Source organism: Salinivibrio sp. PR6 (assembly GCF_001995955.1).
GTDB classification, from domain to species: Bacteria; Pseudomonadota; Gammaproteobacteria; order Enterobacterales; family Vibrionaceae; genus Salinivibrio; species Salinivibrio siamensis.
The window spans coordinates 57,672-115,342 of sequence record NZ_MUFA01000007.1; the positions used below are offsets into that span (position 1 = coordinate 57,672).

The 57,671-nt window shown below is 51.2% G+C and carries 48 protein-coding genes and 1 tRNA gene (2 of these 49 cut by a window edge); 36 read left to right on the forward strand and 13 right to left on the reverse strand.

From position 1 onward, the window contains the following. The 5 genes from BZG72_RS07540 to nadC all read right to left on the reverse strand — a co-directional run. Nucleotides 1–107, reverse strand: the 5' portion of a protein-coding gene (locus BZG72_RS07540) for a prepilin peptidase (RefSeq protein WP_046073980.1). The gene continues 763 nt to the left of window position 1, outside the view; 107 of the gene's 870 nt are visible here — the first part of the coding sequence; its start codon is at nt 105–107; its stop codon lies off the left edge, out of view. 64 nt (nt 108–171) lie between these two features. After that, complete coding sequence (locus BZG72_RS07545; RefSeq protein WP_077666480.1) at nt 172–1,386, reverse strand: type II secretion system F family protein; 1,215 nt, start codon at nt 1,384–1,386, stop codon at nt 172–174. Between the two features lie 9 nt (nt 1,387–1,395). Beyond that, nucleotides 1,396–3,078, reverse strand: a complete 1,683-nt coding sequence (pilB, locus tag BZG72_RS07550; protein WP_077666481.1) for a type IV-A pilus assembly ATPase PilB — start codon at nt 3,076–3,078, stop codon at nt 1,396–1,398. A 7-nt stretch (nt 3,079–3,085) separates the two neighbouring features. Beyond that, entirely contained in the window at nt 3,086–3,526 is a 441-nt protein-coding gene (locus BZG72_RS16520) for a pilin (RefSeq protein ID WP_077666482.1), read from the reverse strand. A gap of 248 nt (nt 3,527–3,774) precedes the next feature. Further along, nucleotides 3,775–4,680, reverse strand: a complete 906-nt coding sequence (gene nadC, locus BZG72_RS07560; RefSeq protein ID WP_046073983.1) for a carboxylating nicotinate-nucleotide diphosphorylase — start codon at nt 4,678–4,680, stop codon at nt 3,775–3,777. 159 nt (nt 4,681–4,839) lie between these two features. On the opposite strand from nadC, the gene BZG72_RS07565 reads away from it, so the two are divergent. The 7 genes from BZG72_RS07565 to lpdA all read left to right on the forward strand — a co-directional run bounded on the left by BZG72_RS07565 (nt 4,840) and on the right by lpdA (nt 14,979). Next, nucleotides 4,840–5,835, forward strand: coding sequence for an ABC transporter substrate-binding protein (locus BZG72_RS07565; RefSeq protein ID WP_077606092.1), 996 nt, complete (start codon nt 4,840–4,842; stop codon nt 5,833–5,835). Next, complete coding sequence (locus BZG72_RS07570; protein ID WP_077666483.1) at nt 5,832–7,136, forward strand: diguanylate cyclase domain-containing protein; 1,305 nt, start codon at nt 5,832–5,834, stop codon at nt 7,134–7,136. Before BZG72_RS07565 ends, BZG72_RS07570 begins: the two co-directional genes overlap by 4 nt. Nucleotides 7,137–7,160: 24 nt before the next feature. After that, nucleotides 7,161–7,709, forward strand: coding sequence for a 1,6-anhydro-N-acetylmuramyl-L-alanine amidase AmpD (gene ampD / locus BZG72_RS07575; RefSeq protein ID WP_077666484.1), 549 nt, complete (start codon nt 7,161–7,163; stop codon nt 7,707–7,709). A gap of 236 nt (nt 7,710–7,945) precedes the next feature. After that, entirely contained in the window at nt 7,946–8,719 is a 774-nt protein-coding gene (gene pdhR, locus BZG72_RS07580; RefSeq protein ID WP_046073985.1) for a pyruvate dehydrogenase complex transcriptional repressor PdhR, read from the forward strand. An 89-nt stretch (nt 8,720–8,808) separates the two neighbouring features. Continuing rightward, nucleotides 8,809–11,475, forward strand: a complete 2,667-nt coding sequence (gene aceE / locus BZG72_RS07585) for a pyruvate dehydrogenase (acetyl-transferring), homodimeric type (protein WP_077666485.1) — start codon at nt 8,809–8,811, stop codon at nt 11,473–11,475. 12 nt (nt 11,476–11,487) lie between these two features. Continuing rightward, the gene (gene aceF / locus BZG72_RS07590) at nt 11,488–13,368 is read left to right on the forward strand and encodes a pyruvate dehydrogenase complex dihydrolipoyllysine-residue acetyltransferase (RefSeq protein ID WP_077606096.1); all 1,881 of its coding nucleotides are present in this window, start codon (nt 11,488–11,490) and stop codon (nt 13,366–13,368) included. Between the two features lie 186 nt (nt 13,369–13,554). Then, nucleotides 13,555–14,979 (forward strand): dihydrolipoyl dehydrogenase, encoded by a 1,425-nt coding sequence (gene lpdA, locus BZG72_RS07595; protein WP_077666486.1) that lies wholly within the window; start codon nt 13,555–13,557, stop codon nt 14,977–14,979. Nucleotides 14,980–15,115: 136 nt separating this feature from the next. On the opposite strand, the gene BZG72_RS07600 is transcribed toward lpdA, so the two are convergent. Then, a complete protein-coding gene (locus BZG72_RS07600) occupies nt 15,116–17,029 on the reverse strand; it encodes a methyl-accepting chemotaxis protein (RefSeq protein ID WP_046073991.1) in 1,914 nt (637 codons plus the stop codon). A gap of 554 nt (nt 17,030–17,583) precedes the next feature. On the opposite strand from BZG72_RS07600, the gene acnB reads away from it, so the two are divergent. After that, a complete protein-coding gene (acnB, locus tag BZG72_RS07605; protein ID WP_046073992.1) occupies nt 17,584–20,181 on the forward strand; it encodes a bifunctional aconitate hydratase 2/2-methylisocitrate dehydratase in 2,598 nt (865 codons plus the stop codon). A gap of 61 nt (nt 20,182–20,242) precedes the next feature. Here the strand turns inward: acnB and BZG72_RS07610 are convergent, their stop codons facing one another. Beyond that, nucleotides 20,243–21,394, reverse strand: a complete 1,152-nt coding sequence (locus tag BZG72_RS07610) for a glycerate kinase (protein WP_046073993.1) — start codon at nt 21,392–21,394, stop codon at nt 20,243–20,245. A gap of 126 nt (nt 21,395–21,520) precedes the next feature. Between BZG72_RS07610 and BZG72_RS07615 the strand changes: the two genes are divergently transcribed. From BZG72_RS07615 to BZG72_RS07640, 6 genes are all read left to right on the forward strand, one after another. After that, entirely contained in the window at nt 21,521–21,904 is a 384-nt protein-coding gene (locus BZG72_RS07615) for a YacL family protein (RefSeq protein WP_046073994.1), read from the forward strand. Nucleotides 21,905–22,203: 299 nt separating this feature from the next. Next, nucleotides 22,204–22,542: a P-II family nitrogen regulator gene (gene glnK, locus BZG72_RS07620; protein WP_046073995.1), complete on the forward strand. Its 339-nt coding sequence runs from the start codon at nt 22,204–22,206 to the stop codon at nt 22,540–22,542. 18 nt (nt 22,543–22,560) lie between these two features. After that, nucleotides 22,561–23,790: an ammonium transporter gene (locus tag BZG72_RS07625; protein WP_046073996.1), complete on the forward strand. Its 1,230-nt coding sequence runs from the start codon at nt 22,561–22,563 to the stop codon at nt 23,788–23,790. 164 nt (nt 23,791–23,954) lie between these two features. Beyond that, nucleotides 23,955–24,971 (forward strand): Fe(3+) ABC transporter substrate-binding protein, encoded by a 1,017-nt coding sequence (locus tag BZG72_RS07630; protein WP_046073997.1) that lies wholly within the window; start codon nt 23,955–23,957, stop codon nt 24,969–24,971. A gap of 63 nt (nt 24,972–25,034) precedes the next feature. Beyond that, nucleotides 25,035–26,666, forward strand: a complete 1,632-nt coding sequence (locus tag BZG72_RS07635) for an ABC transporter permease (protein ID WP_046073998.1) — start codon at nt 25,035–25,037, stop codon at nt 26,664–26,666. Beyond that, nucleotides 26,663–27,709 (forward strand): ABC transporter ATP-binding protein, encoded by a 1,047-nt coding sequence (locus tag BZG72_RS07640; RefSeq protein WP_077666487.1) that lies wholly within the window; start codon nt 26,663–26,665, stop codon nt 27,707–27,709. Before BZG72_RS07635 ends, BZG72_RS07640 begins: the two co-directional genes overlap by 4 nt. A 59-nt stretch (nt 27,710–27,768) precedes the next feature. Here BZG72_RS07640 and BZG72_RS07645 read toward each other — a convergent pair whose 3' ends face one another. Then, nucleotides 27,769–28,374, reverse strand: coding sequence for a TetR/AcrR family transcriptional regulator (locus tag BZG72_RS07645; protein ID WP_077578734.1), 606 nt, complete (start codon nt 28,372–28,374; stop codon nt 27,769–27,771). Between the two features lie 347 nt (nt 28,375–28,721). Between BZG72_RS07645 and hpt the strand changes: the two genes are divergently transcribed. Continuing rightward, on the forward strand, nt 28,722–29,252 hold the full coding sequence (hpt, locus tag BZG72_RS07650; protein WP_046074001.1) for a hypoxanthine phosphoribosyltransferase: 531 nt from the start codon (nt 28,722–28,724) through the stop codon (nt 29,250–29,252). Between the two features lie 103 nt (nt 29,253–29,355). Here the strand turns inward: hpt and can are convergent, their stop codons facing one another. Then, complete coding sequence (can, locus tag BZG72_RS07655; RefSeq protein WP_046074002.1) at nt 29,356–30,015, reverse strand: carbonate dehydratase; 660 nt, start codon at nt 30,013–30,015, stop codon at nt 29,356–29,358. 208 nt (nt 30,016–30,223) lie between these two features. On the opposite strand from can, the gene BZG72_RS07660 reads away from it, so the two are divergent. The 4 genes from BZG72_RS07660 (at nt 30,224) to BZG72_RS07675 (ending at nt 35,575) form a co-directional block, all read left to right on the forward strand. Continuing rightward, nucleotides 30,224–31,879, forward strand: a complete 1,656-nt coding sequence (locus BZG72_RS07660) for a SulP family inorganic anion transporter (RefSeq protein ID WP_077666488.1) — start codon at nt 30,224–30,226, stop codon at nt 31,877–31,879. Between the two features lie 338 nt (nt 31,880–32,217). Further along, complete coding sequence (locus tag BZG72_RS07665; protein ID WP_077606103.1) at nt 32,218–33,870, forward strand: SulP family inorganic anion transporter; 1,653 nt, start codon at nt 32,218–32,220, stop codon at nt 33,868–33,870. A 14-nt stretch (nt 33,871–33,884) separates the two neighbouring features. Further along, complete coding sequence (locus tag BZG72_RS07670) at nt 33,885–34,808, forward strand: ABC transporter ATP-binding protein (protein ID WP_077484289.1); 924 nt, start codon at nt 33,885–33,887, stop codon at nt 34,806–34,808. Next, entirely contained in the window at nt 34,805–35,575 is a 771-nt protein-coding gene (locus BZG72_RS07675) for an ABC transporter permease (protein ID WP_046074006.1), read from the forward strand. Before BZG72_RS07670 ends, BZG72_RS07675 begins: the two co-directional genes overlap by 4 nt. Nucleotides 35,576–35,688: 113 nt before the next feature. Here the strand turns inward: BZG72_RS07675 and mrcB are convergent, their stop codons facing one another. Then, nucleotides 35,689–38,028, reverse strand: coding sequence for a penicillin-binding protein 1B (mrcB, locus tag BZG72_RS07680; protein ID WP_077666489.1), 2,340 nt, complete (start codon nt 38,026–38,028; stop codon nt 35,689–35,691). A gap of 8 nt (nt 38,029–38,036) precedes the next feature. After that, nucleotides 38,037–40,490, reverse strand: a complete 2,454-nt coding sequence (gene hrpB / locus BZG72_RS07685) for an ATP-dependent helicase HrpB (RefSeq protein ID WP_077666490.1) — start codon at nt 40,488–40,490, stop codon at nt 38,037–38,039. Nucleotides 40,491–40,555: 65 nt separating this feature from the next. On the opposite strand from hrpB, the gene thpR reads away from it, so the two are divergent. From thpR to panC, 8 genes are all read left to right on the forward strand, one after another. After that, on the forward strand, nt 40,556–41,107 hold the full coding sequence (gene thpR / locus BZG72_RS07690) for an RNA 2',3'-cyclic phosphodiesterase (protein WP_077666491.1): 552 nt from the start codon (nt 40,556–40,558) through the stop codon (nt 41,105–41,107). Between the two features lie 19 nt (nt 41,108–41,126). Next, nucleotides 41,127–41,849 carry a DNA/RNA nuclease SfsA gene (sfsA, locus tag BZG72_RS07695; protein ID WP_077578742.1) on the forward strand — a complete coding sequence of 241 codons (723 nt, stop codon included), beginning with the start codon at nt 41,127–41,129 and terminating at the stop codon, nt 41,847–41,849. 123 nt (nt 41,850–41,972) lie between these two features. Further along, entirely contained in the window at nt 41,973–42,422 is a 450-nt protein-coding gene (gene dksA / locus BZG72_RS07700; protein WP_046074011.1) for an RNA polymerase-binding protein DksA, read from the forward strand. 187 nt (nt 42,423–42,609) lie between these two features. After that, nucleotides 42,610–43,494, forward strand: a complete 885-nt coding sequence (gene gluQRS, locus BZG72_RS07705; RefSeq protein WP_077606109.1) for a tRNA glutamyl-Q(34) synthetase GluQRS — start codon at nt 42,610–42,612, stop codon at nt 43,492–43,494. A 103-nt stretch (nt 43,495–43,597) separates the two neighbouring features. Beyond that, entirely contained in the window at nt 43,598–44,962 is a 1,365-nt protein-coding gene (gene pcnB, locus BZG72_RS07710; RefSeq protein WP_046074209.1) for a polynucleotide adenylyltransferase PcnB, read from the forward strand. After that, the gene (folK, locus tag BZG72_RS07715) at nt 44,959–45,450 is read left to right on the forward strand and encodes a 2-amino-4-hydroxy-6-hydroxymethyldihydropteridine diphosphokinase (RefSeq protein ID WP_077578745.1); all 492 of its coding nucleotides are present in this window, start codon (nt 44,959–44,961) and stop codon (nt 45,448–45,450) included. The genes pcnB and folK overlap by 4 nt, the downstream gene beginning before the upstream one ends. A gap of 35 nt (nt 45,451–45,485) precedes the next feature. Next, the gene (panB, locus tag BZG72_RS07720; protein ID WP_077666492.1) at nt 45,486–46,280 is read left to right on the forward strand and encodes a 3-methyl-2-oxobutanoate hydroxymethyltransferase; all 795 of its coding nucleotides are present in this window, start codon (nt 45,486–45,488) and stop codon (nt 46,278–46,280) included. 11 nt (nt 46,281–46,291) lie between these two features. Next, nucleotides 46,292–47,185 (forward strand): pantoate--beta-alanine ligase, encoded by an 894-nt coding sequence (gene panC, locus BZG72_RS07725; protein WP_077666493.1) that lies wholly within the window; start codon nt 46,292–46,294, stop codon nt 47,183–47,185. Between the two features lie 11 nt (nt 47,186–47,196). Here the strand turns inward: panC and BZG72_RS07730 are convergent, their stop codons facing one another. After that, nucleotides 47,197–48,459: an HD-GYP domain-containing protein gene (locus BZG72_RS07730; RefSeq protein ID WP_077666494.1), complete on the reverse strand. Its 1,263-nt coding sequence runs from the start codon at nt 48,457–48,459 to the stop codon at nt 47,197–47,199. Nucleotides 48,460–48,744: 285 nt separating this feature from the next. Next, a tRNA-Phe gene (locus tag BZG72_RS07735) sits at nt 48,745–48,820 on the reverse strand. Between the two features lie 567 nt (nt 48,821–49,387). Here BZG72_RS07735 and BZG72_RS07740 point away from each other — a divergent pair. The 9 genes in view from BZG72_RS07740 to BZG72_RS07780 are tightly spaced (at most 22 nt apart) and all read left to right on the forward strand, a layout consistent with a single transcriptional unit that may run on beyond the window. Beyond that, nucleotides 49,388–49,645, forward strand: a complete 258-nt coding sequence (locus BZG72_RS07740) for an STAS domain-containing protein (RefSeq protein WP_046074017.1) — start codon at nt 49,388–49,390, stop codon at nt 49,643–49,645. A 22-nt stretch (nt 49,646–49,667) separates the two neighbouring features. After that, a complete protein-coding gene (locus BZG72_RS07745; protein WP_046074018.1) occupies nt 49,668–50,027 on the forward strand; it encodes a response regulator in 360 nt (119 codons plus the stop codon). 21 nt (nt 50,028–50,048) lie between these two features. Then, the gene (locus BZG72_RS07750) at nt 50,049–52,151 is read left to right on the forward strand and encodes a chemotaxis protein CheA (protein WP_077666495.1); all 2,103 of its coding nucleotides are present in this window, start codon (nt 50,049–50,051) and stop codon (nt 52,149–52,151) included. Between the two features lie 9 nt (nt 52,152–52,160). Further along, the gene (locus BZG72_RS07755) at nt 52,161–52,658 is read left to right on the forward strand and encodes a chemotaxis protein CheW (RefSeq protein WP_046074020.1); all 498 of its coding nucleotides are present in this window, start codon (nt 52,161–52,163) and stop codon (nt 52,656–52,658) included. An 8-nt stretch (nt 52,659–52,666) separates the two neighbouring features. After that, nucleotides 52,667–53,137: a chemotaxis protein CheW gene (locus BZG72_RS07760; protein ID WP_046074021.1), complete on the forward strand. Its 471-nt coding sequence runs from the start codon at nt 52,667–52,669 to the stop codon at nt 53,135–53,137. A gap of 3 nt (nt 53,138–53,140) precedes the next feature. Beyond that, entirely contained in the window at nt 53,141–55,534 is a 2,394-nt protein-coding gene (locus tag BZG72_RS16525) for a methyl-accepting chemotaxis protein (protein WP_077666496.1), read from the forward strand. 2 nt (nt 55,535–55,536) lie between these two features. Beyond that, nucleotides 55,537–56,382 (forward strand): CheR family methyltransferase, encoded by an 846-nt coding sequence (locus BZG72_RS07770; RefSeq protein WP_046074023.1) that lies wholly within the window; start codon nt 55,537–55,539, stop codon nt 56,380–56,382. A 1-nt stretch (nt 56,383) separates the two neighbouring features. Continuing rightward, nucleotides 56,384–57,034, forward strand: coding sequence for a chemotaxis protein CheD (locus BZG72_RS07775; RefSeq protein WP_077666497.1), 651 nt, complete (start codon nt 56,384–56,386; stop codon nt 57,032–57,034). Then, on the forward strand, nt 57,034–57,671 hold the 5' portion of the coding sequence (locus BZG72_RS07780) for a protein-glutamate methylesterase/protein-glutamine glutaminase (RefSeq protein ID WP_046074025.1). 415 nt of this gene lie beyond the right edge of the window; the window shows 638 of its 1,053 coding nt (coding positions 1–638); it begins with the start codon at nt 57,034–57,036; the stop codon falls past the right edge of the window. The genes BZG72_RS07775 and BZG72_RS07780 overlap by 1 nt, the downstream gene beginning before the upstream one ends.

Below are 57,671 nucleotides of genomic sequence, written 5' to 3' on the forward strand. Positions count from 1 at the left end.
GCCATCATGATTGGCACGCGCGCGATGACCACATTTAAAAAGCTACCGACAATCAGACCAAATAAGCCAGCAAAAAAAATGAATAACGGTGATGAGAATATCAACATGGTACCTTCTGGGCATGAACCTTGTGCGCATCATAGCGCCTTGTGGCGAGAGACTCTATCTTGGCTAGCCAAGAACAGACATCAGATTAAAAATGGGTAGATACATGGCCACCACTAAGCCGCCAATTAATAGCCCTAGCACTAAAATTAACAGGGGCTCGATGATTTTACCGAGATTGTCCACGGTGTTGTCGACCTCGGCTTCATAGATTTGTGCGATGCGATTGAGCATATCATCGAGCGATCCCGACTCTTCGCCAATCATCACCATTTGCGTCACCATCACAGGGAAACTATTACTGTCGCGCAAGGCTTGGTAAAGCGGAATACCAGTGGCCGTGTGCTGATACACGGCGTTAAGCGCGTGAACATAATACGCGTTGGTCATGGATTTCGTCGCGGCTTGCAAGCCAGAGAGTAACGGAATACCGGCACTAAAGGTGGTGGCTAAGGTGCGAGAAAATTTGGCAATGCAGGCTTTGCTAATCACTTCACCAATGACGGGGAATTTGAGCAGCCAGCGGTCATAGTGATATCGGTAGGTCGCGTTTTTACGCTGCAGTAATTGATGCGCAGCGGCAAGGCCCGCTACGACAACAGTCATGGTTAAGGCGTGCTGACTGACGATATCAGATAAGGCGAGCACTTGTTGGGTGAGCCAAGGCAGTTCTGCCCCGAAGGAGTCAAAAATATGTTTAAACTTCGGGATCACGAATACCAGCAGGTAGGCACTGACGCCTAATGCCACGCTGACCACGATGCTGGGATAGATCATGGCTTTGATGACTTTACTGCGAAGCAACGCCTGCTTTTCACGGTATAGAGTCAGGCGAGCAAAGATCTCCGGCAGTTGCCCGGTTTGCTCGCCCGTTGCGACCAGATCGCAATAAAAGCGATCAAACAAGGGACTTGCGTGCGCCAACGCATCACTCAAATTGGTACCCGCCTCCAGTTGCTGGCGGATATGACGCACCAGCAAGCGCATTTCGGCTTTGACCTGATTGAGCGCGATGAGGTTGAGGGCTTGCACGATAGGGATGCCAGACTCAAGCAAGGTGGTGAGATCGCGGGAAAATTGGGTGATATCTGCTGCTTTGGCTTTATGACGACGCTGCTGAAAGCTCGATAGTCGGCGGCGTATGAGGCGGCTGGGGACGATAGATTGATTGGCCAGCTCTTGGCGTGCATCTCGCTCGGTATAGGCGAACACTTGCCCTTGTTTTTCACCGCTTGCGGCGGCTTGGCGCCAATGAAAGAGGAACAGGGTGGGTTTGGCCATGACGACTCCTTAGGCAAGTTGAATAACGCGGGTAAGTTCTTGAATACTGGTGCTCCCTTGGTTGAGTTTGGCAACGCCAGAGTCGGGCAACCGCCACATGCCTTCTTCGGTAGCCAGTTGGGTCAGTTCAATGGCACTGGCATTGCGGTAAATGGCGCCAGCAATGGCTTCGGTCACGGGAAGCACCTCGTATACCCCTGTGCGGCCTTGATAGCCCTGATAGCACTGATAACAGCCGTGGGGGTTAGCTTGGTACAGAGTACTTGGGGTTAGAGACGGATAGAGGTTAGCCAAGAACTGAAGGCGAGGATCACCAGACGGATGCGGTTGTTTGCAAATAGGGCATAAACGGCGTACTAAACGCTGGGCCACTACCAAGCTCAGAGAGCTAGCAAGATTGTAGGGCGCAATGCCCATATGGGCTAAACGGGTGATGCTCTCGGCCGCTGAATTGGTATGCAGGGTTGATAACACCAGATGACCGGTTTGCGCCGCTTTGATCCCGATTTCAGCGGTGTCGAGATCGCGTATTTCCCCCACCATCACCACATCGGGATCTTGACGCAAAAAGGCACGGAGTGCGGTGGCAAAGTCTAAACCAATGGTCGGATTAACATTGACTTGGTTGACGCCTTCTAGCTGGATCTCAACCGGATCTTCGACGGTGGCAATATTACGCTCGGGCTGATTGAGATACTTTAACCCACTGTACAAAGAGACGGTTTTGCCGCTTCCGGTTGGGCCGGTAAACAAAATCATGCCTTGCGGTCTATCCAGTGCCTCTTGATAGTGCCGGCGCTGCCACTCGGTTAAGCCTAAATCATGCAGCGTCAGTTGCTGCGTGCCATTATTCAACAAGCGCACCACCACCTTCTCGCCCCAAACGGTCGGTAAGGTGGAGACGCGCATATCGACGGTGTGATCGGCAGTGAGGGTCAGCTTGATGCGCCCGTCTTGTGGTAAGCGTCGCTCGGCAATATTAAGTTGGGCTAAGATTTTGAGTCGAGTCGACAGCCGCCGCGAGACCCCCGCAGGAGGATGAGCATAGGTGTGCAATAAACCGTCTTGGCGAAAGCGAATTTGGTAGTGCTGCTCAAAGGGCTCAAAGTGCACGTCGGAGGCGTTTTTACGCACTGCATCCACCAAGATCTGTTGAATGTAGCGACTGATCGGCGCCTGATCGCTTTTTAGCTCGGTGCTGTCTTCTTGCGGGCTATCGGTGACGGTCAGGGCGACTAAGTCCTGATCGCTGATAGTCATGCCATCGTGGGTGCCATCGATATCTTCGCCGTACAAGTGACGCAGCGCGGCATCCAAATCCGGCTGACTGAGCACCACCAAACGAACATTGAGCCCAGTAGAAAAGCGAAAGTCGGCGACCGCCTCTGTGTTATCTGGGTCACTGACGCCAAGCAGTAGCTCTTGGCCTTGCTGAGCAAGCGGCAACACTTGATGACGCTGAATCAAATCGCGCCTATCTAGGGCATAACACGTGTCTTTATACGGGTACTGATGGCTTTCTGCAAACGGAAGATGGTGCTGACTCGCGAGGGTGTTGGCGAGCGCGGTGGGGTCAACGCCTGCATCGAGTAAACGGGAGACGCTAAGCGGTGTGTCATCGTCAATGCCCAACGCATGGCGCTGGGCATCAGTCAATAAACCAGATTGATACAACGGAGCGGTTGGGATCATTGGCTGCTTATGCTTTTTTACATCCTTTAATATCACCATCTTCGAAAGTTTCTTTCGTTGTGTATTTACATACCCAAGCAAGCTCGTTTTTCTCAAAGGTAATTATTGTCCCGTCAATAGAGCTTTTTCCATTAAACGTGACTGTAAGCTCAGTCCCTTTATCATCTTCGCCTTCTCCACTAGCGCCCGAGACGTTGACTGTTGCCAACTCTCCGAGATTCGCTGCGTCACCTAAGGCTTTTTTAAAGTCACTCGTTGAAGAGTCACTATTTCCATCCAAATAAAGATCTAACCGTGTAAGAAGAGCACGGCCTGATGCTAACCCTGAATTAAATTCAGCGATTTTTTGTTTATTGACATAAGCGGGGACGGCGATGGCAGACAGGGCTGCGATAATGCCGACGACGATCAGTAACTCAATCAAGCTAAACCCTTGTTGCTTTTTCATCCTATATTTCTCCTCTCAATGATGGTCGGCCGCCAACGCGGTGGCCGCGAGTGCAGCGACTTTACGCTGGTGAATGTGACGCAAAAAAGAGGGCAAATATGAGTTTGAGAGTGAAGGGTAAAAGCCGGATGTAATGGTGTTTTTTTCTACTGTAATATTCGACGGACAACAAATTTTTTGTCACGAAAGCGCGATAAAAAAGGCCGCCCATCGTGGGCGGCCTGGTCGAATCTGAGCGAGCGTACGTATTATTGAAAACGCATGGATAAATCGAGCGCAGTCACGTGCTTGGTGAGTGCGCCGACAGAAATATAATCCACCCCGGTGGCGGCGTATGTTGCCAACGTCTCTAGGGTGACATTGCCCGAGACTTCCAGCGCAACGCGATTTTGGTTTAACGCCACCGCTTCACGCATCATCGGCACACTAAAGTTATCCAGCATGACAATATCGGCGCCTGCGTTAATCGCTTGTTGCAGCTCATCCAGGGTTTCGGTTTCTACTTCGACCGGTTTATCAGGATTAAGTCGGCGCGCCGCTTTGACGGCGTTCTCTATCCCGCCACAGGCGAGAATATGATTCTCTTTGATCAAATAAGCATCAAACACACCAATACGATGGTTATGGCCACCACCGCAGGCAACAGCGTACTTGAGGGCACTGCGCAGTCCCGGAATGGTCTTACGCGTGTCGAGCAATTTGGTGTGGGTGCCGTTGAGCGCTGCCACATAGGTGGCGACCTTACTCGCACACCCAGAGAGGGTTTGAATAAAGTTCATCGCATTGCGTTCACCGGTTAACAAGACACGCGAGGGGCCCTGTAAGGTACACAGCGATTGGTTGGCGGTGATGGCGTCGCCGTCCTCGACATGCCACGTCAAGGTGACTTCGCCACCGAGCTGATGAAACACTTCATCCGCAAAGGCACGGCCACAGAAAACGCCATCTTCTCGGGTGATCAATGTGGCTGTGGATACTGAGTCTGCCGGAATGAGGCTGGCGGTTATGTCTTTACTGGCGTCGATCTCGCCACCCAAATCTTCTCGCAGTGCGTCGGTCACCGCGCGGGTCACGTCGGCGCTGAGGTGAGAGGTGAGATAGGCCAGGCGGCGCTCGCTGTCATGGACAGCATGAAAAGGGGTCGATGTCATCATGGCTTACCGCGGTCATCAAAAAGTGGTCGAATGATAACGCTGGTGATAGCGAAATGCAGCTTTTCTCTCTCGTTTCCCCGTATTCGTCTATCTTTTTAATCATATTCTGTCTTTTAACTTGTCTACACTTTAGGCAGGAACAGTCAAAGAGGTGATGCCATGAAGCGAGGGTTAGCGCTGGTGGCCATGATAGCGATCGCGTTCATTGGGTTTCGTGCTTGGCAGCAACTCAGACCTCCGGTGTCCGAGCCATTATCGTCACTGACCATCGCCGTCTCGCTTACCCCCTTATCGGCACCGATTATTGTGGCTAAGGAGCAAGGTTTGTTTAAAAAGCAGGGCATCGACATGACGCTAAAGCCGGTTCATGGGGGCGTAAAAAGCTTTCAATCCTTGATGTCAGGGGAGGTGGACTTAGCCACTACCTCAGAGACGGTGGTGATGTTTAACAGTTTTGAGCGCGATGACTTTAATGTGCTAACCAGCTTTGTCGAGTCAGATAACGACGTAAAACTCTGGTCTATTCGCCGTGAGATTAGCGGCTCGCTGGTGGATGCGCTCGACAAGGCACGCGTGGGCATTGTTGCGTCGAGTGCCAGTGAATATTTCTTTGATTCCTTGCTGCAATTGCACGACATTCCTAGAGATCAGGTGGAAAAAGTTGATTATCCCCCCGAAGCACTGCCCAACGCGCTCCTCGACGAGAAAGTGGATGCGATAGCCATATGGGAGCCCTATGGCTATCAGCTACTCAAGCAGTCTAACCAGCCGGTACAGTCGCTTGACAGTAAAGGCTTGCACAGCCTCTCTTTTCTGTTAGTCAGTGATCGCTTGCTCGTCAATAAGCAACACCAGGACATGCAACGGGTTGTCAGTGCCTTAGACGACGCGGTGAGCTTTATTCATCAGCACCCAGAGCGAGCGAAGGCACAGGTCTCCGCGTATCTTGACATGTCAGACGATAAACTCAGCTGGCTATGGCAAGATTACTTATTTCGCCTTTCATTGAATGACTCATTGTTACTGCGGTTAAAAAACCAAGCGCGATGGGCGCAAGAGGCGGGTTTAGTTGAAGGGAACACGCCGTCATTCCGCCACATACTCAACCCAGGCCCCTTGGTTGAGGCCACGCAAAAGGTGAGTTTATTAGAATGAGGATTGGTCAGCAGCTCAGTATCGTTGTGTATGCTTGTACGGCGCTCACTTTCGTTACGCTGTTAATTACGGTGGAGCTTTTTTATAAGCAAAATCAAATCCAAGCACGGTTAGACAGCATCGTGGCGGTGCATTCGCAGATTGATAGTCTGCGAGGCCGTCTATGGTTATATCGCCAATACCCCAGCACGCAAACACGTCAAGATGTCCATCAGTCAACCAACGCATTGCGGGCGCAGTTAAGCAGTGATGAAGAGGCGTTACCGCCGCAGTCCGCGCAGTCGATCCGACTCGCGGCAAACAGCATTGATCGCCTATTGGGCATTACCGCCGAGCAATTAGATGATGATCCCTCTGTGGATGACAGGCGTTTGATGCTGTTTTCACGTTTTAATGTGTTACTGCAGGCGATGAGTGAAACCGCTTTTTCGGTGCGTCAGCAAGTCATGCACCAGTCGGGGCAGCAACAGAAAACCCTGCTAGTCGTACATGGTGGCGTACTGGTGGTGTTAGCCTTGTTGGTGACCATGTTTGTGACCAGCTTGCGGCGACGGTTAACACACCGCCTAAAAGCATTGCATTCGACGATTACACAAATAAAGCAAGGTGACTTAACCACTGAATTAACCTTGACTGACAAAGATGAGCTGACTGAGTTGGCTGATCATGTCAATGAGATGAAGCGTGCGCTGAGCCATACCATGGTGGACAAAAAGCAGTTGAGCGAAGAAGTCGCACGCCAAACCCAACAGCTTCGTGAACAGCAACACCAACTTAAATTCCTTGCCGAACACGACGAGTTGACGGGCTTATTCAATCGGCGTGCGTTTGAATCGCATGTTGAAGTGGCGTTGATGCGCGCTAATCGCGCCCAAACGAACGCTGCCTTACTGTTTATTGATTTGAATAACTTTAAGCAAGTGAACGACACCTATGGACATGGTGTAGGAGATGAGCTTCTCAAGGTGGTCAGTCAGCGCTTGAAACAATCCGTGCGCCGCTCTGATTTGGTTGGCCGCTTGGGCGGTGATGAGTTCATTGTCTGGCTGGATTTGTTAGCGGACAAATCGGCGTTGAATGAAGTGATCACACGTATCCAAGACGAAATGCACGCGCCAATACAGGTTGCCGAGACCTCATTGTCTTTGGGCATTAGTATCGGCGTGAGTTGCTTCCCAACGGATGGACTCGAGCTACAGCAGATGATGAATCAAGCCGATGCCGCCATGTATTACGCCAAAACCCATCCGACAGCGCGTTGTTGCTTGTATTCCAATCTACCGACTGACCAGATAAAGTAGCGATTTTGCTCAAGCGGATCGGGTATGTCTTTTTCACAGATTGACAATCATTGGTTGGTAGGCGCGCGCGCTTGCCTGTCTCCTCATCATAACCAACGCCCGGAGAGTAACGATATCTCCTTGCTGGTGATCCACAATATTAGCCTGCCGCCCGGTCAGTTTGACGGTCCCTATATTGAGCAGTTTTTTCAGGGGCACCTCGATCCGGCTGAACACCCTTACTTTGCCGAGATCGCATCGCTTCGCGTCTCTGCCCACCTACTGATCCGACGAGATGGAAGTGTGATCCAGTTTGTACCATTCAGTGCGCGTGCATGGCATGCTGGCGCTTCGTGTTTTGACGGTCGGCAGCAATGTAACGATTTTTCTATCGGTATTGAGCTAGAGGGCACAGACACACATCCATACACCGATCAGCAGTACCAATCGTTAGCGGCGATCACGCAGACGCTGATGCAGTACTACCCAGCCATTACCCGTGATCGAATCACAGGACACCAACATATTGCCCCAGGACGAAAAACGGATCCTGGCGTGGCGTTTGACTGGAAAAAGTTACACGCGCTGATTTAAATGCCTATTGCGTTGATTGATCTAAATGGTCTGACCAATTTTGAAGGGCGGAGTATTCGTGGCTGTCAGGCTAAAAATACACAGGTTTCCATGATGTCAATCAAAGTTCAGGTGGACAGAATACCCGCTGTCTGGTAACTTTGGGGATCAATAAAGTAATTGGTCTTACCAATTTACAATCAGTCAGTTTCTGCAACTAAGCGCCGAGCTTAGGGTGCGGATGGTCAATAAATACAATGGCATATCAGCGAATTCGTCAACCTAAACTCTCAGATGTAATTGAAAAAGAGCTCGAAGGCTTAATTCTGGAAGGGACCTTGTCTCCAGGCCAGAAGTTACCGCCTGAACGAGAGTTAGCGACGCAATTTGATGTGTCTCGCCCGTCAGTGCGCGAAGCGATTCAACGGCTGGAAGTCAAAAAGCTACTGACGCGCAAGCAAGGTGGCGGCACCTTTGTCAGTGAACGCCTTTGGCAACGCTTCTCTGAGCCACTGCTAGAGTTATTGGCGGACCATCCAGAAACCCAGCTTGACTTACTGGAGTCACGACATGCCTTGGAGGGTATTTCTTCTTATTTTGCCGCACTACGGGGCACAGAAGAGGATTTCTCTCGCATTGAAGACTGTCATGACGCCATTCGCCAAGCGCAGCAAAATGGGGACTTAGAGGCAGAAGCATCGGCTGTGATGCAGTATCTCGTTGCCGTAACGGAAGCGGCGCATAATGTGGTGTTACTTCACATCATGCGCAGTCTCGCGCCGTTACTGGAACAGAATATTTTGCAAAATTTTGAGCTACTTTATCGCCGTCAAGAGACGGTGGAAAACGTCAGCCGACACCGAGCTGAGATAGTGGATGCGATTACCGCTGGCGAGCCAGAAAAAGCCCGACAAGCGTCGCATGCACACTTGGCTTACATTGAGGAAACTCTGTTGGATCTTGGTCGAGAAGAAAGCCGTCGCGAACGGTCTCTACGTCGAATTCAACAACGCAAGGACGAGTTGGAGTAGCCTTATTCGCACCGATAAAAACGCGAAGGGCACTGCAGCTGCGACAACGTTTGTTTTGTACGAGTCAATCAACGAAAGGATAGATCGCCATGTCTGAAGTCATGAAACATGACGTGGACGCACTTGAAACACAAGAGTGGTTGCAAGCTCTTGAGTCAGTCGTTCGTGAAGAAGGTGTAGAACGTGCCCAGTTCCTTCTGGAGCAAGTATTAGGGCAAGCACGTTTAGACGGTGTTGACATGCCAACGGGCGTGACCACCAACTATGTAAATACCATTCCTGCTGATCAAGAACCTGCTTACCCAGGTGATGTGAATCTGGAACGCCGTATCCGTTCTATCATTCGTTGGAACGCAATCATGATCGTGTTGCGTGCGTCCAAGAAAGATTTAGAGCTGGGTGGCCACATGGCATCATTCCAGTCTTCGGCGGCATTTTATGAAACCTGCTTTAACCACTTCTTCCGTGCGCCTAACGAGAAAGACGGTGGCGACCTGGTGTACTATCAAGGTCATATTTCTCCAGGTATCTATGCGCGTGCCTTTGTTGAAGGCCGCTTGAGCGAAGAGCAGCTCGACAACTTCCGTCAGGAAGTCGATGGCAAAGGGGTGTCTTCATATCCGCACCCGAAACTGATGCCTGAGTTCTGGCAGTTCCCAACCGTATCTATGGGTCTGGGTCCCATTGCGTCTATCTATCAAGCGCGTTTCCTCAAATACCTCAACGGTCGTGGCCTGAAAGACACCTCTGAGCAGCGTGTTTATGCGTTCCTTGGTGACGGTGAGATGGATGAGCCAGAATCACGCGGTGCGCTGTCATTTGCGGCCCGTGAAAAACTGGATAACCTCTGCTTCTTGATTAACTGTAACCTGCAGCGCCTTGATGGCCCTGTGATGGGTAACGGTAAAATCGTTCAAGAACTGGAAGGCCTCTTTAAAGGCGCTGGCTGGAACGTGATCAAAGTGGTTTGGGGCTCTGGCTGGGACAAACTGCTGGCCAAAGACACCTCAGGTAAATTGCTGCAGTTGATGAATGAAACCATCGACGGTGATTACCAGACGTTCAAATCGAAAGACGGCGCTTACGTCCGCGAACACTTCTTCGGCAAGTACCCAGAAACGGCAGCCTTGGTTGCAGACATGACTGACGAAGAGATCTTTGCACTTAAGCGTGGTGGCCACGAGCCATCTAAATTGTTTGCTGCCTTCAAAGCAGCACAAGAGTGCAATGACCGTCCAACCGTGATCTTGGCGAAAACCGTTAAAGGTTATGGCATGGGTGAAGCGGCTGAAGGGAAAAACATCGCGCACCAAGTGAAGAAAATGGACATGACCCATGTTCACGCGATGCGTGATCGTCTTGGCCTACAAGACTTGTTGTCTGACGACGATGTACAAAACCTGAAGTACCTAAAGTTGGAAGAAGGCTCTGCCGAGTACGAATACCTGCACGCACGTCGTAAGGCACTTCACGGTTATACTCCACAGCGTCTGCCGAAATTTACGCAAGAACTGACATTGCCAAAACTGGACGATTTCTCGGCGTTACTGTCTGAACAGAAACGTGATATCTCCACCACGATGGCCTTTGTACGTTCTTTGAATGTCTTGCTGAAAGACAAGAGCATTGGCAAGAACATTGTGCCTATCATTGCCGACGAAGCGCGTACCTTTGGTATGGAAGGCTTGTTCCGTCAAGTAGGTATCTACAACCCACACGGTCAGACTTACACTCCAGAAGACCGCGGTGTGGTGTCTTACTACAAAGAAGACCAAGGCGGTCAGGTACTGCAAGAAGGGATCAACGAGCTCGGTGCGATGTCATCGTGGGTAGCCGCGGCGACCTCTTACAGCACTAATGATCTGCCAATGATCCCATTCTACATCTACTACTCAATGTTCGGCTTCCAACGTGTTGGCGACATGGCGTGGATGGCGGGTGACCAACAAGCACGTGGTTTCCTATTGGGTGCGACTGCCGGTCGTACAACGCTTAACGGTGAAGGTCTACAGCACGAAGACGGTCACAGCCATATCCTGGCGAGCACGGTACCTAACTGTGTTTCTTACGACCCAACCTTCGCGTACGAAGTGGCGGTGATCATGCAAGACGGTATCCGTCGCATGTACGGCCCTGACCAAGAAAACATCTACTACTACCTGACGCTGATGAACGAAAACTATCATCAGCCAGCCATGCCTGAGGGCGCGGAAGAAGGTATCCGTAAAGGTATCTACAAGCTAGAAACCTACACGGGCGACAAAGCGAAAGTCCAGCTAATGGGCTCTGGCACCATCATGACGGAAGTGCGTAAAGCCGCGAAGCTGCTTAGCGATGAGTACGGTGTGGCGTCTGACGTATACAGCGTGACCTCGTTCAACGAGCTTGCACGTGACGGCCAAGATGCAGATCGCTTCAACATGTTGAATCCAGATGCAGAGGCACAAGTTCCTTACATTCAAACTGTCATGGGATCTGAGCCTGCGATTGCTGCGACTGACTACATGAAAAACTACGCTGACCAAGTTCGTGCGTTTATCCCAGCTGACTCTTACAAAGTACTGGGCACTGACGGCTTTGGTCGTTCTGACAGCCGCGAAAACCTCCGTCGTCACTTCGAAGTGAACGCAGGCTATGTGGTTGTGGCGGCACTTAATGAGCTGGCTAAGCGTGGCGATGTTGACAAAAAAGTGGTCGCAGAAGAGATCAAAAAATTCGACATCGATACCAACAAAGTAAACCCGCTGTTCGCGTAAGAGGCTGAAATAATGTCAATCGAGATTAATGTACCTGACATCGGTGCGGATGAAGTAGAAGTGACTGAGATCCTTGTCAGCGTGGGTGACAAGGTTGAAGAAGAGCAGTCGTTAATCACCGTTGAAGGTGATAAAGCATCCATGGAAGTCCCTGCGTCACAAGCGGGTGTGGTCAAGGAAATTAAAATTGCCGAAGGTGATAAAGTGACCACCGGCTCTTTGATGATGATCTTTGAAGCAGAAGGCGCCGCGCCAAGTGCGCCCGCGCAAGAGGCGGCCCCCGCCGCCCCTGCTGCAGCACCAGCGGCTGCGTCAGAAATCAAAGAAGTGCACGTGCCTGATATCGGCGGCGATGAAGTCGAAGTCACCGAGATCATGGTGGCGGTAGGCGACAGCGTCGAAGAAGAGCAATCACTGATCACCGTTGAAGGCGATAAAGCCTCAATGGAAGTGCCAGCACCGTTTGCAGGGACTGTCAAAGAGATCAAGATTGCCTCGGGTGACAAAGTGTCAACCGGCTCTCTTATCATGATGTTTGAAGTCGGCAGCAGTGCCCCTGCTGAGGCGCCAGCACAGGCTGCACCTGCCGCCGCTGCGTCAGAAGCAAAAGATGTCAACGTTCCTGACATTGGCGGTGATGAAGTTGAAGTGACTGACATCATGGTCGCTGTAGGCGATACGGTTGAAGAAGAACAGTCTCTGATCACCGTTGAAGGCGACAAAGCGTCGATGGAAGTGCCGGCACCGTTTGCGGGTACGGTTAAAGAAATCAAAATCGCCGCGGGCGATAAAGTGTCTACCGGCTCGCACATTATGGTGTTCGAGGTAGCAGGTAGCGCACCTGCCGCACCAGCAGCGCCCGCCGCGGCACCTGCTGCAGAGGAAAAATCTGCGCCAGCGCCAAAAGCGGAAGCACCTGCAGCGGCTAAAGCTGATGCCGGTAAAGACGAGTTTGTCGAAAACAAAGAGTACGCCCATGCGTCACCTGTTGTGCGTCGTCTTGCGCGTGAATTCGGTGTTAACTTGGCAAAAGTCAAAGGCACTGGCCGTAAAGGACGTGTACTGAAAGAAGACGTGCAAGGCTACGTGAAAGAGGCGCTTAAGCGTCTTGAATCTGGCGCAGCATCTGGCTCAGGCGACGGTAGTGCACTGGGTCTGCTACCTTGGCCGAAAGTCGACTTCAGCAAATTCGGTGAAACGGAAGAAAAACCACTGTCTCGCATCAAGAAGATCTCGGGTGCGAACCTGGCACGTAACTGGGTGATGATCCCGCACGTGACCCAGTGGGATAACGCCGATATCACTGAAGTTGAAGCGTTCCGTAAAGAGCAAAACGCGATCGAGAAGAAGAAAGAGTCAGGCATGAAGATCACCCCATTGGTGTTCATCATGAAAGCGGCTGCTAAAGCGCTGGAAGCTTTCCCTTCATTCAACGCGTCACTGTCTGAAGATGGTGAAAGCCTGATCATGAAGAAGTATGTCAACATCGGTATCGCGGTTGACACACCAAACGGTCTGGTCGTGCCTGTCTTTAAAGACGTGAATAAGAAAGGCATTCACGAGCTATCTGAAGAGCTGATGGTGGTATCGAAGAAAGCCCGTGGCGGTAAGCTAACGGCCTCTGACATGCAAGGTGGTTGCTTTACCATCTCTAGCCTAGGGGGTCTCGGCGGTACGGCGTTTACGCCAATCGTTAATGCACCAGAAGTGTCTATCTTGGGCGTGTCTAAGTCAGAAATGAAGCCAGTATGGAACGGTAAGGACTTTGAACCTCGCCTAATGCTGCCGCTATCGCTGTCTTACGACCACCGTGTGATTGACGGTGCCGAGGGCGCGCGCTTTATTAGCTACCTCAACGGCTTACTGTCTGATATTCGCCGTTTGGTACTCTAATCGCAATACCAACAACCCGGCTGGCCGGTTAAAGGTCGGTCGGGAATTGTTGTGCAGCTCACAGGCTATGGGTTTTTATTTTTCAGCCCATTAACATGGCTGTAAACTGTGGCTCCCAGATACCCACAACAATAAAAAAATTACCGCTCTTAGCCTGTCAGGGAATAAGACTATAACGAGGTCAGAATGAGTAAAGAAATCAAAGCGCAAGTCGTCGTCCTTGGCGCTGGTCCTGCTGGATACTCCGCCGCTTTCCGCTGTGCCGACCTAGGTTTGGAAACCGTATTGGTTGAACGTTACAACAACCTTGGCGGTGTGTGTCTAAACGTCGGCTGTATTCCATCTAAAGCCCTACTTCACGTTGCCAAAGTGATTGAAGAAGCCAAAGCCATGGCCGAGCACGGCGTGGTATTCGGCGAACCACAAACCGATATCGACAAGATCCGTTCTTGGAAAGATAAGGTCATTGGTCAACTGACGGGCGGCTTAGGCGGTATGGCCAAGCAGCGTAAAGTGACAGTCGTTAATGGCACAGGCCGTTTCACTGGCGCCAACACCCTGTTAGTTGAAGGGGAAGAAAGCACTACCATCAACTTTGATAATTCCATCATCGCGGCTGGCTCTCGTCCAATCGAGCTGCCATTTATCCCGCATGATGACCCACGCATTTGGGACTCCACCGACGCGCTTGAGCTCAAAGAAGTGCCTGAAAAAATGCTGTTAATGGGTGGCGGTATCATTGGTCTAGAGATGGGAACCGTTTACCACGCACTCGGCTCACAGGTTGATGTGGTCGAAATGTGCGATCAGGTGATCCCTGCGGCAGATAAAGACGTGATCAAAGTCTTTACTAAGCGCATCAGCAAGAAGATGAACCTCATGCTGGAAACCAAGGTGACCGCGGTAGAAGCCAAAGAAGACGGCATCTACGTCACCATGGAAGGCAAGAAAGCCCCAGCAGAGCCTGTACGCTATGACGCTGTCTTGGTTGCTATCGGTCGTAGCCCGAATGGCAAACTGCTTGATGCGGGCCAAGCGGGTGTTGAAGTCGACGATCGTGGCTTTATCAATGTTGATAAGCAAATGCGCACCAACGTGCCGCACATCTATGCGATTGGTGACATCGTGGGTCAGCCTATGCTGGCGCACAAAGGTGTACACGAAGGCCATGTGGCGGCAGAGGTTATCTCAGGTAAGAAGCATTACTTCGATCCAAAAGTGATCCCATCGATTGCGTACACTGAGCCAGAAGTGGCTTGGGTCGGCAAAACTGAGAAAGAGTGTAAAGAAGAAGGCATTAACTACGAAGTGGCGACCTTCCCATGGGCGGCTTCAGGTCGTGCGATTGCGTCTGACTGTTCAGACGGTATGACCAAAATGATCTTCGACAAAGACACCCACCGTGTGATTGGTGGTGCCGTCGTGGGTACCAACGGCGGTGAGCTGCTGGGTGAAATCGGTCTTGCCATTGAAATGGGTTGTGATGCGGAAGATGTCGCCTTGACAGTACACGCTCACCCAACCTTGCACGAATCGGTTGGTTTGGCTGCAGAAGTGTTTGAAGGCTCAATCACTGATATGCCTAACCCGAAAGCGAAGAAAAAGAAATAAACCGCGCGTTTATATTTTTCTGACTCAGCCCCGCTATGCGGGGCTTTTTTGTACCTGTGATGTACTTCTGGGTCGTGAACAATAAAAAAGCGGGCCAGGGCCCGCTTAGTGTGTCAGTCGGTAGCATCGCAATGGTTTAGAGCTTAAAGCTCCCAACCAAGGTATCAAGACGTTTGGAAAGATCGCGCAGTGACTCACTCGCCTCTGCCATGGTGTTGGCGGTATCAGCGGTTTGCTGTGAGCTGTGATTAATCTCTTCGATATTTTGGTTAATATCGTTGACCACGGTGGACTGCTCTTCAGTCGCGGTGGCCACCTGGGTATTCATGTCCGAGATTTGTACAATCTGCTCGTTGATTGCATTGAGCGATTGTGAGGCCTCATCGGAGGCATTGACCCCTTCAGCAGTCATGGTGCGACTTTGCTCCATGGCATCCACGGCGTTGCGCGCTTCTTGCTGCAGGCGGTCAATCATGGTCTGGATTTCATCGGTGGAATCAGAGGTGCGACTGGCCAAGCTGCGTACCTCATCGGCGACAACCGCAAAGCCACGTCCTTGCTCACCGGCTCGCGCCGCTTCAATTGCCGCATTCAGCGCCAGTAAGTTGGTTTGCTCGGAGATCCCGCGAATCACATCCAAAATGCCACCGATCGAATCGGTGTTTTCAGCCAAGGCGCTGATCACTTTCGACATATTCTCCATGTCATCAGCAAGGCGAGCGATTGTATCCCGTGCCTGGGTCACCACGCCTTGGCCACTAGCCGCATCATCAGAGGCTTGGTTGGCGGCACTGGCAGCACTGGCGGCATTGCCTGCAATCTCATTAACGGTCGCCCCCATTTCATTGATGGCGGTAACCACTTGCACGGTGCGATCCCGCTGATACTCGCTTTGCGATTGGGTAGCACTGGCTTGTGAAGAGACTTGCTCGGCCGCACTACGTAATTCGCCACCGGTACGGGCAACGTCTGAGACTAGACGATGGATTTTCTCCACAAAACTGTTGAAACCAGAGGCGAGTTGGCCAATTTCATCTTGGCTATTGATGTCTACACGTTGGCGTAGATCCCCTTCACCTTCACCGATTTCACGGAACACATTGGCGACATATTGGATGGGTTTGGTAATGGTTGCAGCTAACCAGACGGCGACGACGATAAAAATAAGACCGACGACGACCGACACCATCAGGATCTGATTACGCGTTTCATTGAGGGGGGCATAGACTTCTTCGGCAGGGACATCTGCAATAACAAACCAATCCATGGAGGGCACATAACTGGATGCGAGCAGTACTTCTTCACCATTAATACGGGTGTCGAGAAGGTTAAAATCGCCTTTTTGTAGCAAGCTGCGTGCTTGGCCACCATAAATATCACTTAGGGTTTGCTCACCCATCAGATTGGTGTCGCGGTGTAATTGGACCAAGCCCTCAGCGTTGACTAAGAACACAAACCCTGACTGCTCAATTTTAAATTGATTCAAAAAGCGGGTCATGTCCTCCAACGAGCGTGAGAAACCGGCTAACCCTTTGCCGTTGAGCTGTTGGAAGTTAACAAATAGCTTGAGTTCGCCGTTTTCTTCTTGGAAAACCTGGGCCATGGTGGCATTGCCACTGTCGAGGAAGTTGTAAAACCAACTGTCTTTTTCACGCGTTAACACCCGTAAAAATCCGTTCTGATTCCAATACTGCCCGGTGTTGCGGTTGGCAATGGAGGCATCATTCAAATCGTATTGCTCACGTAATACGTTGAGCTGTTTGATCACGCGGGTTTCTTCTGCGGGCGTAATATCTTGGTTGATGATATCTAGCATCACCGGGTTAGAAGCCAGCTGACGTGCGGCGGATTGTAGTTGGTTGACCTCACTATCAATGGTATCTCTAAACTGGGTGAGGGTGGTGGGAAGCTCATTTTCTAACAGGCGCTTTTCCATGATGTCGCGTGCTTGGCTCAAGCTCATATAACTGATGATGGCGGTGGAGGCGATCACCGCTGAGACAAATGCCAGCACGAGTTTTTGTTTAATCGTGAGTTGCTTTAGCTTCATGCCCTTCTCTCTATTTGGTCTATTAACAGACGATAGGTTAGCGTGACAAAAATGTGATGATGTTTATGGCACTAACATCTAAGTTAGCAGATATGGGTGAATGATTGGTTATGTATCGACCATGAAACAATAAAATTGAAGCCTTTGCTCAGGGTTATTGATAAAAATGACACTCTCCTCGCGATTTCAACATAAAGCGGTAAAAGTGCGCTGTCGTTTGCGGGACATTGGTGCATCGAGCAATGGTAGCCGGATCACTGCGCTATGGCGAAAAGCGGTGTAGAATCAGTCACAACCGCGATAGGCTCTGAGTAACCTGTACTCAGAGGTGGAGGATAGTGTGCCGCGTCACTACGACCTAAGTATTATGTTTCACAAAACGAGTAGATTTTAATTTTAGGTTAAAAATGCTATCCTCACGCAGCGGTTACGTGCTCGAACCCTCGTCTTGCTGGAAAATTTTAATAAACTTCGCCGGATAAGCGTGATACGAGTACTAACACTTTCCAAGGATGTTGGATCATACGGTCTGACCGAGAAAAGAGGAAATAGTCGTGCTTGAAGCCTACCGTAAACACGTCGAAGAACGTGCCGCTCAGGGTATTGTGCCTAAACCGCTTAACGCTGAGCAAACCGCCAGTTTGATAGAACTGCTGAAAAACCCGCCCGCTGGCGAAGAAGAAACCCTCGTTTATTTACTGGAAAACCGAATCCCACCCGGTGTGGATGAAGCCGCTTACGTGAAAGCCGGCTTTCTGGCCGCACTGGCAAAAGGTGAAGCGCAGTCTCCGTTGATTAGCCCCGAGCGTGCCACTGAATTACTTGGCACCATGCAAGGTGGCTACAACATCGAGCCGCTGATCACCTTACTTGATGATGACAAGCTTGCGCCCATTGCGGCGAAAGTGCTGTCTCATACCTTATTGATGTTCGATGCGTTTTACGACGTTGAAGACAAGATGAAAGCAGGCAATGCCTACGCCAAGCAGGTGATGGAGTCGTGGGCGAACGCTGAGTGGTACCTGGAAAAACCACAAATTCCTGAAAAAGTGACACTGACGGTGTTCAAAGTCTCGGGTGAAACCAACACCGATGACTTGTCGCCCGCGCCAGATGCTTGGTCGCGTCCTGATATTCCCCTGCACGCGCTGGCCATGCTGAAAAACGAGCGTGAAGGTATTCACCCGGACAAACCGGGAGAGATTGGCCCGATCGAGCAAATGAAAAAGCTGGAAGAAAAAGGTCATCCACTGGTTTATGTCGGTGATGTGGTCGGTACTGGCTCGTCTCGTAAGTCGGCAACCAACTCGGTGTTGTGGTTTATGGGGCACGATATTCCTAACGTCCCTAACAAGCGCTCAGGTGGTTTTTGTTTAGGTGGCAAAATCGCGCCTATTTTCTTTAATACCATGGAAGATGCGGGCGCGCTGCCGATTGAACTTGATGTGAGCAAGCTCAACATGGGCGATGTGATTGACCTGTATCCGGCCGACGGCAAAGTGTGCAAGCACGGCACCGATGATGTCCTATCTACCTTCCAACTAAAAACAGACATCTTGTACGATGAAGTGCGTGCTGGCGGACGTATTCCATTGATCATTGGCCGAGGCCTGACTGACAAAGCCCGCGAATGCTTAGGGCTTGAGCCGTCTGAGGTGTTCCGTCGCCCACGTCCGGTGGCTGATTCCACCAAAGGCTTTACCTTGGCACAAAAAATGGTGGGTAAAGCGTGTGGCGTTGAGGGCGTGCGCCCGAACACCTATTGTGAGCCAAAAATGACCACCGTGGGCTCACAAGATACCACCGGGCCCATGACGCGCGACGAGCTGAAAGATTTGGCCTGCCTTGGTTTTACCGCTGATTTGACCATGCAGTCGTTCTGCCATACCTCTGCTTATCCAAAACCGGTTGATGTGGAAACACACCATACGTTGCCCGACTTTATTATGAACCGTGGTGGCGTGGCGCTGCGTCCCGGTGACGGTGTGATCCACTCATGGCTCAACCGAATGCTGCTGCCCGATACCGTGGGGACGGGTGGGGATTCACACACCCGTTTCCCGCTGGGCATTTCGTTCCCTGCTGGCTCAGGTCTCGTGGCCTTTGCGGCCGCGACCGGCGTGATGCCACTGGATATGCCAGAATCGGTCCTAGTGCGCTTTAAAGGTGAGATGCAACCTGGGGTAACGCTACGCGACCTGGTTCATGCTATCCCTTATTTTGGCATTCAAAAAGGGCTGCTGACGGTGGAGAAATCGGGCAAGATTAACGAGTTCTCTGGCCGTATTTTGGAAATCGAAGGGGTTGAGCACCTGACGGTAGAGCAAGCGTTTGAGCTGTCAGATGCGTCAGCGGAGCGCTCTGCGGCTGGCTGTACGGTCAAGCTGTCGCAAGATTCAGTGGCTGAATACCTCGAGTCGAACATTGTGATGCTTAAGTGGATGATCTCTGAGGGCTATGGCGATCGCCGTACCATCGAGCGCCGCATTCAAGCTATGCAGCAATGGTTGGAAAACCCAAGTTTGATGGAAGCAGATAAAGATGCCGAATATGCGCATGTGCTCGAGATCGACTTGGCTGACATCAAAGAGCCGATTTTGTGTGCGCCGAATGACCCAGATGATGCACGTAGCTTGTCAGATGTGGCAGGTGACAGTGTTGATGAAGTCTTTATCGGCAGCTGTATGACGAACATTGGTCACTTCCGCGCGGCGGGTAAACTGCTGGACAAGTTCGGAGGGAGTTTATCTACCCGTATGTGGGTGGCACCACCGACGAAGATGGACCGAGATCAGCTCACCGCCGAAGGCTACTACGGTATTTATGGCCGAGCAGGGGTGCGCATCGAAACGCCAGGGTGCTCGTTGTGTATGGGTAACCAAGCGCGTGTGGCAGAAAAATCGACTGTGCTGTCGACCTCGACGCGAAACTTCCCTAATCGACTGGGTACAGGCGCGAATGTCTATCTCGCGTCAGCGGAGTTGTCTGCTGTCGGCGCGATCCTTGGCCGTATTCCGACCAAAGAGGAGTACCTTGAGTACGCGGAGCAAATCAATGCGACCGCCAGCGATACCTATCGCTACCTCAACTTCCATCAAATGGATGCCTACACCAAAAAAGCGGATGATGTGATTATTAAAGCAGCGGTATAACGGCTGCTGACTCATTTCGTTCTGAAAGCGCCCCAGACGTGGGGCGCTTTTTTTATGTGTGTTAAGCCGTTGTGGATCGATGGGAGGAGAGTCGGATCATGCGTGCGATGTTTTCACTGGTGCGAATGAGGTTTTTTTTACTGTTCATTAGCGCGTCGCTCAATTCACAGGGGCCGGCTTGAATGGGAAATATCGCCGTGACACCTTGTTGGTAAAGCGCTTCGCAATCGTCGCCCACACTGCCTGCGAGCACCACGACTGGGATCTGATAAGCTTGTGCAATGCTGGCGATAGCAGCCGGCACTTTGCCGTGCTGCGTTTGTCCATCGACACGCCCCTCGCCAGTGATCACCCAATCGGCATTGGCCAATAATGAATGAGCCTGGGTGCGTGAGAGTAATAAGTCGACCCCGGGTTCGAGTCTTGCCCCGAGTAGCCCTCCCAAGGCAGCACCTATACCTCCTGCTGCGCCGGCGCCAGAAAAGTGGCAAACCGACTGTCCCAGTTGCAAGTGACAGATACTCGCAAAGCGGTGCAGGTATTGCTCTAAGACACGAATATCCTCTTCTTGCCCGCCTTTTTGTGGCCCAAAGATAGTGGTGGCGCCGTGCGGTCCACATAATGGATTATCCACATCGCAGGCGGCGGTCAGTGTCACGGCCTTAAGCCGTGAATCAAGCGTATCAAGATCAATCGTCATTAAGGCGCCGAGTCCTTCTCCGGTGGGCGTGATGGGATGGCCTGCGCCATCAAGGAGCTTGGCACCGAGGGCGGTCAAGATCCCCGCACCGACATCATTGGTCGCACTGCCGCCCAACCCGATAATGATTTCGTCAATATCATGGTCAAGTGCGGCGCGAATAAGCTCGCCAGTGCCTAAGCTGGTGGTATGACGAGGGTTGCGTGCGTCTTGTGGGACTAAGGGAAGGCCTGAAGCACTGGCAACATCGATAACGGCCAGACGATGTTCGCGATTGATAACAAATTCGGCGGTCACCGGGCGAAAGTCGGGTCCAGTCACCTCACAGTGATAACGCTCACCGCCGATTTGGTCGAGAAAACTTTGCGCATAACCTTCGCCCCCATCCGCCATTGGCAGTTGTGAAAAGCGAGCGTGAGGCAAAATAGGCGCCATGCCTGCCTCGATCGCCTGTGCAACATGGCGAGCATTCAGGCTCTCTTTAAATGAATCAGGCGCGATCACGATATGCATAAGCCTATCCTTTACTGCTTACTGTTATTCCATTTAAGTATGGTTGAAGTGACATTTTGATGACAGCACTGGCTTGGCAATTCTGACAAAAAGCAGGACAATAGCCGGCCAATTTTGGAGGTCAGTGTGGATTACGAATTTTCTCGCAACAGTTTTGATGACAGCTACCGGATTGTTTTTTCGATGGGACATGAAGCCATAGGACGTTGGCTATTGGATGAACTCGGCACTGAGCTGACTCAAGTGACATCCTGTCTACATACCCTGCAGCAACTTGAGTCAGAGCAGCAGTGGCGCGGGCATACGTTCACGCTTACCGCCAATCGTGATGAGGTCGTGGTGGTGGCGAATGCCATGCTGCAACCTGCCTCGGATGAGGCGCAAACCACGCTCAATGAGCAAGCGCTGACCTTTTACGATGAAGAAAGTTACGCGGCGTGTGGTTACCAAGACTTTGTGGTGATGCTGGACGCCTACCAAGACTTCATTGCCCGTTACGGTCGACGTTAAGCGGGTTCTCTGAGTCAACTCTTCATGGCTGAGCACGTATCACCGTGTGCGTGCTTCGAATGGCTGAACCTCCCCGCCGCTTTTTCTCCCGATTCTCGTTTCGATGTTCCCCCTTGGTGCAATCGCATGCTGCTCTCCCTGGCATGCGCTGTGTTGGTGAATAATTCGCACTTATATGGTGCAAATGAACGCCTTTCTATCCCGCATTTATTTAAGTTATTGATTTTAAACATATTAAATATTGGCACGGCTCTTGATAGTTAGACGATGATGCAAACACAAGGACTCAGGAGAAGGATATGAAACTGATTAGCGCCATTATCAAGCCGTTCAAGCTTGATGACGTACGTGAAGCGTTGGCGGATGCTGGCATTGACGGCATGACTGTCTCAGAGGTGAAAGGTTTCGGCCGCCAAAAAGGGCACACAGAGTTATATCGTGGTGCTGAGTATCAGGTCGATTTTTTACCCAAAGTAAAATTAGAAATCGCTGTGCAGAGCGAACATGTCGACAGTGTTGTGGAGGCGATCTCTAAGGCCGCACAAACGGGCAAGATCGGCGACGGTAAAATCTTCGTCTTTGATCTTCAGCAAGCGGTGCGGATCCGTACTGGTGAGATGGATCTGGAAGCAATTTAAAAACAGGGAGTAAAGACAATGGAACTGGTAAACACGGTGACTGAATTGCGCTACGCGCTCGACACCTTTTTCTTTCTTTTATCTGGTGCGTTAGTGATGTGGATGGCGGCTGGCTTTGCCATGTTAGAGGCAGGCTTGGTGCGCTCGAAAAACACTACTGAGATACTGACCAAAAATATCTGCCTCTATGCTATCGCTTGTACCATGTACCTGTTGGTGGGCTACAACATTATGTACGTGGACAACAGTGGCGGCGGTTTTGTCCCTTCTTTTGGGGCCTTGATTGGCACCCAAGGCGCCGATGCGGATCATTCGCTCGAATCTGACTTCTTCTTCCAAGTGGTGTTTGTTGCCACCGCGATGTCTGTGGTGTCAGGGGCGGTTGCCGAGCGCATGAAACTGTGGGCGTTCCTCGTGTTCTCTGTCATCTTGACTGCGGTGATTTATCCGGTTGAAGGTTACTGGACATGGGGCGGAGGCTTCCTCTCAGAGGCTGGTTTCAGTGACTTCGCCGGCTCTGGGATTGTTCACATGGCGGGCGCGGCGGCAGCCCTCGCAGGTGTGCTGCTTTTGGGAGCGCGTAAAGGCAAATATGGCAAAAATGGTAAAATTAACCCCATTCCTGGCTCAAACCTGCCTCTGGCAACACTGGGTACCTTCATCTTGTGGTTCGGCTGGTTCGGTTTTAACGGCGGCTCACAACTGATGGTGTCAGATTTTGAAAATGCCACGGCTGTCGGACAAATCTTCTTGAATACCAATGCAGCGGCAGCGGCTGGTGCGATAGCAGCATTACTGGTGTGTAAAACCCTATGGGGGAAAGCCGATTTGACCATGGTACTCAACGGTGCCTTAGCCGGCTTAGTGGCCATCACGGCGGATCCGTTATCGCCTTCACCCGTGGCAGCGCTGATCATCGGTGCGGTATCGGGTGTGATTGTCGTATTCAGTATTGTTGGTCTGGATAAGGTCAAAGTGGATGATCCTGTCGGTGCTATCTCCGTGCACGGTGTATGTGGCTTCTTTGGCCTGATGGTTGTGCCATTAAGCAACACAGGGGCGACCTTTGGTGCGCAGCTTCTGGGGGCGGCAGTGATTTTTGCTTGGGTATTTGCGGCAAGTTTCCTCGTGTGGCTGGTGCTGAAAAATACCATGGGCATTCGTGTCACCGAAGAAGAGGAGATGTCAGGGATGGATCTTCACGACTGTGGTATTGATGCGTATCCCGAATTTGTTAGCGTAAAATAGTCAGTTACACGTAACTCGAGTAAACTCTGAAACGAAACCTTACATTTTTGGATGTAAGGTTTCTTTCTTTTTGCGTCTGATCATATTGAGCCCTGAGTCATTAGTTGTATACTAACGAAACTGAGATTCGTTATCATTTATCATCATATTTAAGGACTGCCACGATGAAAAAACTACTGATTGCCTCGGCTATTACCGCAAGCCTATTAGGAACCAGCGCCGCGGTTGCGTCCGAAGAAGTCAATGTTTACTCGTATCGCCAACCTTTCTTGATTGAACCCATGTTCGATGCGTTTACCGAAGAGACCGGCATTGCTGTGAATGTTAAATTCGCTAAAAAAGGCATGGCGGAAAAGGTCAAACAAGAAGGTGAGTACAGCCCGGCTGACGTACTGCTAACCGTTGATATTTCACGCCTTAAAGAGCTGGTAAACCAAGACGTGGTACAGCCCGTGCAAAGTGATGTTATCGATCAAAACGTGCCTGAGCAGTTCCGAGATAGTGAAGATAAGTGGGTCGCGCTGACAACACGAGCTCGTGCGGTATACTCTTCACGCGAGCGTGTCGGCAAATTGGGTGACGATTTTGATTATCTCGACTTGGCAAAACCAGAATGGAAAGGCAAGATTTGCACCCGTTCAGGTAAACACCCATACAATGTCTCTTTAGTGTCAGCTATCATCGAAAACCACGGTGAAGCGAAAGCCAAAGAGTGGCTTGAGGGCGTAAAAGACAACCTCGCACGTAAACCACAAGGCAATGATCGTGCACAAGTGAAAGCGATCAAAGAAGGCCTGTGTGACGTCTCACTGGGTAATAGCTATTACCTAGGCAAAATGCTGAATGACGAAGAACAAACAGCGTGGGCGGAAGCGGTTTACTTGAACTATCCTGGCCAAAACGCGCACGGTACGCACGTGAACGTGAGTGGCATGGCGATGGCGAAGTACGCACCGAACGAAGAAAACGCGCTAAAACTAATGGAATTTTTAACGTCAGACAAAGCACAGCATATGTATGCTGAGGTGAACTTCGAAGAGCCTGTGAAGCCGGGTGTTGAGCAGTCTGAGCTCGTGGCGTCTTGGGGCGACTACAAGCATGACCCAATGCCGCTTGAGGCGATTGCGGATAACTACAGCCAGTCAGTGAAACTGCTGGATGAAGTTCAGTTCGACCTGTAAGCCATTGCATAGGGGCGGATGTCGCCCCTGTTGTCTTTCTCTGACGCCTTAATGTAGTAGGCCATGCGAGATAGATTACCCATGATAAAAACCAGCAGTTGGGGCTTAGCCCTATTGCTGGTTTTGCCGATCTTAGCGATCTTTTATACCGCGGTGGGCGACACTGGGGATATTTTCCCCCATTTGTTCGAGACCGTACTGCCGACTTATACCTTGAACACCAGCTTGTTAGTGGCTGGCGTGGTGGCGATTGCGATTATCCTCGGGGTGCCCACCGCGTGGATGCTGGCCATGTATCAGGTACCGGGCAGCCGGCAACTGCAGTGGGCGATGGTGCTTCCGCTTGCGATGCCGGGCTATATTATTGGCTATATCTATACCGATTGGTTTGATTATGCCGGTCCGCTACAACGTGGCTTGCGGGCATTGTTTGAATGGCAAACGGTCAATGATTACTGGTTTCCCGATATGCGTACCTTGCCAGGTGCGTGTTTTGTGCTGGCGTTAGTCTTATACCCTTATATCTACCTGCTCACCCGTGCCGCGTTTATGGAGCAAAGTGTCACCTTGACCCACTCTGCGCGTTTGCTCGGTTGCTCGCCGATGCAAAGCTTTCGTCGCATTTCTTTACCGTTGGCACGGCCGGCGATTGCGGTAGGGGCCTCTTTGGTGGCGATGGAGGCGCTGGGCGATTTTGGTACGGTCAATTACTTTGCGGTCAGCACCCTGACAACCGCAGTCTATGATACTTGGTTGAGCTACTCGAGCTTAACCGCTGCCGCCAAAATCTCTGCGATCATGCTGGTTGCTATCTTCCTTTTGATCAGTGCTGAACGTTATGGGCGACGTAAACAAGCACAATTCAGTCCAAGCTCGAGCAGTGATGCGATTGAGAAAATGCCCTTAACAGGCTGGCGTAAAGTCGGGGTGTTAGCCTGGTGTTGGAGTCTGCTGTCACTGGCGTTTATTTTACCTCTGCTCCAGCTTTTAGTTTATGCATGGCACTACTACGAAAAAAATGCGGTCAGCGAGTTTGCCACTTTTAGCTATAACAGCTTTTATACCTCAAGTTTAGCGGCGCTCATTGCCGTCGGCATTGCGTGGACAGTGAATGTGTATCGCCGCCTGCGTGGGCATGGGGTCAGTGTGGCGCCCATGCGATTGGCGTCTATGGGGTATGCGGTGCCGGGGACGGTGCTAGCGATTGGCGTGATGTTAGTGCTGACGCGCGGCGATCACTTCATTAACGATATCGCCACGCATTACGGCTGGGGACGGCCTGGCCTCCTATTATCTGGCACCATGGTGGCCTTATTGGTGGCCTTTGTCGTGCGGTTCAGTGCCGTCGCCATTGGCAGCATTGAATCAAGCATGGCCAAAATTCCTCCTTCATTGGATATGGCGGCGCGAACCATGGGATGCACCACCACAGGGGTGATTCGTCGTGTGCATTTACCCTTAATTCGGCGGGGGACACTCATTGCGATGCTGTTGGTGTTTATTGAGTCGATGAAAGAGCTTAATGCTGCGATTTTATTACGCCCTTTTAATTTCGAAACACTGGCCACGTATGTGTACAACTTTACCTCGGATGAGCACCTAGAGTATGCCGCCTTACCTGCCATTTTGTTGGTCGTGGTTGGCTTGGTCCCCCTTATCCTGATTAACCGGTCATTGGAGCAAAAATATCAATGAAGTGTGCGCTCGCGATAGAGAATTTGACCTGCAGTTATAACGGCACCCCTGTTTTAAAAGATTTGTCGCTGCAAGTCGCGCCGGGAGAAATTGTGTGCTTGCTCGGCGCCAGTGGCTGCGGGAAGACGACGTTGCTAAAAGCGATGGCAGGATTAATGCCATTATCGTCAGGAAAACTATCGATTGGGTGCAAACTCATGGACGATAATCAGCATTCAATCCCGCCAGAGCAACGTAATATTGGGATGATTTTTCAAGACTATGCGCTGTTCCCACACCTTACGGTGGCAGACAATGTGGGGTTTGGTCTGTCTGAACTCAGCGCGGCAGCGCGAAGTGAAAAAGTGGCTGAGATGCTCAAGCTGGTGCGTCTGGCGGAGCTGGGTGACCGCTATCCTCACCAGCTCTCGGGCGGCCAACAACAGCGCGTGGCGATAGCGAGAGCGCTGGCTTATGAACCGGATCTGTTATTGCTTGATGAGCCCTTTTCGAATATTGATACCCAGGTTCGTCATGATTTAATTGAAGAAATCCGACGTATTTTTAAATCCCAAGGCGTCACGGCGATCCTTGTGACGCACAGTCGGGAGGAAGCATTCGCGTTTGCCGATAAGCTAGCGGTAATGAATCAGGGGCTCATTGAACAGTATGGCGATACCACAGAGGTGTATTACCAACCTGCGAGCCGTTTCGTCGCTGATTTTCTTGGCCAGGGCTCTTATGTGCCCGTAACGGTCTCGTCGCAAGAACAAATGCAGACACCGCTCGGTCCGTGGCCACGTCCGGTGCATTGTCACCCAGGCCCGCATTGGTGGTTACTGCGCCCTCAATTTCTAAGCATTCGTGCTGATGCTGAGGGGGAAGGACAGGTGTTATCCCAACAGTTTATGGGTGATAGTAGCCGTTATACCATCGATATCCATGGTCAAAAACTGTCGGTGCACGCGCGTGAGCCGCTATTGGTAGGGGATAAAGTCAGCTTACATATTCGCCCTCACGAGCCAGTCCTGTTCAATGATGGGCCGAGTTTTATTGACGATTAAGGCACCAGAACCAAAAAAGCCAACCGAGGGGTTGGCTTTTTACGGCGTTGACAACGTGGCTAGCTTTGTTGGCACAATACGTCAATATAGTGTTGAGCCATGGCGTTTAAAGCCGTTTTGTCTGGTTGCTGATGCGCCTGTAAAAAGAGCACATAGCATACCCCTGCCAACATACTGGCAAGCTCACGCGGTTGGTGACGGTCGACCATCTCACCTTTTGCCATCCCGTGCTCGAACACTTGCTCGAACTGATCCATCGCGTCTCGACTGCCTTTGACAAAGCGTGGCCAAATATCTTCGCGAATAGAGGTACTCCACTCAAACCAGACTTTCATCCATGCTTTGTCTGCCAGAGCCGTGTCAATAATTTGCGAGGTAATGCAGTTTAGCGATGCCCGCATTGATTGATCTTGCCCGGTGCACTCATTAATCAGTTTAATGAAGTGTTTCTCGGTCTGGGCCAAGATCTCTTCCACCAAGTCTTCACGGGTTGGGAAGTAGTTAAATACCGTTGCGACGGAGACGTCTGCCATTTCGGCAATATCGGCGTGCCCCGCACGACCAATCCCGCGTTTGGCAAACACATCTAAGCCACACCCTAATAACTGCTCTTTGCGGCGCTCGGGCGATAGCCGCGTCCTTGTTCTCTCATTTGATTGAGCCATCCTAAAACCTGCCAACTTATTTTTGGTTTGTACAAATTAATTATTGTTTGTGCTAATGATTTTATTATTAGCGGGATTGAGTTTATACCAGCCATTTATGGCCTGACAACGGCTAGAAGCCTGATCTAGGCCGTAAAAACGTAATTTTGTCTGCAAAAAAAGTCATTCATTACAAAAAACAAAGGCACGGATTATTTTTTCTTATCAATCAGTGTGATACCCAACTAGTGTGCGGGTGCATAAGCGATGAAAACGCGCTCGCTGGGATCCGCAATCGATTTAGTGCTAGACTATGCCACCTTTGTTAGTGACCTCCCTTTTGTGGAGAGACAACCATCGGGGCAGATATGAAACACACCGTTGAAGTGATGATTTCAGAGCAGGACGTACAGGCGCGAGTGAAAGCCTTGGGCGCTGAGATCAGCGAGCACTATAAAGACTCATCTGAGTTGGTATTAGTGGGGCTGCTGCGTGGCTCGTTCGTTTTCATGGCGGATTTATGCCGTGCGATTGATATGCCGCATGCGGTCGACTTTATGACCGCATCAAGTTACGGCAACAGCATGGAAAGTACGCGTGATGTGCGTATTTTGAAAGACTTGGATGATGATATTAAAGGCAAAGACGTACTCTTAGTCGAAGACATCATCGATACTGGCAATACGCTGAGCAAGGTGTGTGAAATCCTGTCTTTGCGCGAGCCAAATTCAGTACGCATTTGTACATTGTTAGACAAGCCAGAGCGCCGAGAAGTTGACGTTAAGGTTGATTGGTTGGGCTTTACGATTCCAGATGAATTTGTGGTCGGTGTGGGCATTGATTATGCGCAAAAATACCGCCATCTGCCGTACGTCGGTAAAGTGATTCCGTTGGACTAAAGGGTTCAAGGAATGCGAAAGGAGAAAGCCGAGCCGATGCTCGGTTTTTTTGATCTATGAACAGGTGAGTGCCAATCTGCTTTGTCAGGGAGGTGTGGAAAGACTAACACTCGACCTTGTCAGACACGAGTTCACACATTGCCGCTTGATAGTTGATTTCCAGTGATTCACGGCTATTGGCAGTCATCCCCAGATCCCGCAAGATCCCATCGGTCGTATCGTAAAACCAGCCATGGACCTTCACATCTTGGCCGCGCTCCCAGGCCGCCCGCAAAATAGTGGAATTACCAAGGTGGTACACCTGCTCGGCGACATTGATCTCACATAGCCGATTACCGCGTGCTTGTGCAGGCAGGTGGCTAAGATAGCTTTTGTGCTTGAGGTAGAGATCACGAATATGCAGTAACCAATTGTTAATTAAACCCAGCTCAGGGTTTTCAATTGCAGCATGCACCCCGCCACAACCATAGTGGCCACAGACAATAATGTGTTTGATTTGCAGCACATCAACGGCGTACTGCACGACCGACAGGCAGTTTAAATCGGTATGAATGACTTGATTGGCGACATTACGATGGACAAAAAGCTCGCCCGAGTCTAGGCCAGTCAGGCGCTCTGCAGGAACTCGACTATCCGCACAGCCAATCCATAAGTATTCCGGATGTTGCTCCTTCGCCAAGTCGGCAAAAAACTGTGGGTTGGTATCACGAATGTCTTTTGACCAGGCTTTATTGTTGGCGAACAACGCTTTGATTTGGGCCATATCCACTCAGTCTTTTGGCAAGGTTATCAATTGCCACTATACCGCAATGATGGGGTTTGAAATATACTGAGATCAAATTTCACATTCTTTTACATCTTGCGCGCCCAATAGATCACGCTGTTTACCTTCAAAGCCACTGCTCGGATAGGTTAATCCAAGAAAATTCGTATACTGTCTCTTCCACCATCAATGCAGTAGAGGGTAGTGAGTGTTTGATAAGGGACGATTTGCGCAGCTGACATTAAAAGGGGATTTGTTTGGTGGGGTGACCACCGCGATCATCTCTTTACCATTGGCACTTGCATTTGGTGTGGCCTCTGGGGCTGGCGCTGAAGCGGGGCTATGGGGCGCGATTTTAGTCGGGTTGTTTGCCTCGCTATTTGGTGGTTCGTCTACGCTGATTTCTGAACCGACCGGCCCGATGACAGTGATCATGACCACGGTGTTAACCGCGATGATGTCTCGCTACCCGGAAGGAGGCGTAGCGATGGCGTTCACTGTGGTGATGATGGCAGGCGCGTTCCAAATACTGATTGGTAGCTTAAGGCTGGGTAAATACGTCACCTTAATGCCATACAGCGTGGTGTCGGGGTTTATGTCGGGGATTGGGGTGATTTTGATTTTGCTCCAGCTGGCACCCTTGCTGGGGCAAGCGGCCCCGACAGGCGGGGCGCTTGGCACACTCAAAGCATTGCCTGATTTAATCAGTCAAGCCGACATTAAAGAGGTATTTCTCGGTGTTTTGACGCTTGGCATCTTGTTTTATTTCCCTGCCAAGTATCGTCGTTTTATTCCCGCACAGCTTGTCGCACTCGTGAGTATCACCTTGGTCTCTATTTTGCTGTTTGATACCGACAGCATTCGCCGTATTGGGGAAATACCGACAGGCTTACCCTCGCTGGTGATCCCGCATATCACGACAGAACATTTTACCGCGATGGTAATTGATGCCCTCGTGTTGGGCACCTTAGGGTGTATTGATACCTTGTTAACCGCGGTGATTGCTGACTCACTGACTCGGCAAGAGCACAACTCCGATCGCGAGCTGCGTGGGCAGGGCATTGCCAATATGATTGCCGGGTTATTTGGTGCGCTCCCTGGCGCGGGGGCCACCATGGGCACAGTGGTGAATGTGCAAGTGGGCGCGCGTTCTCCTTTGTCAGGGATTTTGCGGGCGGCGATGTTAGCCGCTGTGGTATTGGTGGCTGGTGCGCTCACCGCGCCGATCCCGATGGCGGTACTCGCGGGTATTGCGGTATATGTCGGGTTTAATATCCTCGATTGGAGCTTTCTTCACCGCGCACATAAAATCAGTTTGCAACAAACCGGTATCATGTATGGCGTGATGGCGCTGACGGTGTTTGTCGACTTGATTGTTGCCGTCGGCCTAGGGGTATTCATTGCGAACTTGCTGGTCATTGAGCGTCTAAGCCGAGAGCAAGCCAAGCAAGTACGGGCCATCAGTGATGCCGAAGACGATGAAGTGCCGCTTGATGACGAAGAGCGGGCGCTGCTTGATGCGAGCAATGGCCAAGTGTTGTTTTTCTACCTCTCAGGGCCAATGATCTTTAGTGTCTCGAAAGCGATTGCACGCCAGCATGCGCACATCAACGAGTTCCGCGTGATGATCTTAGATTTAAGCGATGTGCCTATGTTAGACATGACGGTTGGCTTGGCGTTAGAGAACGCGATTAAAGATGCGCGCGAGGCCGATTGCACAGTATTTTTGCTGTGCCCGCATGATGAAACGCGCGAGCAATTGCAGCGTTTGCATATCGGTGACTGGGTCAGAGAAGCGCATATTTTTACCACACGCAAGCCAGCGCTCGAGGCGGCCAACCGCTTGGTAGAAGTGATGCCTTAGCACGCTGTTCAATTTATCTTACACACGCATACGCTGGTGCGCGTCAACGGGCTAGGTTGGCGCGTGCCAGTGTCATTACGGATCCCGACAGGTGCTCGGTACTTTCAGTCTTAAAACCACGTCATACACGATCACTTAAATACAATGTATTTAGTGAATATTTGCCACATTTCTCATCATTTTATTCTTTTTGGTTGAAAACTAACCATGCGTTTCCCCTCCTGATTTGATCTTGTGCACATTCCTATATACTGGCGCGCGCACTGGGGGACCCCCGTGCCAGTGAGTAAAGCCGTCATGGCCGTGATACTGCATACGACTTGAAAGGATCAGCTGTTTTGAAATTCGAACGATTCAAGAACTGGACCCTGAAAGGGGACCTGTTTGGGGGCGTCACCACGGCGGTTATTTCTTTGCCCCTCTCGCTGGCGTTCGGGGTAGCGTCAGGTGCAGGCGCCGAAGCCGGAATGTGGGGGGCCATTTTGGTGGGGCTTTTTGCCGCGTTATTTGGTGGCTCTTCAACCCTTATCTCAGAGCCGACCGGCCCGATGACAGTGATCATGACCGCGGTACTCACCACCATGGTGTCACGTTACCCCGAAGGGGGCATGGCAATGGGCTTTACGGTGGTAATGATGGCGGGCTTATTCCAAGTGATTTTAGGGACCTTGAAGCTTGGAAAGTACGTTACTTTAATGCCATATAGCGTGATATCTGGGTTTATGTCCGGTATTGGCGTTATCTTGATCATTTTGCAGCTGCCGCCTTTGTTGGGACACGTGACCCCCGAAGGTGGCGTGCTGGGCACACTGAAGACGTTGCCTGAGCTGATTGCACACACTCAGCGCAGTGAGCTTTTATTGGGGCTGCTTACACTTGGGATCCTCTTTTCTTTCCCACAAAAATATCGCCGTTATATGCCGGTACAACTCGTTGCCTTGGTGGTGGTGACTTTGCTGTCAATGTGGTGGTTTGATCTCGAGGCGATTCGTCGAATTGGTGTTATTCCAACTGGCTTGCCAACCTTGATGCTGCCACACATCGACAGTGAGGTGCTGACCACCATGGTGGTGGACGCGTTAGTGTTGGGGACCTTGGGCTGTATTGATACTTTGCTCTCTGCTGTGATTGCCGACTCGCTCACGCGTGAGGAACACGACTCGGATAAAGAGTTGCGCGGTCAGGGGCTGGCCAATATGGTCGCGGGGTTATTTGGCGCTTTGCCGGGAGCGGGTGGCACCATGGGCACGGTCGTCAATGTGCAAGTGGGCGGACGCTCACCCTTTGCGGCCATTGTACGCGCCCTTATTCTAGCAGCGGTGATCTTGGTCGCAGGCTTTTTGACTGAACCCATCCCGATGGCGGTGCTGGCGGGTATCGCCATCTATGTGGGCTTCAATATCCTTGACCGCACCTTTATCCAACGTGCTCACAAAGTCAGCTTACATCAAACCGTGATCATGTATGGAGTGATGATATTAACCGTGCTGGTGGACTTAATCGTGGCAGTGGGTGTGGGCGTGTTTATTGCCAATATTATTGCCATCGAACACTTAAGCCGTGAGCAAGAAAAGCAGGTCAAAGCGATCAGTGATGCGGATGAAGATGACGTCCCCCTGAGCGAGATGGAAAGGGCTTTGTTAGACAGCGCCAACGGAAAAGTGTTGTTTTTCTATCTCTCAGGCCCAATGATATTCAGTGTCTCGAAAGCGATTGCACGTCAGCACAGTAAAATAGAGGAATTCGATGTCATGATCTTAGACCTCAGTGACGTGCCCATGATTGATATGACCGTCGGCCTCGCGCTGGAAAATGCGATCAAAGATGCGGTTGACGCCAATTGCCAAGTTTTTCTGCTCTGCCCCCATCAAAAAACACGGGATCAGCTTGAGCGCTTGCATGTTAAAAATTGGCTCACTGACGATCATACTTTTGATAGCCGTTATGACGCACTCCGTGCTGCGCACCGAGTGACCGAGGTCATGCCTTAAAAGAACGGGAGCTTATGAAAGCCATCGACATCAAAGACCTGGTCAAAACCTATGGGACCAGTGTTAAGGCGCTAAAAGGGGTATCGCTCTCTGTGGAGGAGGGCGATTTTTATGCGCTATTGGGGCCAAATGGGGCGGGCAAATCCACCACCATTGGCATTTTGAGCTCACTGGTGAATAAAACCCAGGGGCAGGTGAGCATTTTTGGCTACGATCTCGATAGCCAAAAAGTGGAAGCCAAAAAACAAATCGGGCTGGTGCCACAAGAGTTTAACTTTAACCAGTTTGAGAAAGTGGAGCAGATCGTGGTGAACCAAGCGGGTTACTATGGTGTGCCCCGCGACCAAGCCAAATTACGCGCGAAAAAATACCTCTCGCAGCTCGATTTATGGGATAAGCGCCACGAGCCTGCCCGTAATTTGTCGGGAGGCATGAAGCGTCGCTTAATGATCGCCCGTGCGCTGATGCATGAGCCTCGTCTGTTGATTTTGGACGAACCAACCGCCGGTGTCGATATTGAGCTGCGTCGTTCAATGTGGGACTTTCTCACCGAGATAAACCGGCAAGGGATCACCATTATTCTCACCACTCATTACCTTGAAGAAGCCGAAACCTTGTGTCGCAACATCGGTATCATCAATCGAGGCGAGCTGGTGGAAGATACCTCCATGAAGGCCTTGCTGGCGAAGCTGGACGCAGAGACGTTTATCCTTGATTTACAACCGGGGCACAAACTGAGCACCTTAGACGGTGTCAACTGGCAGAAAACCGATACCAATACCTTGGAAGTGGAAGTGAATAAGTCAGTCGGGTTGACCCCTGTCTTTGATCAGTTGTCGCAACAAGGGGTGCAGGTGCTGTCGATGCGCAATAAGGCAAACCGCCTTGAGGAGCTATTTGTCACCTTAATTCAGCAAAATGGGGAGGAGCGTGCATGAATGCTTTGTATTGGGTCGCCTTTCGAACTCTGATTCATAAAGAAGTGGCGCGCTTTACCCGTATCTGGGTGCAAACCTTGGTTCCGCCCGCGATTACCATGAGCCTCTATTTTATCATTTTCGGTAATCTGATTGGCTCGCGGATTGGCCAGATGGAAGGCTTCTCCTACATGGAGTATATCGTGCCGGGGCTTATCATGATGTCGGTGATCACCAACTCCTACTCGAATGTGGCCTCTTCATTTTTTAGTGCCAAGTTTCAGCATAATATTGAAGAGCTTTTGGTGGCGCCGATCCCCAATTACGTGATCATTGCCGGGTATATCGGTGGCGGGATGTGTCGGGGTTTAGCGGTCGGCGCCTTGGTGACCATGACCTCTTTGTTCTTCGTCGACTTGCAGATAGCGCATCCGTTGATCGTGATTACCACCGTGGTCTTTACTTCGGCGGTGTTCGCATTGGGTGGGCTTATCAACGCTATCTTCGCCAAAACGTTTGACGACATTAGCCTTATCCCCACCTTTGTGCTGACGCCCTTAACCTACTTAGGTGGGGTGTTTTATTCACTCTCACTGTTGCCCGATTTTTGGCAAGGGGTATCCAAGCTCAACCCGATTGTGTACATGGTGAACGCGTTCCGGTACGGCTTTCTTGGCGTGTCAGATGTCGGCATCATGACATCGTTTGGGGTACTGACGCTGTTTATTATCGGCTTGTATGCGCTGGCGTGGGGTTTGATTTCCAAAGGGACAGGCTTGCGTAGTTAACGACCTCACCGTATCTGTGATTCGGATTAATATTGGATAAAAAAGCCCCGGCCATGATGGCCGGGGCTTTTTATTACGAGCTTGAACGGTGATGCCTGATGGTGTGCTGACGGTTAATTAAATAAACCTTTCAGCCACCCGACTGGGTCTGACTGACCACAGCGCTTGGCAAACTGCCCGTCAATGTCCCAAACTGGCAGCGAGGCATCTCCGCGACAGCTCAGCTGGTATTGACTGCCTTTTTGCGTCACCGCGACCGTCGTGATGTGAGCCGGCCAAGATAACGTCAGCGCACTGGCGCCTCGACGACTGAGATAATCATCATAGACACGCAATGCGCCTGAGGCCCCGGTGAGCCCGGTCGATTGGTTATCGTCGCGGCCAAGCCACACCGTGGTGACTTCTTTATCATCAATACCCACAAACCAGCTGTCTCGGTTATCGTCTGTGGTGCCGGTTTTGCCGGCCAGTGCCACGTTGCCATGATGACGTTTTAAATAACCGCCGGTGCCTTGTTGCACCACTTGTTTCATCGCATACAGCGTTAGCCAGCCGGCTTGCTGAGAGACAACACGCTCGGCTTTTGGCCAGTTTTGATAAAGGCTCTGTCCTTCTTTGGTGGTGACCGCGCGTAAGGCGGTTAATGGCGCACGTTGCCCACCACTGCCGAGCGTTTGGTAGATTTGGGTGACGTCGAAGGGACTCATGCTAAACGCGCCGAGGAGCAATGACGGTACCTGGGGGATATTATCGGTATTGGCACCCAGTTTGCCAAAGGTATTGATCACCTCATCTAACCCCAACTGCATGCCGAGATTCACCGTCGGGACGTTATAAGACTTGGCGAGAGCGGTGAGTAAGGACACACGGCCTCGATACTGGCGATCATAGTTGCGTGGTTGCCAGCTACTGCCTTGGCTGCCCTCCAAGCGAATCGGTTTATCGTCAATCTTACTGGTGAGCTGGAAACGTTCGGGATGGCTCAACGCGGTCAGATACACCGCCGGTTTTGAGAGCGAGCCGATAGGACGTTTGGCATTTAATGCGCGATTAAAGCCTGCAAAGCCTGGGCGCGCCCCACCAACCATGGCGCGTATTTCACCGCTGCGTCGGTCTGCGATGACGGCCGCCGCTTCAAGTTTGTTGCCAGCTCTATTTTTCAGCGCCTTAACTTTATCCACCACCGCGCCTTCAATGGCTTGCTGTGAGACAGGATCCAGTGTGGTAAATATACGTAGCCCTTCTCCTGCCGCGTAGTTATCGCCTACATGTTGGCGGATCTCCTCTTTAAGTTGATCAAAATAGGCGGGTTGGGGACGCGAAAGTGTCGGGGTGGCCTGAATATCGAGCGGACGACTGGCGGCAGCATCGTAATTGGCACTGGTGAGTAGATTTTGCTCGAGCATCAAGCGTAATACCAGATCACGTCGTGTTTTTGCGCGTTCAGGGTGGCGGAAGGGATTGTAATAAGATGGCCCTTTTACCATGCCAACCAGCAGCGCGAGTTGATCAACACGTAGCTCACTGATAGGGCGACCAAAATACAAGCGCGCGCCCAAAGGAAAGCCATGCACCGGCTCGCCACGGTTTTGGCCAAGGTAGACCTCGTTAAGATAGGCCTCGAGGATTTTGTCTTTGCTGTAGCGAAAATCGAGGATCAAAGCCATGTAGGCTTCTTGCACCTTACGCCACAAGGTACGATCACGGGTGAGAAATAGGTTTTTAGCCAGCTGTTGGGTAAGCGTCGAGCCACCTTGCACGGTGCGTCCTGCGCGAATATTGGCGACCAAGGCACGCAAAATACCCGTAGGAGAGACGCCTTCGTGATGATAGAAGTCTCTGTCTTCCGTGGTAATCAAAGCTTCAACTAAAAATTCGGGAAAGCGCTCTCGTGGTAAGAATAAACGCTGCTCGCGAATTCCAGACTCCATCATGCCCAACAGCTTGGGCTCGATACGCAGTAATCCTAGCGGTTGTTGGCTGTTTACCTCGGTGATTTTACCCACTTGGCCGTCAGCAAAGCTCAACATCGCATGACGCGCCGGCGCGGGCCCATCCTCAAAATCAAATGGGCGACGAATGATCTCAAGCCGAGTGCTTGACGCCGAGTACTCGCCAGGCCGTTTGGGCGTACGCACTTTCTGATAGTTGAGGGCGTCTAGCTGTTGGCGCAGCTGCAAAAGGGAAAAGTCGCTGCCAGGAGACAGGTTGATGACTCGGCCATAAACGACCCCAGGAAGCTGCCAAATCTGGCCGCTGAACCTGTCTTGGATTTTGCCATCCAGATAGATACCTAAAATAACGACGGCCGCAATCCCGACGAGGCTGCACTTTAGCCCCAAGCCTAACAGGCGTTTCCCCCAACTTGGCTTAGTAGACGTCTTTTTGGGCTGGCGCTTGGGTGATGAACGTTTTTTGTTGCTCGGGCGTGAGCGTGTTTTTTTCTCTGCCATACAATAGCTTAACTCTGGTTAAAATGGCGCTTGGTTTTACGGGTTGGCGCATGGTTGGCCGGATCATCAGGCCAAAGGTGCTTAGGGTAGCGCCCTTTCATTTCTTTTTGCACCTCTTTGTAGCTGCCTTGCCAAAACCCCGCCAGATCTTGCGTGATTTGCAGTGGCCGTCCGGCGGGAGAGAGCAACTCCACTTGCACGGCCACCTGGCCGTTAGCCAGGGTGGGTGTATCCGCCTGTCCGTACATTTCCTGCATTTTTACCGCTAAGACGGGCGCGTTTTCCGGGTTATAGCGCAGCGGATAACGTGATCCGGTTGGGACAGTAATGTGTGTGGGCAACGCGGTGTTTAATTGCTGTGTTGCCGCAAAACCGAACCAGGCCTCCAGCACGGGCTTGAGATCCAACTGCTGCAGGGCTTGCCAACGTGACATGCCATGGACAAAAGGCGCCAGCCAGGTATCGAGCGATGCTAATAAGTCGTCGTCGCTAAGTGGCGGTAGCATGATATCCAGTCCCCAGGCTTGTGCGCAGCGGGCGCGGGTGAGCAAGGATTGGCTGCCGCTTTGCCAGTTCAATGTATTAATGCCTTTTTGGCGCACGGCGTTTAATAACCCTTGCGCCTGTTGCTCAGCGCTGAGTGTATTAAGTGGCTCACGATAAAGCACTAATTCGCCGAGGCGTTGCTGTTTTTCTGCTTGTAATGTGCCGCGTTGGTCATCCCATTGTACGACCTCATGTTGACGTAATAAGTCGGGGCGCATTTGTTGTAGCGAGCGCAGTGAAAGCGCGATAGCACTGTAGGCGCGGCTGTCGTGTTGCTCGCCGGCCATCACATCACAAACCACGATTGCCTCGTTGTGACTGAGTGCGTCTTGGCTATCGAGTGTCACGCCGTGACCATTGGCCATCATAAAGCGCCCCGTTTTTCCCCGTCTCAATGCGATTCTATCTGGCCAGATGTTCGCGGCCAGCAGTGGCAATATGGCTTCATCGAGTGAGCGTTGTAACTTTATCCCAAGTGCCCGTGCCAGCGATTGCGCGCGGTCTTGATAGTCTTTGTGAGACATGACCGCCTGTAATTGGTCAATCAGTGCCAGTGATACACCTGAGGTCATCGGTTTGTCGGCCCATGCGGCGAGCCAGCAGGCGGTGGATAACACGGCGGTATCCGCCTTTTCAGCCCGAGCCAACATGGCGGCAGCGCGCGGGCTAGCAGCCAATTGGATGGCACGTTGCCCCAGCGCTGTGAGTCCTTGGCGCGTATCAATCAGCCCCAATTGTGTCAGTCTGGTACAGGCCGCTTGCCAATGCTTGGTGGGCGGCACGTCAAGCCAATGTAAATCTTTGACATCACAGCCCCACTGGATGACATTGAGGGCAAGATCGGTCAAGTCCTCTCGCAAGATCGGCGCGGTGGGAGTGGCAGGTAAGCGCTGAAATTGCTCTTCACTGTATAAGCGCAGGCATTGCCCTTCTTCGAGACGACCTGCTCGCCCCGCACGCTGGATGGCAGCGCTACGCGTTATTTGCCGCGTCACCAATTTATTGATACCGGTTTGGGCTTGGTGCAACACCAAGCGCTCAAGCCCAGCATCGATGACTAAACGAATCCCTTCGATGGTTAAACTGGTTTCAGCAATGTTGGTTGTGAGCACTAACTTACGTCTTCCAGGGGAGGGAGGCGCAATCGCGGCGTGTTGCGCCGAGACGTCAAGGCTGCCGTGGAGGCGGTGCAAATCCATGTCATCAGGTAGGCGCCCTTCTAGGGCGGCATAAACCTGTCTAATCGTGCCCACGCCGGGGAGAAAGAGTAGGGCCGACCCTGCGTGTTGAACGATAAAATCAAGGCTGGCGCTCGCTACTGCGCTGGCCCATGGTGAATGCCGTGACAGTGGGTGATAGTGATAATGAATCGGGTAGCTGCGCCCTTCAGTTGTCAGGGTCAGGGCGTCGGGTAAATGTTGCGCCAAGGCGTGATTATCTAAGGTGGCAGACATGACCACCAGGCGCAGATCATCTCGCAAGCCGGCTTGGCAATCTAGGCTCAAGGCAAGCGCGAGATCGGCATGCAGGCTGCGTTCGTGAAACTCGTCGAACATGATCACACTCACGCCATCGAGCATGGGGTCGGTTTGCAGCAAACGTGTCAGCACTCCCTCAGTGACCACCTCAACACGCGTTTTAGCACTGACTTTTGTCTCACCACGCATGCGTAAACCTATGGTTTGGCCAATAGGCTCATCCAGGTGATGGGCGAGGAAGCGAGCAATGTTGCGAGCGGCGAGCCGACGGGGTTCCAGTAGCACGATTTTTCCCGGCAGTGGTGCTTGCTCAAGTAGCGCGAGGGGCAAGCGCGTCGACTTACCCGCTCCTGGTGGTGCGGATAAGAGGATTTGTGGATAGGCCGCGAGCCCGTCTATCAGGTCAGGTATCACGGCATCAATCGGAAGCTGCGACAAGAATTTGCCCTTTGTGTCAGAATCAAAGTGACTATTTTAACGGACTGAGCGTAAAAGGAGAGCCCATGCGACTATTTTTCGCGCTAGGTTTGGAGGAGGGCATTAACCAAACCGCCCGGGCGCAGCTGGTGGCGTATAAAAATCGCCTCAGTGGAGTCGGGCATGCGGTGCCCGATCAAAACTTACATCTCACCTTGGCGTTTTTGGGTGATGTGCCGGATGCATATATTCCTCGTCTACAAGCCACGGTGCAAGACCTTCAACTGCCCGCCTTTTCCATCACGGCCTCGACCGTTGAAGTATGGGCTCAGCCGAGGATTGTCTGTGCAACGTTAGCGTCTCCTCCGCAAGCCTTATTGGCGCTGGCTCATCATTTACAGACCTTACCCGTTTGGCCAGCGAAAGCGGACAGTCATGCGTTTACCCCGCATATTACCTTGCGTCGTGGTGTCAAAGATGACGATGCGCTGGACTTACCGACGCCTCCTGCCCAGACATTTGCGTGTCAACGATTTGGATTATATGCTTCGCCTTCCTCTTCGTCGGATGAATCGATACCTCGAGATAATGAGGGGCGGGCGTTATACCAATGCCTGCATCAATTCAGCCTTTGTTAATCATCAGCAGGAACGGCAGATGCAGTTTTCCCCACCACTAGCGTCGGCAACCTTAGTACGCCGCTATAAACGTTTTTTAACCGATGTGACCTTGGCTAATGGCGAGTCGCTGACGATGCATTGTGCCAATACGGGGGCGATGACCGGTTGTGCGACGCCAGGCGATACCGTTTGGTATTCCACCTCCGATAATACCAAGCGTAAATACCCTCACAGTTGGGAGCTTAATCATACCCAGCAGGGACACTGGATTTGTGTCAACACGGCGCGCGCCAACACCTTAGCGGTTGAGGCGGTGCAGGCGAATCGTATTCCTGAACTAGTGGGGTATCGACAATTACAGACGGAAGTACGCTATGGCAGTGAAAACAGCCGCATAGACCTACTATTACGTGACGATGACAAAGCGGACTGCTATATAGAAGTAAAGAGTGTCACATTATTGGAGGAAGACGGTTGGGGCGCGTTTCCGGACGCCGTCTCGACGCGTGGGCAAAAGCACTTGCGTGAGCTGATGGCGATGGCAGAGCAAGGACATCGTGCGGTTTTATTGTTCGTTGTTTTGCACTCGGGGATTGAAAAAGTCACTGGCGCCCCCCATATCGACCCGGATTATAACCAGTTATTAAATCAGGCGTTGGCGTCAGGGGTAGAAGTGATCTGCTATCAGGCTCAGATGTCGCCGAGTGAGCTAAATCTGGTTAATTCCGTACCTTTTGTTAGTCATACCGCAAAAGTGTAAGCATGTTCACATTGGGCGTTGCGCGGCGTAAATCAAAGATTGCCACCCTAAAGGCTTTCTGCTATAGATAGCGCCCTCATTTGACAGACACGGGTCATGTCAAGGTTTTTTAGGAGAAGCTGAATGCCAGAAAGCAAAGAAAAGAAATCGCTGGGCATCCTGGCCATTGCCGGATTAGAGCCATACCAGGAGAAACCTGGAGAGGAGTATATGGGAGAGGCTCAGCTTGAGCATTTCCGTAAAATCCTCAATGCGTGGCGTAATCAGCTCAGGGAAGAAGTCGACCGCACCATGAATCATATGAAAGATGAGGCGGCCAATTTCCCCGATCCTGTCGATCGTGCAGCACAGGAAGAGGAATTCAACCTAGAGCTGCGTAATCGCGATCGCGAGCGCAAGCTGATTAAGAAGATCGATAAGACATTGCAGCGTATCGAAGATGATGACTTCGGCTTTTGCGACTCGTGTGGTATCGAAATTGGGGTGCGCCGCTTAGAAGCTCGCCCAACAGCAGAGCTGTGTATTGATTGTAAAACACTGGCTGAGCTAAAAGAAAAGCAAATGGCTGGCTAACGCTGGCGCGTTATATTTGCACACATCGATGCCTAGCCGTGGTTAGCGGAGAGAAAATCAGACAGATAAAAGGGAGCCTCGGCTCCCTTTTTGTGTTTTAGGGTGCTTGTGTTAGCGCAAGATCCCCGTACAATTTGCGCTATTCACACTCGCTGCAGGCGTTACACCTACTGTCTATGCGCTTATCATGACTTTGCAGACCGCTTATATTGGCCGTTTTGCCCCTTCCCCGTCGGGCCCGCTACACTTTGGCTCATTGGTGGCGGCACTTGGCTCGTATTTAGATGCGCGTGCACACCATGGGCAATGGCTGGTTCGGATTGAAGATATCGATCCGCCTCGGGAGCAGCCGGGCGCCGCGAGTGACATTTTGCGTACGCTAGAGGCGTTTGGTTTTGAGTGGGACGGAGAGGTGCGTTACCAAAGCCAGCACCTTTCTGATTATCAAGCACAAATAGAGGCTTGGCTTGCATCGGGACAGGCGTATTATTGCACCTGTACGCGTCGGCAGATTAAAGAGGCGGGCGGCGTCTACCCAGGTTGGTGTCGTGATAAAGGTAAAGGGGCGCAAGCGGCGGCGGTGAGACTAAAAAGTCCCGTTGAGGTGCTCGCTTTTCAGGACAGGTTGCATGGTACGCTTGGTCTTGATGCGCATCTTGCCAATGAAGACTTTATCATCAAACGACGCGATGGCTTGTATGCGTATAACCTTGCGGTGGTATTGGATGATATCGACCAAGGCGTGACCGATATCGTGCGTGGGGCGGATTTAATTATGCCGACAGGGCGCCATATCGCGTTGTACCAACAACTCGGCCAACCCGTGCCGCGTTATTTACACCTTCCTCTGGCTGTCAATGCAGAGGGACACAAGCTTTCTAAGCAAAACCGGGCTCCTGCTATTGATAATCAAGCGCCGCTTCCAGCTTTACGCGCAGCGATGACGTTTCTTGGTTTGCATGCAGTGGCTGAGCAAGAGGTGGCAAGTCCCACCCAATTATTGGACCTGGCGGTTAAACGTTGGTCGTTGACACAGATACCGAGAAAAACGGAAGTGACGACAGCATTCTAAAATGGCCCACCCTGATATATTATATGCCGCTGTTTCATGGCCCGAACAATTAAATACGAGGTGAGCTATCTTTAATCGAGTGACCAGCTTTTGCCGTAAGGTTCTGAATCGTGATAGTAAAACACGCGCAATTGAGGATCTTAAGTTGGAAGTTATCCCCCGCAAAGCACATGGCATTTCGCGCAAAGGTATCAGCGAAAATGCGCTGAAAGTGCTTTATCGCCTGCACAAAGCGGGCTTTGAAGCGTACCTCGTTGGTGGCGGTGTGCGAGATTTATTGTTGGGGCGTGAACCCAAAGACTTCGATATTGCGACCGACGCAACGCCAGATGAAGTCAAAAAGCTGTTTCGTAACTGCCGGCTCATTGGGCGGCGTTTTCGTCTTGCCCATATCTTATTTGGCCGCGATGTGATTGAGGTCGCCACGTTCCGAGGCCACCACGGTAAAGGCGAAAAAGATAAGCAAACCGCTCGCTCCGAAGACGGGATGCTATTGCGTGACAATGTATATGGCACCATCGATGAAGACGCGCAGCGCCGTGACTTTACGGTGAACGGGCTGTATTACAATATCGCCGACTTTTCTATTCGGGATTATGCGGGGGGACTCGATGATCTCAATAACCGCGTTATCCGCCTGATCGGTGATCCTGAAACGCGTTACCGTGAAGATCCGGTACGGATGCTACGCGCCGTGCGCTTTGCGGTTAAGCTTGATATGACGATTAATAGCGCGACAGCGGCGCCGATTGTCGAGCTTGCGCCGTTATTGCAAGACATCCCGGCCGCGCGAATGTTTGAAGAAAGCTTGAAGCTGTTGCAGTCCGGTCAAGGGTTCGCGACGTACCAAATGTTGCGCGAGTATAATTTATTTCAGCAGCTTTTCCCTGCCGTGGCCGCACACTTTACCGAAGCGCAATCTAGCCAAACGGAACAGATGTTAGAGCAGGTATTACGCTCAACCGATAAGCGGGTGGTTAACGAACAGCGCATTAATCCGGCTTTCTTATTTGCTGCCATGCTGTGGTATCCCTTGGTGACACGGGCGGAAGAAATGGCATTTGAGAGTGGTTTGAGCTACTACGATGCCTTCATGGTGGCCGCCAGTGACATTGTGGATGAGCAAGTTAAGACCATCGCCATTCCGCGGCGCTTCACCGCCATGATACGTGAAGTGTGGCAATTGCAAATGCGTATGACGCGTCGCACTGGTGCGCGTGCGTTTAAAACACTGGACGAGAAAAAATTCCGCGCGGCATTTGATTTGCTTGAGATGCGCGGTGCGGTCGAAGGTGAAGAGACCGAAGCGCTGTGTGCGTGGTGGCGAGACTTTCAGCGTGCGGATCAAAGTGGCCGCCAAAAAATGGTGCGTGCGATCAATAAAGTTCATAATACGCGTAAACCCAAGTCTCGTCGGCGTAAGGGACCGCCACGTCGGCGTAAACCGCAGTCAAATTCAGACGCATGAATCGGGTATATATCGCCATTGGCAGCAATCTCGGTGAGCCTGTAGAAAAAGCCAAACAGGCGATTGCTGCGTTAAAGACACTGCCGCAGAGTCGTTTTGTGGCAGTATCAGCCCTTTATACCAGCAAACCCATGGGGCCGACCGATCAGCCCGATTATGTTAATGCCGTCGCGGCGCTGGACACTCAGCTTGACCCTCTGACACTATTGGATGCAACACAAGCCATTGAGCTTGATTATGGCAGGGAACGCAAAGCAGAGCGTTGGGGACCGAGAACGTTGGACCTCGATATTCTACTCTATGGCAATCGCGTCATCGACGAGCCGCGACTGACGGTGCCACATTACGGCATGAAAGTGCGTGAGTTCGTGCTTTATCCACTTGCCGACATCGCCCCCGACTTGTGCCTGCCTGATGGCAGCACCCTCGCCGCGTGCCTGACGCGCGTTGATCGCAATGGTTTAACCCGTATTAGCGATCACGCTTAATCGGTGGGCCCCAGTTTCAGGCTTTGGGAGACACAATGAAAAAAATCACAATTACCGATCTGATCAATTGGAAGCAGCAAGGGCAGAAGTTTGCGTCCTTGACTGCCTATGATGCGAGCTTTGCTCAATTATTTGAGCAGCAGGATGTGCCTGTTTTATTAGTTGGCGATTCGTTAGGCATGGTGTTGCAAGGAAAAAGCGATACCTTGTCAGTCTCGGTTGACGAGCTAGCGTATCACACCCGTTGCGTGCGAGCGGGCAGTCCCAACAGCTTGCTGATGGCCGATATGCCATTTATGAGCTGTGCCACCCCTGAGCAAGCCTGTACCAATGCTGCAGCGTTGATCAAAGCAGGCGCCAATATGGTTAAAATCGAGGGTGGATCATGGCTGGTTGACGCGGTGAAAATGCTAACTGAGCGCGCCGTGCCGGTTTGTGTGCATTTGGGCCTCACCCCGCAATCGGTGAATATCTTTGGTGGCTTTAAAGTACAAGGCCGTGAGGAAGAGAAAGCCGAACAAATGGTGGCCGATGCGGTCGCGCTAGAGAAAGCCGGTGCGCAGATTATCGTACTTGAATGCGTTCCCGCGTCACTGGCTAAACGTATTACCGAGACGGTGTCGGTGCCGGTGATTGGCATTGGTGCTGGCGGTGACACTGATGGTCAAATTTTGGTCATGCATGATATGCTCGGCGTATCGGCAAACTACATGCCCAAGTTCTCGAAAAACTACTTGGCAGAGGCCGGTGATGCGCGCGCTGCGGTGGCTCAGTATGTGCAGGAAGTGGCGAGTGGCGAATTTCCCGGTTCCGCCCACACGTTTAAATAGAGAGACCGAGTATGCAGGTAATTTCTGAGGTGGCGCCACTGCGCGATCAAATCAGCCAGTGGCAAAAAGCGGATAAGCGCATCGCCTTTGTGCCGACCATGGGGAATCTCCACCAAGGGCATTTAACCTTGGTGCGCAAAGCTCGCGAGCGAGGCGATGCTGTCGTGGTTAGCATTTTTGTTAACCCGATGCAGTTTGATCGCGCGGACGATTTAGCCAACTACCCGCGTACATTGGATGATGATCTGGCCAAGTTGCGTGAGGAGGGCGTGGATCTGGTGTTTACACCAACGGCCGACACGCTATATCCACACGGACTCGATGCACACACCACGGTCGAGGTGCCAAGGCTCTCAACCATGTTAGAAGGGGCATCGCGCCCCGGTCATTTTCGTGGTGTTGCCACCGTGGTGAGCAAACTCTTTAATTTGGTGCAGCCAGCGGTGGCCTGTTTTGGCGAAAAAGACTTTCAGCAATTGGCGGTGATCCGCAAATTGGTGGCAGATATGGCCATGCCGATTGAGATTATTGGTGTACCCACCGTGCGTGAAAGCGATGGGTTGGCGATGAGCTCTCGTAATAACAACCTAACCGTCGATGAGCGCCAACGTGCACCAGTATTGGCAAAAACCATGCGCTGGATGAGTGCACAAATGCGCAATGGGCGTCGTGATCTCGACGATCTGATTGAAGATGCTCATGATCAACTGCGTGCAGCGGGATTACAGCCTGACGAATTTTATATTCGTGACGCCACCTCTCTTGCGTACGTGAACGAAGACAGCCGACAAGCCGTGATTTTGGTCGCCGCTTATCTTGGTAATACACGCCTTATTGATAACCTAACAGTGGAATTGCATCGAGCCGTCGATAAAGCGGACAAAGCTGATCCCAGTGGCGGCTAATGCGTCGTTGCTTAGCCGTCAGCGTCCATAAAATAGGCAATTCGAGTGCGTGGCTTCAGGTACTCTTTCACCACTTCTGGCAATTTGGAGATAGGCACGGCCGTGTCTATCTCTAGCTCACTGTCGCGCATGTCAATGATGGTGGCTTGATCGGAAGGAATATCCGGATCATAAATCATCACATTGGGTTTAAGCAGGGCAGAGCTGTTCACCGAAATAATAATGCCGACATCGTCATTCGACAATTTCACCACCGTCCCCGGTGGATAGACGCCCATCATCTTGACAAATAATGCCAACAAACGTGGGTTGAACTTGGCTTTGTTGTCTTTAAAAAGATGAGACAAGGCAGCAAAAGGCATCCTTGCTGGTGCGCCAAACTGAGGGCGACATAAGCGGTCAAAAAAGTTCACCATACTGACAATTTGCGCCGCTTCGTCAATGTCATCGCCTAATAGGCCTTTGGGGAAACCACTGCCGTTAGAAAACTCGTGGTGCTGGGCAATGATGGTTTCTACCTCAGGGGTACACTCTTTCATTTCTGATACCAGTTCCGCCCCATAATTAACATGTTGACGGTAGTAATTCATTTCCGGCTCCGTCAGTCGCTCCTTTTTTCGCACGATGGCCGACGGCACCTTCTTTGTACCGATATCATGCAGCACCGCGCCGGTGATCAATGCGCGAAGCTGATCATTGTCGTACCCGTTACTACGTGCCAACATCAGCGCGAGGACGGCCACATTCAGTGAGTGCGCATACATGTCTTCTGCCAGGCTTGGATCGTCCATTAGATGCAGGGTGACATTCGACTCGCTACCAAAGACCATCATGCTATCGACGAGCATGCGGACATCCTCGTTAGCCGCTTGTGGACGGTTGGCTGCCTTCATATTGATGGCCCGTAGCTGTGCCATCGAACGTTGATAATGCTTCTGCACTTTTTGAATGCGAGCACGAAAGCGGCGTTGTTCCTCTATGCGCTGTTGTTTCTCCTGCTCCATTGCCTCTTTTTCTCGGCTGACCGCATGTGGGTCGACTTCATCCGGGTTTTCTTTTTTTTCTGTCAGTGCGGGTAAGGGCACCGCCGTACTTTTATCCGGGTAATAGTAGACAAAGCTTATCGGGAGCGAGCGTATCACCTTCGCTTGTGCCTCACTTTCTATTTGAAAACGATTGAGCATAAACGGATGATCGCGCCATTTTAGCGGCAGTTTGATGTAAAGACCGGGTTGAAGTCGCTCTGTTGAGAGCTTGATGCTATTGGCTGACATGCGTTAATGACACTCGATCCATGAGGTAAAAGACAAGAATAAACCCCCAACAGATTACCATAAATTGGTGATGTTGAGTAAAAAGCCTAATCGCTATCGCACTGAACGGAAGTCGACTTAAAGAGTAGCAAAAAGTGCCAGAGGGGGGATGCATTTGCTGTCGTGGCAAAGCGTTGTGTACCGTGTTTATAGCGGTGCGGCCTGCAAGGTGCGGCCTGCAAGGTCACCGACACGGTGTCGGCATAAAAAAATCCCCACTCATGTGAGCAGGGATTTTTTTAAGTATGGTGCCCGGAGGCGGAATCGAACCACCGACACGGGGATTTTCAATCCCCTGCTCTACCGACTGAGCTATCCGGGCTAAGGCGCACCATTAAATAGTATTAACCGTCTCTTGTCAAAGCATATTTAACTGCTTCATTCCATTGAAATAAGTATTATTCCCACCTTTTTAACCGTTGCTTTTTGTGATCTCATTCATTCTTTTGAATGAACAGAAAGGAATGCAAAGGTATTGATTTTCTTATATTTAATAAACAGTGCATCACATATTGTGGTCCGGGCTAAGGCGCACCATTAAATAGTATTAACCGTCTCTCGTCAAAGCATATTTAACTGCTTCATTCCATTGAAATAAGTATTATTCCCACCTTTTTAACCGTTGCTTTTTGTGATCTCATTCATTCTTTTGAATGAACAGAAAGGAATGCAAAGGTATTGATTTTCTTATATTTAATAAACAGTGCATCACATATTGTGTTGTTTTTTAACCATAATTTTAGGTTTTCTTTTTTAGAAATAACCCTGCTGTCGATAATCCATCTTTAAAAGTAGGGACTAAAATAAGCTGTTCAATTGATTGTTGCTACACTTATTCAACAAGGAAATGAGATGCCTTTTTTTGACAACAGCTTAGGGCGATTCAGCCATGGTAATAGCACTCGGAGAGTCTCTCGATATTTCTCAAGTACAGCAGGTAAAAGCGGAATGGGAGGCGAAAAAGACGGACAATCAGACATACGTCATCGACGCCAGCCAACTGGGCAGAGTGGATGGTGCAGGCCTGCAATTACTGCTGGGGTTGGTACTTTCGTGTGATGACCTTCAGTGGCAAAACGTACCGGATTGCTTACATACTTCGGCACAACATGCCGGCATGACGACTTTATTAAAGCTAAATACTTGATACACGGAGTAGGAGTAAAAGGATGGCCAATATACTAGCAGCGGATGATTCGGTGTCGATTCGGCAAATGGTGAGCCACACGCTAAAAGAGGCGGGTTATCAGGTTGAAACAGCGAATGATGGTGCAGATGCACTGCGAAAAGCCAAGTCTAAAAAGTTCGATCTCATCATTTCCGACGTCAACATGCCGGTGATGGATGGTTTTGAGTTTGTTAAACAAGTGCGAGGCGTGCAGCAGTATAAATTCACGCCGATATTGATGCTCACTACCGAAGCGTCCGCTGAGAAAAAATCGGCGGGTAAAGCGGCGGGCGCGACAGGATGGATTGTTAAACCATTCAACCCAGATACCTTACTGAAAACACTAAAGCGCGTGTTGTAAGGCGCATCAACGGAGGGTGATATGGCCATGGATATGGACCAGTTACGACGCATCTTTTATGAAGAATGTCGTGAGAACCTCGAAGTGCTGGAAAGAGAGCTCTTGGCGCTTGACCCGGGGGCGACAGATCTTGAATCCATTAATACCATTTTCCGTGCTGCGCACTCGATTAAAGGGGGGGCTGCCACCTTTAATCTTGACGATATTAGTCACTTCACTCATGTGATGGAAACCTTGCTTGACGAGGCTCGGGAGGGAAAGCGACAGCTCGACAGCCACACGATCGATGTATTACTGCGTGGTGGCGATTGTATCCTCGCGATGCTTGAAGCATACGAGAATGAGTCTGAGTACGACGAAAGCGAGCGAGATGCGGTGACTGCCGCCCTCAATGCGATTATGGACAGTGACGGTGCGGCTGATTCCTGTTCAAGCGCTTTATCCACGCAGCCGGTATCGAGTGACCTTGACTCGAAGGGGGCGGCCGCCGCAGACATCGAAGAGTGGTTAATCACCTTTGTGCCTCACCCGGATATGTTGTTTTCAGGCAATGACCCTGTCCGGATTTTGCGTGAGTTACATGCATTACCGGGTGGGGCGGAAATTAGCTGTGATCCGACCCAACTGCCACGTTTTGCGCAGTTAGACCCTGAAAAGCTGTATTTACGTTGGGATATTCGGGTTGATGGACATGTCCCACGTGATGAAATCGAAGCGATTTTTGAATGGGTTGAAGACGAGTGCGATCTCACGATTACGCCTATCCATTGTGGCGAGGCCAGTGATGTGGATACCGAACCGGTTGAGGTGGAACCGTCTGCCACTGTGCCACAATCACCGGAAGAGCCCGCCTCATCTTCTCAGCCCAAATCCGCTGCCAATAAAGCCAACAAACCTGCGGCGAAAAGCGAAGCCAGTGTGTCTTCTATCCGGGTGGAGATAGACAAAGTCGATAACCTAATCAACCTCGTGGGCGAGCTAGTGATTACACAGTCGATGCTGGCAGAGTTAAGTAGTGACTTCTCCCCTGAGCGACTTGAGCAATTGCAATCAGGCCTTGAGCAACTGATGCTCAATACCAAAGAGTTGCAAGAAAGCGTGCTCGATATCCGCATGTTGCCGATCAGTTTTGCCTTTAACCGTTTCCCTCGTTTGATTCGTGATCTCTCCTCCCAGTTGGGAAAGCGGGTGGAGCTAGTTATTGAAGGCGAGAGCACCGAGCTAGATAAAACCGTGCTAGAACGAATTGCCGATCCGCTGGTGCATTTGGTTCGCAACGCGGTGGATCATGGCTTAGAAACCCCAGAAGTCCGCGCGGAAAAAGGCAAGCCTGAAACAGGGAAAGTGCATCTGAATGCTTATCATCAGGGCGGCTCGATTGTGATTGAAGTCAGTGACGATGGCGCTGGATTACACAAAGAAAGGATCTGGCGCAAAGCGCTGGATAAAGGGCTGATTTCAGACGACCTCCCGCTCAGTGAACTGACCGACGCGCATGTTTTTAATCTTTTGTTTGCGCCGGGTTTTTCAACGGCGGAGCAAGTGTCCGATGTGTCAGGGCGTGGCGTGGGCATGGATGTGGTGCGCCGCAACATTGAGCAACTGGGCGGCAACATTGATGTGCACTCAGCACCAGAGCAAGGCAGTACCTTTAAAATCAGCCTGCCGCTGACATTGGCTATCTTAGACGGTCAGTTGGTGAAAGTAGAAGGCCAAGTATATGTGGTGCCGCTGATCTCTATCATTGAGTCGCTTCAGATTGATAGCCGCCAAATTAAAACCGCATCTGGTGTTCAGCTTTATCGGTTGCGAGAAGAAAACATTCCCATTCTTCGTTTAAAAGAAGAGTTTGAGCTCGGCAGCAGTGGCGACGATCTTGATAAACAGCTGCTTTGTTTGGTCGAAGCCGGGGATAAAAAGGTCGGCCTGCTACTTGATGAGCTGCTCGGGCAGCAGCAAGTGGTGATCAAAAGCTTGGAGTCAAATTATGCCCGCGTGCCTGGTATTTCAGGCGCGACCATTCTAGGAGACGGCTCTGTCTCACTCATTTTAGATATCCAAGGCTTAATCACTCAGTTTTTAGCACGTGTCAGCGATGCCAGCGGTCATATCGCGGCGGCATAAGGAGAGGCGATGCAGACGGTAACGGAATCAGACAATGTGCTCGATATCGATGATCGTGTTGAGCAACTGCAAGGCAGTGACTATCTGAGCTTCGAACTAGATGGCGAACTGTATGGCGTCGATATCCAAACGGTAGAGGAGATTCGGGTTTGGGAGTCACCGACACTGATCCCGCGCTCGCCCACTTTTATTTTGGGCGTGATCAACCTACGCGGAATGATAGTGCCCGTGATGGATTTACGTATTCGCTTTCAGGCTAAACAGGTCGATTATCACCGAGAAACCGTGGTGCTGATCTTGCGCGCCAGTGAAGTCGCCAATAACAAGGTGATGGGCGTAGTGGTCGATGCCGTTTCCGATGTGGTTGACCAAGGGGAGGGACAGATTATGCCTCCGTTTGGTGATTCTCAGGTGATTGCTTATGTCAGTGGCTTACTCAATGTCGGCGAACGGGTGATGTCGTTGGTGAATGTGGATGAGTTGTTGCGTATCGAGCGATGGATATAGGTGGGGATATGGCGCAATCGCGAGAATACTTAAGTTTCTTACTCGAGGATGAAGAGTACGGCGTCCATATTCTCGATGTGAAAGAGGTGAGAGGGTGGTCGGAAGTCCGTCGTATTCCTAACACCCTGCCTCACATGTTGGGGGTGCTGGAGTTACGGGGGGAGTACATTCCCATTATGGACATTCGCCAGTGCTTTGGTATGACGCCAGCGACGCTCACCGCCATGAGCGTCATCATTATTGTTCGCAACCAACAAGGGGTGTCGCTCGGTATCGTCGTGGATGCGGTGGCTGAAGTGCACAACTTGGAAAAAGAGCAAATTAAAGCCCCTCCGGGACTGCACCAACACGATGAGTGGTACATGGAGGGCATTGCGTCAGTGAATGACAGGCACCTGGTGTTGATTAACTTGGAACAGTTGTTCGACTTTGATCAGTTACAACAAAGCGCACAACCGGAAAGCGCAAACGAGGACTAGAATATGGCGTGGTTTAAAAGGGAAGTACAGCAAGACAACCAACAGACAAAACAGAATGTGCAGCTGTTAGCGGCACTTAATGTCGCGCCTGCTGCACTTGTGATGCTCGACAGTCAGCAGCAAGTCACCTTGATTAATCGACGTGCGCTGCAACTGTTGCAATGTTATCAGGCAGCGATTCGCGAGCACGGCAATGTCGATTTCACCGCGCAAAGTGAAGTGCTGTTTGGTAAACCGATGAGCAGCATACTTGCGGCGGATTTGGTGGACTACCAACAGTGGCAGCAGCTTATTGACGACAAACCATCGGTCCAAACTGTCGAGTTAGGCGCGGGCAAGTTGCGTGTGTCTGCCAGTAAAGTCGCCGATGGGCAAGGCTACAGTGTTGAGCTGTGTGATGTGACGGCACGCGCCCACCAAACGGAGGAGCACCAACGTCTTAAAGGCGCATTGGATAACACTCACAGTGCGTTCGTTTTATTGGGAAGACAGGGCGAAATCACCCATGTGAATGAGCAAGCGGTAAAACTGTGTAAACAGCATGAGAAAACCTTTCGGGCGAAAAACAGTGCCTTTGTTGCCAGCCGTGACGATATTCTTGGCAAACATATTGATTATCTTTTTCCTCAGCTGCCGCGCGAAACCTTTCATACCCCCGATAAGATGCCTATCAATCGGGATATTCGCTTTAAAGATGCGCGCTTTGAGTTTCATGCCACTGCCAGTTACGACCGTCACGGTAAGCATGTAGGCACCACGATTGAGTGGCGTGATGTCACTGAAAGGCGTAAGAAAGAGTCAGAACGTTCATTATTGGCGGCCGTGGTCGAGGGAATGACCACCAATGTAATGCTAGCAGATAAAGACGGTACCATTCGCTATCTTAACCCGGCAGTGACGGAGCTGTTCAAGAGCCGTGAAGATGAAATGCGCGAGATTTTCCCCGGCTTCTCAACGGATAAACTCGTAGGCACTAGTATTGACCAATTCCACAAAAACCCAGCGCACCAACAGTCTGTGATTGCCAACCCCGACCGTATGCCATTTAAAGCTGAGATTACGGTCGGGGAACTCGAATTTGCGCTTAATTGTATTGCCCTCTACGACGATGACGATGAGTACATTGGCCCTGCGCTGCAATGGGAGGACATTACCGAGCAAATGGATGGTCAGCGCCAAGTCGAGCGTCTTATCGCAAAAGCAGCGGATGGTAATCTGAGCGATCGGATGAATACCAGTAACTATCGTGGCGCGATGGCAAAACTCGGGGAGGGGATCAACCAGTTACTGGATAGTGTTGTCGATCCGCTTAACGAGTGTATTCGCGTGATGCGAGGGGTCTCGAAAGGGGATCTCAAAACGACTATGCCGGAAGACTACAAAGGCGAGTTTGAAGATCTCAGCCAAGCGGTCAATGCCTCGATTAATAACGTTCGTAACATGGTCGAAAAGATCACGCATTCGTCGGCACGGGTGGCGTCTGCGTCAGCCGAAATTGCTGAGGGAAATAACGACCTGAGCGAGCGCACTGAAGAGCAGGCGGCTAACCTGCAGGAAACGGCTGCCAGTATGGAGCAGATGACAGCGACCGTGAAGCAGAATGCGGAAAGTGCGTCATCGGCCAATACTCTCTCCACTAAAGCCAGTGAAAAAGCGCGCAAAGGCGGTGAAGTGGTCAAAGAGACCGTGGATGCGATGGCGGAAATTAACGATGCCAGCAAGAAAATTGCTGACATCATTGGGGTGATTGATGAAATCGCATTCCAGACCAATTTGCTGGCTTTGAATGCGGCGGTAGAGGCTGCGCGTGCGGGTGAGCAAGGACGTGGTTTTGCCGTTGTCGCTGGCGAGGTTCGTAACTTGGCGCAACGCAGTGCCGGCGCGGCGAAAGAGATCAAGGACTTGATCAAAGACAGTGTGGAAAAAGTCACGCAAGGGTCGAAGCTCGTGGACGAGTCTGGCGAAATGCTAGAAGAAATTGTCGCGTCGGTGTCGGAAGTCTCCCAGTTGATTGACAAAATTAATGCGGCGAGCCAAGAGCAAGCCACGGGCATTGATGAGATCACACGCTCAGTGGCACGAATGGACCAAATGACACAGCAAAATGCTGCGCTCGTTGAAGAAGCGGCCGCGTCTAGTCAGTCGATGAGAGAAGAGGGCGCGGAGTTAATTAACTTGATTGGCTTTTTCCAAGTGGATATTGATGCCGACAAGCTCGTAGATATTCAAACCCCGAGCTCGAAACCCAAGGTTACCCCGAGTCACACGACTAAGACAGCGCCTAGAGCGAGCAGTGACAGTTACCGCAATGGTGAGGCCGCCAAAGCGCGTCTCAAGGCAGTGAACAGTCAAAAGTCGTCGAGCAATGAAGTCAGTGATGAGTGGGAGGAGTTTTAATCATGTCAGCGCCAGTGAATGCTTCGTCGGCTGGCGCCTATGATTTTAGCCAACGGCATTTCCACTATGTACAGACGTTTATGGAAAGCGAAACGGGTATTTTTCTTGCGGATAAAAAGAAAAGCATGGTGTATGGCCGGTTGGCGCGCTGCTTACGCAGAACAGGGATGGCGACTTTTGATGATTATTTTGCACTGGTGGAGCAGAGCAAAGATGAACGTGTGGCCTTCATTAACGCGCTAACCACCAATAAAACCCAGTTCTTTCGTGAACGTCATCATTTTGAGTTTTTAGCGCATCAACTTATTCCGCAGTGGCAAGCGGCGAAGCAAAAGCGTATCCGGATTTGGTCAGCGGGCTGTTCGACCGGCGAAGAGCCTTACACCATCGCGTCGGTATTGGCGGGTCATGGGATGTTAGAGGGGCAATTAGATGTACAAATCCTTGCCACTGACTTAGATACCCAGGTGCTCAATACCGCCAGTAATGGCACTTACAGTTTGGAAGTGGCGCACACCATCCCCAAAGCGTATTTGCAAAACGGCTTTTTAAAAGGAAAAGGCATCAAACAAGACTTGTTTAAGGCCAAACGTCCACTTCGTGATGCGATCAGTTTTAAACAACTGAATTTAAAAGGGGAGTGGCCTCACAAGTACGCAATGGACGCGATCTTTTGTCGCAACGTGATGATCTATTTTGAGCGCGATACACAGCAGCGACTCATTGAGCGGTTTTGGCAGCAGCTTGTTCCCGGCGGTGTGCTTTTTATCGGCCACTCGGAAGGGATCGGAAAGATGGCAGAGAGGTTCGATAACTTAGGCCACACCATGTATCGCAAACGGGAGTGATATGCACCAAGCGTTGGAATTACATCATCATGCGCATGAGAAAACACTAAAACGTTTTTTTAGTCCTGAGCATGATAAGCACATGGTGAAGCTCCAGCCTGGCGATGTTTATGTTAGCTCTGATGATGAGCTGATTGCCACAGGCTTGGGCTCATGTATTGCCGCGTGTATTTGGGACCCTTTGGCTCAAGTCGGAGGCATGAACCATTTTATGTTGCCACTCAAGCGTGAAGAGGCGGAGTCCACCTGGACACCCGAACAGCATTTGTCGCGTGCCGCGCGCTATGGCAACTACGCGATGGAAATTCTGATCAACTCTTTGTTGCAACAAGGTGCGATGAAAAACCGGCTGCGGGTAAAGCTGTTTGGTGGTGGCAATATCATGGGGCAAAACATCGCGATTGGCCGTAAGAATATCGATTTTGTTCGCCAATATGTCATCAATGAGCAACTCCCCTTGATATCTGAAGACCTTGGGTTGGCATTTCCACGCCGGGTACTTTTCGAGCCGCGCACGGGTAAAGCGTGGGTAAAGAAGATTCAATCGTTGAGCCAAAAAGAGTTGGTGGCGGAAGAAACGCAATACAACCAGCGCTTGCTGCAGGAGTCTTACAATGATGGCGCCGACGAGCAAGATGTGGAGTTATTCTGATGAGCCAATATCGCTACAAAGTGTTAGTTGTCGATGACTCGCCGCTTTATCGCACCTTGATAAGAGAATGCCTAGAAAGTGACGCTGAGTTAGAAGTGGTTGGCGCAGCGGCTGACCCCTACGAGGCGCGCGAGAAGATTAAAAAGCTTAACCCCGACGTGATCACGCTCGATGTTGAAATGCCCAAAATGGATGGCATCCAGTTTCTTAAAAACCTGATGCGTTTGCGGCCGATGCCCGTGATCATGGTCTCGACCCTGACTCAGCATGGTGCAGATGTCACCTTGGCGGCACTGGAAATCGGCGCGGTGGATTATGTGCCTAAGCCCTCAGCGAACAGCGCGACCGCGATCACTCGCGAGCGTGATGAGCTGGTCAGCAAAGTGAAAATGGCTGCCCAGGCCAATGTCGGACAAACAAAGAGTTGGCATAAACAGCCGAATGTCACCATCGATCGTCAGCATTACAACCGCCGGGGCTATCAAGTCATTGGTTTGGGGGCATCGACGGGAGGAACAGAGGCACTGCGCGGCGTCCTCGAACGTCTGCCTGCCCACATGCCACCGATTGTGGTGACGCAACATATCAAAGCGGCGTTTTGTGGCCCTTTCGCCAAGCGGTTAGACCGTGCGTGTCG

What these genes read in the sequence shown, in the direction of transcription:
- BZG72_RS07545 (WP_077666480.1), bottom strand. Translation starts at nt 1,386, where the DNA reads ATGGCCAAACCCACCCTGTTCCTCTTTCATTGGCGCCAAGCCGCCGCA.
- pilB (WP_077666481.1), bottom strand. Translation starts at nt 3,078, where the DNA reads ATGATCCCAACCGCTCCGTTGTATCAATCTGGTTTATTGACTGATGCC.
- BZG72_RS16520 (WP_077666482.1), bottom strand. Translation starts at nt 3,526, where the DNA reads ATGAAAAAGCAACAAGGGTTTAGCTTGATTGAGTTACTGATCGTCGTC.
- nadC (WP_046073983.1), bottom strand. Translation starts at nt 4,680, where the DNA reads ATGATGACATCGACCCCTTTTCATGCTGTCCATGACAGCGAGCGCCGC.
- BZG72_RS07565 (WP_077606092.1), top strand. Translation starts at nt 4,840, where the DNA reads ATGAAGCGAGGGTTAGCGCTGGTGGCCATGATAGCGATCGCGTTCATT.
- BZG72_RS07570 (WP_077666483.1), top strand. Translation starts at nt 5,832, where the DNA reads ATGAGGATTGGTCAGCAGCTCAGTATCGTTGTGTATGCTTGTACGGCG.
- ampD (WP_077666484.1), top strand. Translation starts at nt 7,161, where the DNA reads ATGTCTTTTTCACAGATTGACAATCATTGGTTGGTAGGCGCGCGCGCT.
- pdhR (WP_046073985.1), top strand. Translation starts at nt 7,946, where the DNA reads ATGGCATATCAGCGAATTCGTCAACCTAAACTCTCAGATGTAATTGAA.
- aceE (WP_077666485.1), top strand. Translation starts at nt 8,809, where the DNA reads ATGTCTGAAGTCATGAAACATGACGTGGACGCACTTGAAACACAAGAG.
- aceF (WP_077606096.1), top strand. Translation starts at nt 11,488, where the DNA reads ATGTCAATCGAGATTAATGTACCTGACATCGGTGCGGATGAAGTAGAA.
- lpdA (WP_077666486.1), top strand. Translation starts at nt 13,555, where the DNA reads ATGAGTAAAGAAATCAAAGCGCAAGTCGTCGTCCTTGGCGCTGGTCCT.
- BZG72_RS07600 (WP_046073991.1), bottom strand. Translation starts at nt 17,029, where the DNA reads ATGAAGCTAAAGCAACTCACGATTAAACAAAAACTCGTGCTGGCATTT.
- BZG72_RS07610 (WP_046073993.1), bottom strand. Translation starts at nt 21,394, where the DNA reads ATGCATATCGTGATCGCGCCTGATTCATTTAAAGAGAGCCTGAATGCT.
- glnK (WP_046073995.1), top strand. Translation starts at nt 22,204, where the DNA reads ATGAAACTGATTAGCGCCATTATCAAGCCGTTCAAGCTTGATGACGTA.
- BZG72_RS07625 (WP_046073996.1), top strand. Translation starts at nt 22,561, where the DNA reads ATGGAACTGGTAAACACGGTGACTGAATTGCGCTACGCGCTCGACACC.
- BZG72_RS07630 (WP_046073997.1), top strand. Translation starts at nt 23,955, where the DNA reads ATGAAAAAACTACTGATTGCCTCGGCTATTACCGCAAGCCTATTAGGA.
- BZG72_RS07635 (WP_046073998.1), top strand. Translation starts at nt 25,035, where the DNA reads ATGCGAGATAGATTACCCATGATAAAAACCAGCAGTTGGGGCTTAGCC.
- BZG72_RS07640 (WP_077666487.1), top strand. Translation starts at nt 26,663, where the DNA reads ATGAAGTGTGCGCTCGCGATAGAGAATTTGACCTGCAGTTATAACGGC.
- BZG72_RS07645 (WP_077578734.1), bottom strand. Translation starts at nt 28,374, where the DNA reads ATGGCTCAATCAAATGAGAGAACAAGGACGCGGCTATCGCCCGAGCGC.
- hpt (WP_046074001.1), top strand. Translation starts at nt 28,722, where the DNA reads ATGAAACACACCGTTGAAGTGATGATTTCAGAGCAGGACGTACAGGCG.
- can (WP_046074002.1), bottom strand. Translation starts at nt 30,015, where the DNA reads ATGGCCCAAATCAAAGCGTTGTTCGCCAACAATAAAGCCTGGTCAAAA.
- BZG72_RS07670 (WP_077484289.1), top strand. Translation starts at nt 33,885, where the DNA reads ATGAAAGCCATCGACATCAAAGACCTGGTCAAAACCTATGGGACCAGT.
- BZG72_RS07675 (WP_046074006.1), top strand. Translation starts at nt 34,805, where the DNA reads ATGAATGCTTTGTATTGGGTCGCCTTTCGAACTCTGATTCATAAAGAA.
- mrcB (WP_077666489.1), bottom strand. Translation starts at nt 38,028, where the DNA reads ATGGCAGAGAAAAAAACACGCTCACGCCCGAGCAACAAAAAACGTTCA.
- thpR (WP_077666491.1), top strand. Translation starts at nt 40,556, where the DNA reads ATGCGACTATTTTTCGCGCTAGGTTTGGAGGAGGGCATTAACCAAACC.
- sfsA (WP_077578742.1), top strand. Translation starts at nt 41,127, where the DNA reads ATGCAGTTTTCCCCACCACTAGCGTCGGCAACCTTAGTACGCCGCTAT.
- dksA (WP_046074011.1), top strand. Translation starts at nt 41,973, where the DNA reads ATGCCAGAAAGCAAAGAAAAGAAATCGCTGGGCATCCTGGCCATTGCC.
- gluQRS (WP_077606109.1), top strand. Translation starts at nt 42,610, where the DNA reads ATGACTTTGCAGACCGCTTATATTGGCCGTTTTGCCCCTTCCCCGTCG.
- folK (WP_077578745.1), top strand. Translation starts at nt 44,959, where the DNA reads ATGAATCGGGTATATATCGCCATTGGCAGCAATCTCGGTGAGCCTGTA.
- panB (WP_077666492.1), top strand. Translation starts at nt 45,486, where the DNA reads ATGAAAAAAATCACAATTACCGATCTGATCAATTGGAAGCAGCAAGGG.
- panC (WP_077666493.1), top strand. Translation starts at nt 46,292, where the DNA reads ATGCAGGTAATTTCTGAGGTGGCGCCACTGCGCGATCAAATCAGCCAG.
- BZG72_RS07730 (WP_077666494.1), bottom strand. Translation starts at nt 48,459, where the DNA reads ATGTCAGCCAATAGCATCAAGCTCTCAACAGAGCGACTTCAACCCGGT.
- BZG72_RS07740 (WP_046074017.1), top strand. Translation starts at nt 49,388, where the DNA reads ATGGTAATAGCACTCGGAGAGTCTCTCGATATTTCTCAAGTACAGCAG.
- BZG72_RS07745 (WP_046074018.1), top strand. Translation starts at nt 49,668, where the DNA reads ATGGCCAATATACTAGCAGCGGATGATTCGGTGTCGATTCGGCAAATG.
- BZG72_RS07750 (WP_077666495.1), top strand. Translation starts at nt 50,049, where the DNA reads ATGGCCATGGATATGGACCAGTTACGACGCATCTTTTATGAAGAATGT.
- BZG72_RS07755 (WP_046074020.1), top strand. Translation starts at nt 52,161, where the DNA reads ATGCAGACGGTAACGGAATCAGACAATGTGCTCGATATCGATGATCGT.
- BZG72_RS07760 (WP_046074021.1), top strand. Translation starts at nt 52,667, where the DNA reads ATGGCGCAATCGCGAGAATACTTAAGTTTCTTACTCGAGGATGAAGAG.
- BZG72_RS16525 (WP_077666496.1), top strand. Translation starts at nt 53,141, where the DNA reads ATGGCGTGGTTTAAAAGGGAAGTACAGCAAGACAACCAACAGACAAAA.
- BZG72_RS07770 (WP_046074023.1), top strand. Translation starts at nt 55,537, where the DNA reads ATGTCAGCGCCAGTGAATGCTTCGTCGGCTGGCGCCTATGATTTTAGC.
- BZG72_RS07775 (WP_077666497.1), top strand. Translation starts at nt 56,384, where the DNA reads ATGCACCAAGCGTTGGAATTACATCATCATGCGCATGAGAAAACACTA.